This window comes from Paenibacillus xylanexedens (assembly GCF_007676705.1).
Lineage (GTDB): Bacteria > Bacillota > Bacilli > Paenibacillales > Paenibacillaceae > Paenibacillus > Paenibacillus xylanexedens_C.
Map to the genome: position 1 here is coordinate 576714 of NZ_VEBF01000002.1, position 57671 is coordinate 634384.

47 protein-coding genes (2 of these 47 cut by a window edge) are annotated in these 57671 nt (G+C 46.1%); 12 read left to right on the plus strand and 35 right to left on the minus strand.

Features of this window, described 5'->3' with window-relative positions:
* Together FS628_RS12535 and FS628_RS12540 are read right to left on the minus strand one after the other, a co-directional pair.
* Positions 1–1024: the start of a glycosyl hydrolase 53 family protein gene (locus FS628_RS12535; RefSeq protein ID WP_145322324.1), read on the minus strand. Its footprint begins 3344 nt before the window's first position; only the first 1024 of its 4368 coding nucleotides appear in the window; it begins with the start codon at positions 1022–1024; its stop codon lies beyond the left edge, outside the window.
* A gap of 256 nt (positions 1025–1280) precedes the next feature.
* On the minus strand, positions 1281–1997 hold the full coding sequence (locus tag FS628_RS12540) for a YceI family protein (protein ID WP_145322326.1): 717 nt from the start codon (positions 1995–1997) through the stop codon (positions 1281–1283).
* Positions 1998–2189: 192 nt separating this feature from the next.
* On the opposite strand from FS628_RS12540, the gene FS628_RS12545 reads away from it, so the two are divergent.
* Positions 2190–2876 (plus strand): response regulator transcription factor, encoded by a 687-nt coding sequence (locus tag FS628_RS12545; RefSeq protein ID WP_145322328.1) that lies wholly within the window; start codon positions 2190–2192, stop codon positions 2874–2876.
* On the plus strand, positions 2861–4327 hold the full coding sequence (locus FS628_RS12550) for a HAMP domain-containing sensor histidine kinase (RefSeq protein ID WP_145322329.1): 1467 nt from the start codon (positions 2861–2863) through the stop codon (positions 4325–4327). The genes FS628_RS12545 and FS628_RS12550 overlap by 16 nt, the downstream gene beginning before the upstream one ends.
* Positions 4328–4423: 96 nt before the next feature.
* On the opposite strand, the gene FS628_RS12555 is transcribed toward FS628_RS12550, so the two are convergent.
* The gene (locus tag FS628_RS12555) at positions 4424–5236 is read right to left on the minus strand and encodes an AAA family ATPase (protein ID WP_145322331.1); all 813 of its coding nucleotides are present in this window, start codon (positions 5234–5236) and stop codon (positions 4424–4426) included.
* Between the two features lie 343 nt (positions 5237–5579).
* On the opposite strand from FS628_RS12555, the gene FS628_RS12560 reads away from it, so the two are divergent.
* Both FS628_RS12560 and FS628_RS12565 read left to right on the plus strand, forming a co-directional pair.
* The gene (locus tag FS628_RS12560) at positions 5580–5735 is read left to right on the plus strand and encodes a DUF1540 domain-containing protein (RefSeq protein ID WP_145322333.1); all 156 of its coding nucleotides are present in this window, start codon (positions 5580–5582) and stop codon (positions 5733–5735) included.
* A gap of 202 nt (positions 5736–5937) precedes the next feature.
* On the plus strand, positions 5938–7395 hold the full coding sequence (locus FS628_RS12565; RefSeq protein ID WP_145322335.1) for a 4-hydroxyphenylacetate 3-hydroxylase N-terminal domain-containing protein: 1458 nt from the start codon (positions 5938–5940) through the stop codon (positions 7393–7395).
* Between the two features lie 24 nt (positions 7396–7419).
* On the opposite strand, the gene FS628_RS12570 is transcribed toward FS628_RS12565, so the two are convergent.
* The 3 genes from FS628_RS12570 to FS628_RS12580 are packed head-to-tail and all read right to left on the minus strand — an operon-like array spanning position 7420 to position 9302.
* Positions 7420–7986: a nitroreductase family protein gene (locus FS628_RS12570; protein ID WP_145322337.1), complete on the minus strand. Its 567-nt coding sequence runs from the start codon at positions 7984–7986 to the stop codon at positions 7420–7422.
* A 51-nt stretch (positions 7987–8037) separates the two neighbouring features.
* Positions 8038–8844: a hypothetical protein gene (locus tag FS628_RS12575; RefSeq protein ID WP_145322339.1), complete on the minus strand. Its 807-nt coding sequence runs from the start codon at positions 8842–8844 to the stop codon at positions 8038–8040.
* Between the two features lie 5 nt (positions 8845–8849).
* Positions 8850–9302: a flavodoxin gene (locus FS628_RS12580; RefSeq protein ID WP_145322341.1), complete on the minus strand. Its 453-nt coding sequence runs from the start codon at positions 9300–9302 to the stop codon at positions 8850–8852.
* Positions 9303–9599: 297 nt separating this feature from the next.
* On the opposite strand from FS628_RS12580, the gene FS628_RS12585 reads away from it, so the two are divergent.
* The 3 genes from FS628_RS12585 to FS628_RS12595 all read left to right on the plus strand — a co-directional run bounded on the left by FS628_RS12585 (position 9600) and on the right by FS628_RS12595 (position 11841).
* Positions 9600–10463: a class I SAM-dependent methyltransferase gene (locus FS628_RS12585; RefSeq protein WP_036613317.1), complete on the plus strand. Its 864-nt coding sequence runs from the start codon at positions 9600–9602 to the stop codon at positions 10461–10463.
* A gap of 2 nt (positions 10464–10465) precedes the next feature.
* Positions 10466–11197, plus strand: coding sequence for an RluA family pseudouridine synthase (locus tag FS628_RS12590; protein ID WP_145322343.1), 732 nt, complete (start codon positions 10466–10468; stop codon positions 11195–11197).
* Between the two features lie 299 nt (positions 11198–11496).
* Complete coding sequence (locus FS628_RS12595; RefSeq protein ID WP_145322345.1) at positions 11497–11841, plus strand: MGMT family protein; 345 nt, start codon at positions 11497–11499, stop codon at positions 11839–11841.
* A 112-nt stretch (positions 11842–11953) separates the two neighbouring features.
* Here FS628_RS12595 and FS628_RS12600 read toward each other — a convergent pair whose 3' ends face one another.
* The 20 genes from FS628_RS12600 to FS628_RS12695 all read right to left on the minus strand — a co-directional run bounded on the left by FS628_RS12600 (position 11954) and on the right by FS628_RS12695 (position 41539).
* The gene (locus tag FS628_RS12600; RefSeq protein ID WP_145322347.1) at positions 11954–13465 is read right to left on the minus strand and encodes a DHA2 family efflux MFS transporter permease subunit; all 1512 of its coding nucleotides are present in this window, start codon (positions 13463–13465) and stop codon (positions 11954–11956) included.
* On the minus strand, positions 13462–13908 hold the full coding sequence (locus FS628_RS12605; RefSeq protein ID WP_036613308.1) for a MarR family winged helix-turn-helix transcriptional regulator: 447 nt from the start codon (positions 13906–13908) through the stop codon (positions 13462–13464). Before FS628_RS12605 ends, FS628_RS12600 begins: the two co-directional genes overlap by 4 nt.
* Before the next feature lie 273 nt (positions 13909–14181).
* Positions 14182–14622, minus strand: a complete 441-nt coding sequence (locus tag FS628_RS12610) for a MarR family winged helix-turn-helix transcriptional regulator (protein WP_062835119.1) — start codon at positions 14620–14622, stop codon at positions 14182–14184.
* A 229-nt stretch (positions 14623–14851) separates the two neighbouring features.
* Complete coding sequence (gyrA, locus tag FS628_RS12615; RefSeq protein WP_145322349.1) at positions 14852–17314, minus strand: DNA gyrase subunit A; 2463 nt, start codon at positions 17312–17314, stop codon at positions 14852–14854.
* Positions 17315–17326: 12 nt separating this feature from the next.
* The gene (gene parE, locus FS628_RS12620; protein WP_145322351.1) at positions 17327–19306 is read right to left on the minus strand and encodes a DNA topoisomerase IV subunit B; all 1980 of its coding nucleotides are present in this window, start codon (positions 19304–19306) and stop codon (positions 17327–17329) included.
* A gap of 76 nt (positions 19307–19382) precedes the next feature.
* On the minus strand, positions 19383–20372 hold the full coding sequence (locus FS628_RS12625; protein ID WP_145322353.1) for an ABC transporter permease: 990 nt from the start codon (positions 20370–20372) through the stop codon (positions 19383–19385).
* Positions 20365–21330: an ABC transporter ATP-binding protein gene (locus FS628_RS12630; protein WP_145322355.1), complete on the minus strand. Its 966-nt coding sequence runs from the start codon at positions 21328–21330 to the stop codon at positions 20365–20367. Before FS628_RS12630 ends, FS628_RS12625 begins: the two co-directional genes overlap by 8 nt.
* Positions 21331–22200: a GDSL-type esterase/lipase family protein gene (locus FS628_RS12635; RefSeq protein ID WP_145322357.1), complete on the minus strand. Its 870-nt coding sequence runs from the start codon at positions 22198–22200 to the stop codon at positions 21331–21333.
* A gap of 292 nt (positions 22201–22492) precedes the next feature.
* Positions 22493–23290, minus strand: coding sequence for a CAP domain-containing protein (locus FS628_RS12640; protein ID WP_145322359.1), 798 nt, complete (start codon positions 23288–23290; stop codon positions 22493–22495).
* A 315-nt stretch (positions 23291–23605) separates the two neighbouring features.
* Entirely contained in the window at positions 23606–24064 is a 459-nt protein-coding gene (locus tag FS628_RS12645) for a GNAT family N-acetyltransferase (protein WP_145322360.1), read from the minus strand.
* Positions 24054–25241 carry a formate-dependent phosphoribosylglycinamide formyltransferase gene (gene purT / locus FS628_RS12650; protein WP_145322362.1) on the minus strand — a complete coding sequence of 396 codons (1188 nt, stop codon included), beginning with the start codon at positions 25239–25241 and terminating at the stop codon, positions 24054–24056. Before purT ends, FS628_RS12645 begins: the two co-directional genes overlap by 11 nt.
* A gap of 496 nt (positions 25242–25737) precedes the next feature.
* Positions 25738–27588, minus strand: a complete 1851-nt coding sequence (locus FS628_RS12655) for an ABC transporter ATP-binding protein (protein WP_036613270.1) — start codon at positions 27586–27588, stop codon at positions 25738–25740.
* Complete coding sequence (locus FS628_RS12660) at positions 27585–29357, minus strand: ABC transporter ATP-binding protein (protein ID WP_145322364.1); 1773 nt, start codon at positions 29355–29357, stop codon at positions 27585–27587. The genes FS628_RS12655 and FS628_RS12660 overlap by 4 nt, the downstream gene beginning before the upstream one ends.
* Before the next feature lie 324 nt (positions 29358–29681).
* Entirely contained in the window at positions 29682–33368 is a 3687-nt protein-coding gene (locus FS628_RS12665) for a dynamin family protein (protein ID WP_145322366.1), read from the minus strand.
* 409 nt (positions 33369–33777) lie between these two features.
* Complete coding sequence (locus FS628_RS12670; RefSeq protein WP_017687779.1) at positions 33778–34050, minus strand: hypothetical protein; 273 nt, start codon at positions 34048–34050, stop codon at positions 33778–33780.
* 23 nt (positions 34051–34073) lie between these two features.
* Entirely contained in the window at positions 34074–34769 is a 696-nt protein-coding gene (nth, locus tag FS628_RS12675) for an endonuclease III (protein ID WP_036607558.1), read from the minus strand.
* A 163-nt stretch (positions 34770–34932) separates the two neighbouring features.
* Positions 34933–37671: an S-layer homology domain-containing protein gene (locus FS628_RS12680; RefSeq protein ID WP_145322368.1), complete on the minus strand. Its 2739-nt coding sequence runs from the start codon at positions 37669–37671 to the stop codon at positions 34933–34935.
* Between the two features lie 74 nt (positions 37672–37745).
* A complete protein-coding gene (locus FS628_RS12685; protein ID WP_145322370.1) occupies positions 37746–38429 on the minus strand; it encodes a GerMN domain-containing protein in 684 nt (227 codons plus the stop codon).
* A gap of 35 nt (positions 38430–38464) precedes the next feature.
* Positions 38465–39874 carry an N-acetylmuramoyl-L-alanine amidase family protein gene (locus FS628_RS12690; RefSeq protein ID WP_145322372.1) on the minus strand — a complete coding sequence of 470 codons (1410 nt, stop codon included), beginning with the start codon at positions 39872–39874 and terminating at the stop codon, positions 38465–38467.
* Between the two features lie 258 nt (positions 39875–40132).
* Positions 40133–41539 (minus strand): N-acetylmuramoyl-L-alanine amidase family protein, encoded by a 1407-nt coding sequence (locus FS628_RS12695; RefSeq protein ID WP_145322374.1) that lies wholly within the window; start codon positions 41537–41539, stop codon positions 40133–40135.
* 274 nt (positions 41540–41813) lie between these two features.
* Between FS628_RS12695 and FS628_RS12700 the strand changes: the two genes are divergently transcribed.
* From FS628_RS12700 to FS628_RS31350, 4 genes are all read left to right on the plus strand, one after another.
* Positions 41814–42488 (plus strand): response regulator transcription factor, encoded by a 675-nt coding sequence (locus FS628_RS12700; RefSeq protein WP_145324128.1) that lies wholly within the window; start codon positions 41814–41816, stop codon positions 42486–42488.
* Positions 42473–43570, plus strand: coding sequence for a HAMP domain-containing sensor histidine kinase (locus tag FS628_RS12705; RefSeq protein ID WP_145322376.1), 1098 nt, complete (start codon positions 42473–42475; stop codon positions 43568–43570). Before FS628_RS12700 ends, FS628_RS12705 begins: the two co-directional genes overlap by 16 nt.
* A gap of 51 nt (positions 43571–43621) precedes the next feature.
* Positions 43622–45094 (plus strand): serine hydrolase domain-containing protein, encoded by a 1473-nt coding sequence (locus FS628_RS12710; RefSeq protein ID WP_145322378.1) that lies wholly within the window; start codon positions 43622–43624, stop codon positions 45092–45094.
* Between the two features lie 298 nt (positions 45095–45392).
* Positions 45393–45962, plus strand: a complete 570-nt coding sequence (locus FS628_RS31350; protein ID WP_186327805.1) for a hypothetical protein — start codon at positions 45393–45395, stop codon at positions 45960–45962.
* A 114-nt stretch (positions 45963–46076) separates the two neighbouring features.
* Here FS628_RS31350 and leuD read toward each other — a convergent pair whose 3' ends face one another.
* The 5 genes from leuD to FS628_RS12740 form a co-directional block, all read right to left on the minus strand.
* Entirely contained in the window at positions 46077–46679 is a 603-nt protein-coding gene (gene leuD, locus FS628_RS12720; protein ID WP_145322380.1) for a 3-isopropylmalate dehydratase small subunit, read from the minus strand.
* Between the two features lie 31 nt (positions 46680–46710).
* Positions 46711–48132: a 3-isopropylmalate dehydratase large subunit gene (leuC, locus tag FS628_RS12725; RefSeq protein WP_145322382.1), complete on the minus strand. Its 1422-nt coding sequence runs from the start codon at positions 48130–48132 to the stop codon at positions 46711–46713.
* Between the two features lie 370 nt (positions 48133–48502).
* Positions 48503–49960 carry a glycoside hydrolase family 1 protein gene (locus FS628_RS12730; protein ID WP_145322384.1) on the minus strand — a complete coding sequence of 486 codons (1458 nt, stop codon included), beginning with the start codon at positions 49958–49960 and terminating at the stop codon, positions 48503–48505.
* A 45-nt stretch (positions 49961–50005) separates the two neighbouring features.
* A complete protein-coding gene (licT, locus tag FS628_RS12735) occupies positions 50006–50845 on the minus strand; it encodes a BglG family transcription antiterminator LicT (protein WP_145322386.1) in 840 nt (279 codons plus the stop codon).
* 36 nt (positions 50846–50881) lie between these two features.
* Entirely contained in the window at positions 50882–52795 is a 1914-nt protein-coding gene (locus tag FS628_RS12740) for a beta-glucoside-specific PTS transporter subunit IIABC (protein WP_145322388.1), read from the minus strand.
* A gap of 365 nt (positions 52796–53160) precedes the next feature.
* On the opposite strand from FS628_RS12740, the gene FS628_RS12745 reads away from it, so the two are divergent.
* The gene (locus FS628_RS12745; protein WP_145322390.1) at positions 53161–54081 is read left to right on the plus strand and encodes a LysR family transcriptional regulator; all 921 of its coding nucleotides are present in this window, start codon (positions 53161–53163) and stop codon (positions 54079–54081) included.
* 233 nt (positions 54082–54314) lie between these two features.
* On the opposite strand, the gene FS628_RS12750 is transcribed toward FS628_RS12745, so the two are convergent.
* The 4 genes from FS628_RS12750 to FS628_RS12765 form a co-directional block, all read right to left on the minus strand.
* On the minus strand, positions 54315–54500 hold the full coding sequence (locus FS628_RS12750) for a hypothetical protein (protein ID WP_017687767.1): 186 nt from the start codon (positions 54498–54500) through the stop codon (positions 54315–54317).
* A 92-nt stretch (positions 54501–54592) separates the two neighbouring features.
* A complete protein-coding gene (locus FS628_RS12755) occupies positions 54593–55414 on the minus strand; it encodes a carbon-nitrogen family hydrolase (RefSeq protein ID WP_145322392.1) in 822 nt (273 codons plus the stop codon).
* A gap of 73 nt (positions 55415–55487) precedes the next feature.
* A complete protein-coding gene (locus FS628_RS12760) occupies positions 55488–57110 on the minus strand; it encodes an ABC transporter substrate-binding protein (RefSeq protein WP_145322394.1) in 1623 nt (540 codons plus the stop codon).
* Between the two features lie 205 nt (positions 57111–57315).
* A protein-coding gene (locus FS628_RS12765; protein WP_145322396.1) for an ABC transporter substrate-binding protein crosses the window boundary here: on the minus strand, positions 57316–57671 show its 3' end. The gene runs 640 nt beyond the window's last position; 356 of the gene's 996 nt are visible here — the last part of the coding sequence; its start codon lies off the right edge, out of view; its stop codon occupies positions 57316–57318.

The window sequence follows — 57671 nt, forward strand, 5'->3', positions numbered from 1 at the left end:
CGTCAGAATAATGGAAATCAAGCAGCACTTTCATGCCTTTTGCTTTCACCCGTGCCGCTAGCTCAACTACATCCTCTTTATCGTTATAGCCACCGGATTTCTGTGGGTCATTCCATAGACGAAGGCGCACATAATTGACACCGCGATCCTTGAGGATATCAAGCAAGTCCCTTTCTGTGCCGTTACTATCGAGATACTTCCCTCCATTAGCCTCAATGGCCGTTAACGTGGAAATATCCACTCCTCTGACATAGTCTTCACGATATCCCTCAACCGTAACATTAGCCTCTGGTGGTGATATGGACGCACCATATACTGCACCCGTCACGGTAAAGCTGCCCGCATGTGCGTACTTTGAAGGGTCGATACTGTCCCATTTTACTGGAACCGAACCCGATTTTTCGTTCAGATACTGCGCTCTCACTTCTGCCGGCAGAACAGGAGCTACCCCAGCCAATGTTTTGACCTGAACTGAATCGTATCGGGTAATGTTTGCCGGATCATTGACTACCCCTTCTCCCCAGACCTTAATCTCGGATATCCCGGGCCACCAATTTGCTCCCGCATAGTACGGAATCGTGATCTTCACATACTGGACAGGTGTACTGGTCTGGAATTCTTCACTGGCAACACTCTGTTTTATTTCGTTAGTCGTTTGGTCCACAACAGTCGACCAGTTGTTACCATCATTAGAAACTTCAATCAGATATTTTACAACTTGGTCTTTGTCCTTCCAAGTCAACTCTGCTCCGGAAAGCTCATATGGAGCACCTAGATCTATGGTCAACCAATGAGGATTGCTTTCAGAAGAAGGTGAGCTCGCACTCCAGTGAGTATTCACATCACCATTCACCGCCTTTTCTCTTTGCCCCCCATACAATAGATCTTCCTCACTTACCGTAACCGACTTGTTAAGTGCCACGTTCACTTTCGCATCTTCTGCAGCCGCTGGACGAACCATCAAGCCCAGATCACAGAACAGCATCAGCAATACCAGACACCCGCTTATGTACCTCTTGTTCACTCTTGATCTCCCCCTTTTTGTGTTTGATTGTACATGGATCAATGAATGTTTTTAATCCTCCTCATTGTAAGCGCTTAATAGTGTTGGGTAACACGGCATTATCCAAAGGAAACAGCAGTTATTTTAACAATATGATCCTGTAAAAGTTACATTCGAGCTATAGAATTCACGCTATTTTGCCAGAAAAACAAAAAAATCTGTTCGTCTACCCTAAGGCAGAACAGAACAGATTTATAGATATATAATCGTTGTACACTTATTTGGTGAGTTTCAATTCAAGCTGTACCTGGATATCATTTTCTGTCGAGAGCACAACGGAGTGCGGGTTTTCCATTCCGAAATCTTCGAACGTTACCATTGATGTTGCCGACAACAACACTTCGTTATTCTCATAAGCGGCTTTTGCATCAAAAGTCACTTCTTTTTCAATACCTCTAACCGTAATGGTACCATTCATTTTAATATCAACCGTTTGACCGACAGGCCATTCCGCAGGTACACCTTCAAATGAAGTCGCTGTAAATGTTGCCTGTGGATATGTGGCAATATCGAAGAAGTCGGCTTGCTTCACGTGACCATCACGCTGTCCATTTCCGGAATCAATCCCGTCCATCTCGATCTGTCCTTCAGCTTTCATCTGAGAAGCATCGTCTACATTAATTGTCCAATTGCCTGTTACCTGCTCGTCCACAAAGTTAACGGTCTCCTGCGATGTGGTTACGGAGAAGTATACTTTGGAACCTTCGCTGATGCTCCAGTCTCCATTCAATTGCTCTGCTCCCGCAGTTTCATTCGCTACAACCGCTCCTGTGCTATCTACTGCTGTTGTGGAAGTCGCTGTGCTGGCAGGAAGGACCTGCTCAATCTCAACGTTGTTCCCCAAGTAACTATTGGTGAGATAGTAACCACCGCCACCGATTACGACAACCGCCGCCACACCTGTAATAAGCCATGCTTTTGCTTTCTTGTTCATCTGTATGTTTCCTCCAGTATATTATGGTTTAGATTGCTTGTTGATATGGATCATATCAACCGAATGTGTCAGGAAGAAGTCAAGATACGACAAGTTCCTGATTTTTCTAAACCCGAATACAGGATTGGCTTTATGCTCTTGCTCATGTAAAATCAGTACACAAGCTTATGAAATGAAAGGAGACCGCTTTTCTTGAAATCCATACTCATCGTTGAGGATGAGCAAGCTATTGCACGAGTACTGGCTGCTTATCTGAGAAAAGCAGAATTTGAAGTTCATCATGCAGCAGATGGACCAACTGCACTTACTCTTTTCGATTCCGTAACGCCTTCCCTTGTATTACTTGATGTGATGCTGCCAGGAATGGACGGATGGGATCTGCTGCGAATTATTCGTGAAAAAAGTGCTTGTCCCGTGATTATGCTAACCGCACTGGATGACATTTCAGACCGTCTCAACGGACTGAATGCCGGTGCTGACGATTATATGAGCAAACCTTTTGTACCGGAAGAAGTAGTCGCCAGAGTTAATGCTGTACTCCGCCGTAATCCACATTGGTCCTCAGGCGGTGAAGAGAAGCGTTCCTTTGGCAATCTCGTCATTGATCTTGCGGCCAAACAGGTGCTGTTGAACGGTGCAGAGGTTGCACTCACACCTCGTGACCTGTCGTTACTGCTATTCCTGTCCGATTATCCGAATCGGACGTTTACCAGGGATCATCTTATTGAACAGGTATGGGGGATGGATTATGACGGCAGTGATCGTGCTGTGGATTTATCAATTAAACGACTGCGCCAGGCCCTCTCCCACTGGTTGCCCGAAACAGGAGAAATTCGGACGTTACGAGGAATGGGGTATCAATTTTGGATCGCCAACTGAAACAAAAGAAACCCAAACGAACCATATCTATTCTGTCACACTGGACACTGCGATATTTTCTAATTTTGTGTATTGGTTTCACGATTATTGTGGCAGGGGCACTTTACTGGATTCGAACAACCTCTATTGAAAAAAGCCTCAAAACCGCAGAACTGCTTGGTCTGGAGATCGCAGATCAAGTCACTAGTGAAAACAATATGCTTCGGGTTCCACCCGATCTTGACAGATTGGTAACCAAACGAGAAAAACTATTCAATACAGATCATTATTTCTGTGTCATGATCTTGGACAACAACAATCAATTGATTTTTTCCCAGCCTAAAATGGAGCAAAAAGATGTGCATTATCGACTGTCAGATGACTATCGTGAACCGCGAAACAACAAATATGCGGGCGTAACGGTCAACATATCCGAAGGCGATCAAACTTTGGGCAAAGTGTGGGTCATGCAGTCCAAGCAATCCATTACATTTGGTCCAGAGACCCTATGGCTTGTTGCTCTAATTCTGGGAGGATTAATCCTCTGTGGATGGTTTACAATCTATCTCCTGTCCAGTAAGTTATCCAGACCGATTCGTCAGGTCGCCTATGCGGCTGAACAGATTCGAGGTGGTAATTATGATGTGAGTCTTGATTTGAATACACGAGAACGTGAGATCAACGAACTTGTAAATTCATTCCGCGATATGGCCACACGTCTACAACAACTCGAAGAGTGGCGTACACTATCGCTGGCAGGGGTAAGTCATGAACTCAAGACACCGGTAACTTCCATCAAGGGGCTGGTTATGGCGGTCCGTGACGATGTCGTGAGTCCACAGGAAGGTAAAGAATTTTTGGACATCGCTTTGAAAGAATCCGAACGGATGGAACGGATGGTCGCAGATCTGCTTGACTATAATGCAATGGCTGCAGGAAGTGTTGCCGTTCGCAAGGAACGGACGGATCTGAAGCTGTTGGTCGGTGAGATCATCTATCAGTGGAAGATTGCTTATGAGGACAAAATGCCAGAGGTTCAGCTGTACTCCCCTCCCGTTACGTTTTTCACCATGGGGGATGCTCTTCGCATTCAGCAGATCATTGTTAATTTGCTCAATAACGCACTTCATGCCACAGCTCCTGAACAAAAGGCTGTCTTCGATATTTATTTACGCACAGAAGAACAGATGCTGTACGTTGATGTCAAGGACAACGGTACAGGCATCGCGGCCGAAGACCAACCTAAGATCTTCGAACGCTTCTATCGTGGAGAACTCAAAAAACGCCGTAACCGTGGCCTGGGTCTGGGATTAACATATAGTCGATTACTCGCCCAGGAACAGGGCGGTGAACTGACACTTGTCTCCAGCAGCCCGGAAGGGAGCACGTTCAGATTAAGCCTGCCACGCTGGACTGCAACGCAAGAAGCCATGACTACAGAAAAGGCATACGGAGCAGCCGTTAAAGTGTAACGCACCACGCTAACATGCCAAATAGCCCAAGACTCCACTCAGGAGACTGGGCTATTTCATGTTTGTTCCTTGTTGCTTTATCCAGAACGGAAGCGCTCAACACTCTAATACACGTGGCCTGTATTCATCGTACGCATCTGAGACCAATTGCTTATGAAGCACACTGCTGGCAATGATCGCTTTCCGCTTTGCTTTTAGAACAATCTGCTCTATATCCGCATAACTGCACCCTGCCAAGCGTTCACATATGTACTCTTCCATCTGGCTCTCCTGCTCAAATGCCCCCACCAACTTGCTGATATACAATCTGCGACTTGAATCATCAGGCATACCGTAGGTCATCTTGGTATCGAAACGTCGCCATATGGCGTGATCCAGTTGCGTTTCCAGATTCGTAGCAGCCACCAGAATACTGTCCCCATCGAATTCGTCCAGACATTGCAACAACGTATTGACGACGCGTGCCATCTCTTTCACCTCATCATTGCTCTCACGTGTTCGGCCTATGGCATCAAATTCATCCAAGAATAGTACACAGGGATTAATACGTGCATATTCGAATAACTTGCGTACATTACTTCCGGTCTCCCCAAGATGACTATGAATGATTGCATCTAATCTCACAAGTACCAATGGCAGATCAAGGCGCTCAGCCAGATGTGATGCGGTTAATGTTTTACCCGTCCCCGGAGGACCGAACATGACCATCTTGTTGGGGATCGATACATCATGCTCTCTGAACTTCTCTTTCATGCCCAGAATGGTGATAAATTCATTAATGATGCGTTCATTTTCAGCGGAAAATACAATATGCTGGGCTTTGCGCCTACACTCTTTCGGTGTGTAAAAAGCGGCCATATCAATCCCTTTCGCTCGGGGAATCCGATTCATATGATTTATTTTGCTCATGTATTCACATGCTCCTTCATTTATGGTTTCAGTTCGTGATTCAATTTATAGAATCACTTAGACTTTTAATCGTAATTATTACTATTAAATAATAACATACTACCACCTATTTGCAAAGATAACTACAGCAAAGGCACTATATTGCCCTAGAAGGAGTGGGATTTGGTTGCAAGCTTCAAGGAAATTTGCTATTCTAAATATGCATCGTTGTGTATAACGCAAAAAAGCCCTCTAAATTTCATGAGAGCATCAAAATTTTCCAGATTTCGCAAGCGGCAACTTGCTATTTCCGGAATCTTTATACCAACGAATGTAATCCAAATTAAAAGTGAGGTTAACAATCATGGCAAAAGACGTATTGTGTGAAGTTAATTCCTGTCGTCACTGGGCTCAAGAAAACAAATGTAACGCTTCTTCGATCTACATCGTAAGCCACATTCCCAAAGATGAAGTTCGTCAGTCTGCTGAAACAGACTGCAAAACTTTCGAAGTGAAATAAGAAATTGCATAAGATTCACTTAAAGGAGCCCTTACCGGTTCCTTTTTTCTTTGTCTATTGTAACAAGAATGATAATTATTATCAAGCCCTAATCTGCAAAAATCCTGCACACCTCTTAAATGCACATTGGACAGATCACCCACGTACACTACATTAGAAGTCAGTCTGCCCATGAACGATTAGACCCAAGAGGTGAATAACAATGCCTGTTAAAAGTGGCTCACAGTATCGCGAACGAATTAATGCCCAATCCGTCCCCTGCTGGTACAAAGGTAAGCTTATTACTGGAAAACGCTCTGAACATGTTGCATTTGCTGGTTTGATGGATACTCAGATGTACATGTATGATCTGCAATCTGATCCAACATTGGCGGAAACGATGACGTATGCCTCCCCCGCAGACGGCAAACCTGTGGGCATATCCTTCCTGCCTCCAACCAGTGCCGACGACCTTCGTAAACGACGGGAAGGAATGAATGTCTGGGCGAATGTGCATCATGGCTTTCTTGGTCGCTCACCCGACTATATGAATACAGCCATTATGGCCTTTTACACAGGTGCGGATCTCCTGAACGAATTATCTCCCCAATACGCAGAAAATCTCAAAAATTATTATGCGTACTGCCGTGACCATGATGTCACACTATCCCATGCTTTCATTCAGCCACACGCCAGTAAAATCTCAGGGCAAATGGATGCTACTGAGGATGCGATTGCTGCAAAGGTCGTAGATCGCACTGAGGAAGGTCTCATTATTAGCGGTGCATTCATGATGGCTACACAAGCTGCAACTTCAGATGAGATTTTTGTCTATCCTTCACCTTCGCCTGCCCCATTTGATGATGAGAATCCATTTGCCTTTTCCTTCGCTGTCCCGAATGATCTGCCAGGAATCAGTCTGGTATGTAGGGATACCTACGCAGCCGAATCTCACGCCAACTATCCCCTAAGTTCCAGATATGAAGAAATGGACAATATCGTAATCTTTGACCAGGTTCTTGTTCCGCACAAACGAATATTTTTTGCAGGAAGTGAGGAGATGTCCTCCCGCCTCTTCAGTGGTAGTCATTTTCATATTCATGCAGGCCATCAGGTATTGTGTCGTTATATTGCCAAGACGGAATTTGTTCTCGGTACACTCCAGCTTCTCACAGATACCCTGGATCTGAATACGGAAACACATGTTGTCGAGAAAACCGCGCGTGTGTTCGCAGGTCTTGAATCGTTAAAAGCATTGGCCTTGGCCGCGGAGGCAGGTGCCATACCGGACGGGCGCGGATTTGTGTTACCTGCACCCAAACCATTGATGGCAGCCAATCTCCTTTTCCCGAAACTATATCCTGAAATGATTGAAATCCTGCAACTCTTGGGTTCAAGCGGGGTGATTATGGTCCCTCAGGAAGAAGACTTCCATTCCAACATTGCTCCTTCACTGAATGTATATCTTAAAGGAAACGATATGGCTTCTCACGAACGCAACGCTCTGTTCCGCCTGATCTGGGAACTTGGGGCAGGTTCATTCGGGGGCAGACAGACCCAGTTCGAACGATTCTTTTTTGGCAATACCATTACGGTATCGAATCGACTGTTCTCCGCCTGCAATAAGGACCAAACGAGTCGTCAGCTCGTTCGTGATTTTCTATCCAACAGCAGCAAATAAGAAAACTTATGGATCATTTTATGTTTATACCAAATGGTCATAGACCGTCATCAGTTCAGAGGCTGGTCGGCTTGCATCCATATCCCGCAATGCAGGCTGGTCTCCGTAACCGATATGAAATACCCCGAGCACCTTCTCTTCACTTGTCAAGCCCATCAGATTCATAAACACAGGATGTTGTTGATAATCATTGATCTTCCCGACGGCATTCAAGCCCTGTTCCGCAGCCAGGATACTAAATCGTTTGCTCCAGGCTTTGGCGGGTAGCAGATCATCCTCACGAGCATTCGTAGGCGCCACGACAACCAGATGGGCGGGAATCGCTTCCGTGTATTGATATGTAGCCCAATCGCCGTAGCGATCGGCCAGATGGGGTGGATAGCTCTGTCTGACCGCCTCCAGATAAAGCTGCCTTCCTTCGCCTGCGAATAACATAAACCGCCAGGGTTCTGAACTCATGACATATAATGAAGGATCTGCATCATCAAGCAGCTTTCGTATGACTGACTGTGGTACTGGCAACGGACTGAATTCGCAAGCTCCTGTACGTCTTTTGCCGCTGCTTATATCTTGACTTAGACCGGTAGACATGACAACATCCCTCCTCTATCTGCGTGATATATGGTTATCCTTCGATCGCCTTCACATCAACCATGTTTTCTTCGGTTCAGCCGCATCCGTTCTCCAGCGATCTACCTCTTCGTGAATCCGTGCTTTGTCACGCGTTGTAAACCTCTCCGATTCCACCGCTTCTGCTTGTGGCATACTGTCTCGGATCAAACGAATATAATCCATGGAACGAATCAAAGATTGGCGTCCAGGGATGTATCTTATTTTGCGTCCTTCCAGCAGGCAATAAATCTCGATCATACCCGGTAATTGACCGAAGGCTTCCCAGCAGAATGCACTGACCATATGCTGAAATGCCTCAACCACATTCGGATCATGGACAACCATGTATTTCTGAATCAGCAGTGAATCCCAGCCTTCCGGTTGCCAGGCCGCCTGAAATATCATTGATAAGTGCATGGATAATGAAGGCAACTCCGTTCTCCACTGTTCAAAAAGAATCGCTGGATGCTTCAGATCATCGTTCATTGCAGCAGCGAGCGACAATTCATCCGTAATCTTGTTCTTTACATCCCAGTAATGGAGAACAGATTCGAAACCATTGGTCTTCTTGGGCCACCATTTCTCAAGTAAATATTGTATGGGTACCTCTTTGCGAACATCAGGGTCGAGACTGTAAAAAGCATTGACCGCATGACTGACCGCATACTGTACACGATGCCTCCATTGCAGAGGAGAATGCTGTTCTGACGAAGGTTCAGGGCGGATGAACCGGTGTGGGCTGCGCAGCATCTCTTCCAATCTGTAATCTTCAAGCAGATGTCGAGGAAGGTCATTCCTTCCGACCGGCATCGCTGCCTGAACATTATGTCTTAACATGATCTTTAGGACACCTGTAATCCGGCAGCAGCGAAGCGTTTGCCAAAGTCACGGCACGTATCCTTCTCCTGCTCAAGCGGACTATATTCAATCTTTAACATCTCTGGAGATACCTCCGCCCCACGCTCTTGCAGCTTGGCAGCGGCGAGATCAACCGCTCCGCAGAACTGCTCATAAGAGGTGTCACCACTACCGAACACTGCTGCTCTCTTGCCGCTCAAGTCAAGCTCATCCAACTCTTCATAGAAATCAAGGAATTCATCTGGCAACTCTCCGTCTCCCCAAGTGTAGACGCCGATCATGAATCCGTCATAGTCCATTACATCGGATGCGTTACAATCCGTTACGGATTTCAGATCTGCCTCGTGGCCTCCCTGTGTAATTCCTTCCACAATCAGTTCTGCAATTTCTTCTGTATTTCCGGTCATGCTTGCATAAGCCACTAACAATTTAGCCATCTATTTTTCCCTCGCTTTAGTTTGATCATGTTATATTCTCTCTATGAAGAAAGAATGAATTTTGAATTATTAACAAAATCATATGTGATAATGATTATCATTGTCAAATTAATTTTTTGGTTATCTTTGTTTTTCAGTATATGGTGCACGTTGGATTTCAACATAGTTAAAAATACTTCGACCTTTTAGTTCAGCTCCACTCGGCTCCTTCATTACTCCGGTACCCCAACTGGCGTACAAGCCCTTTTTTGTTGTACAATAGTATCCAAATGACTTTTGAAGGATGGATAAATCATTATGTACGTAGCTAAGAATTGGAAGGACTATGAAGTAATCGATACAGGAGGCGGCGAGAAACTGGAGCGTTGGGGAGATGTTATTTTACGCAGACCCGATCCGCAGATTATCTGGCCCCTTGAGCAAGAGACTAATGAATGGCGTCAGGTGCATGGCCACTACCATCGCAGCTCTTCCGGTGGCGGTAACTGGGATATGAAAAAGCCCATTCCCGAGCGCTGGACGATCGGATACGAAAACCTGAAATTCCACATTAAACCGACCAGCTTCAAGCACACTGGCCTGTTCCCTGAACAAGCTGCCAACTGGAGCTGGATGATGGATAAAATCTCCAATGCAGGACGTCCTATTTCTGTCTTGAACCTGTTTGCCTATACGGGCGGTGCTACTGTTGCGGCTGCTTATGCCGGTGCTTCGGTGGTACACGTAGATGCAGCCAAAGGTATGGTTCAATGGGCCAAGGAAAATGTTCAATTATCCGGACTGGCTGATCGCCCTGTTCGTTTTATTACCGATGATGTATTCAAATTCGTACAACGGGAACAACGGCGCGGGAATCGTTATGACGCCATTATTATGGACCCTCCTTCTTATGGCCGAGGCCCTAATGGAGAGACATGGAAGCTGGAAGAGAACCTTTATCCTTTCTTGAAGTCGTGTATGACGATCTTGTCGGATAATCCATTATTCATGCTGGTTAACTCCTACACCACAGGCATCTCCTCCACGGTTCTACGCAACATGCTGACCATGACGATGTCTGCTCAGTACGGTGGTGAAATTACTGCAGGTGAAATCGGTCTGCCGATCACACGCAGTGGTCTCGATCTGCCTTGTGGCATTTTGGGCCGCTGGGAGTCCTAATCATGTCAGAACATCGGCATGATCACGATGCGATTCCGATTCTGTTCGAAGACAATCATCTGTTAGGTATTACGAAACCGGTCAATGTACCTACTCAGGAAGATGCATCAGGGGATCCGGATTTGCTTACATTGCTGAAGCAGGATCTGAAAGAACGCTATAACAAGCCCGGCAATGTCTATCTTGGGTTAGTGCACCGACTTGACCGTCCTGTTGGAGGGGCAATGATCTTCGCCAAGACATCCAAAGCCGCTTCGAGATTGTCCGAGACTGTGCGGGGACGTCATTTCCGTAAAATATATGCGGCTGTTGTACATGGCAAGTTGCCTGCACAGCAGGGAACGTTAAAGCACACGCTGCTGAAAGATGCACGTACGAATACCGTTACTGTTGTACCCAAGGGTACGGCTGGCGGTAAGGATGCCGTTCTGGATTATCAGGTCATTGGTGAGACGGACCGATACAGCCTCGTTCATATCGAACTGCACACCGGCAGATCTCATCAGATTCGAGTGCAAATGAAAGAAATCGGCTGCCCGCTGTACGGGGATCAGAAGTACGGCGCAAGCGTGAATAAACCAGGGCAACAGATTGCTCTGTGGTCTGTGATTGCAGCTTTCCCTCATCCAGTTACCAAGGAAGAAGTTATTTTGCAATCTTTGCCTGCAAGAGAATTTCCCTGGGCAGAATGGCCAGACGCTGTGTACCAAAAAGCCTTTGAACAACCTCAATAAGTGCGTGTTCAAAAAGACTGGTTTTCAGTACCGAGAAGATGGGATAAAGGTAGAAATGGAGTAGCGGAGCGTAGGGAAAACTACGTGAGTAACGGACATTTCGACTGAATGCCATATTCGATGCTGATGATGCCAGCAGGCATCATTCGTAATCAAAAGCGGTTTTTTTGACAACCTCTATAAGTGCACAGGAGCAGGTCACATCTGTCCATATTACGTGTCGTTCAGATTCTGTATCTGAATGACACGTTTTTTAATATTTCCTGCTATATGCGTAAGATGCAGAAAGGAGCCATAAAATGACCCCATTTACCAAACAAGTCGTTGCAATCATCGCGGCGATTCCCGAAGGTAAAGTGATGACTTACGGTCAGATTGCCGCCCACGCTGGAAGTCCAAGAGCCGCGAGACAAGTCGTACGGATTCTGCACTCCTTGAGCCGCAAGGAACGGCTTCCCTGGCATCGTGTCGTCAATGCAAAAGGCGAAATCTCCATACCGGATGAACACTCGCGCATGATGCAGGAAACAGAACTTATTAGCGAAGGTGTTGAGTTTCAGATGAACGGGACCATTAATCTCAAACGGTTCGGACATGAGCCCGATCCTGTGTTTCTTCTCGATCCATCGGTCCAGCCCGAATAAGACGACTCTCCTCATATTGTGCACACACAAAAAAAGAGAACTCAGGCAGTTAGGGGGTATACCCCTTTTCAACTGCTAGAGTTCTCTTTTTTGGTTTTTTATCTGATGTTCGTTATGCTGTAGCCGTCGCTTTTTCCTGTTCTACAGTAACAGGCTCAACAGCTGGTTTTGTTTTCCGAATAAAGAACGCCATGATCAACGCAACCACGGTCATTCCCGTTGCAACGATGAATGCATAGTTTACACCGTAAATGGTTGCATCTGCCGTAGCACGCACCATTGCCGCCTGATCATCCGGATTAACCTGACCCGCAGCCAATGTCTCTGCCAGATGTGTTTTGAGCTTGCTGCTCATAATGGTAACAAGAATGGCTGTACCAATTGCACCCGCGACTGTACGCAATGTGTTGGACATCGCTGTACCATGCGCGTTCAGACGTTGAGGCAGTTGATTCAGACCTGCTGTTTGGATCGGCATCATCAGCATCGACATACCGAACATACGAGCCGTGTAGATAAACATCATGTAGCCGTACGTGGTATCGATTGCCAGACGACTCAGTCCCCAAGTTGTAATCGCCGTAATGGCAAGACCTGCAACCGAGAGCCAGCGAGCGCCCACTTTATCAAAGATACGACCTGTTATTGGAGACATGATCCCCATCAATATCGCACCCGGCATCATCAGAAGTCCTGATTCAATCGGTGAGAATCCACGAATGTTTTGCAGGAAAATAGGAAGCAGAATCATACCTGCAAACATCGCCATAGTCACGAGCATATTGATGATCGTCGTTAATGTATACATATTGTACTTGAAAATACGGAACTCAAGTAGCGGATGATCTGTTGTCAACTGACGAATAACGAACAGGATCAAGGATAACGCACCTACGACCAGGCAACTGACAACAATGACACTGCCCCATCCATCTGTTCCCGCATCACTAAATCCATACAGCAAACTACCAAAACCAAGCGTGGATAAAATAACGCCTGGGTAATCCAGTTTAGGCTTGGACTGGCGAGTTACATTTTTGACAAAAGCAATACCGATTGCCGTTGCAATAATAGAGAATGGCAAGATGATGTAGAACAATAATCTCCATGAATAATGCTCAACCACATAACCAGAAAGCGTAGGTCCAATTGCAGGAGCCAGAATCATTGCAATCCCCATCGTGCCCATTGCCTGACCACGTTTCTCGATCGGGAAGATGGTCAGGAATACAACGGTCATCAGAGGCATCAGAATACCTGCACCTGCTGCTTGAATGACACGGCCTACCATCAGAATGGTAAAGGTCGGACTCAGACCACAGACTAACGTCCCTATGGTAAAGAGAGTCATGGCTGTAATAAAAATTTGACGCGTCGAAAATTTCGCAATCAGATATGCCGTAATCGGAATCAGTACACCGTTGACGAGCATATAACCTGTCGTTAACCATTGAGCTTTGTTCGCATTGATAGCGAGGTCTTCCATGATTTTGGGAAGAGCTACGTTCATCAGGGTTTGGTTCAGGAATGCTACAAAGGCACCAATTAACAATGCCGCTACAATTGGGCCTTTCTTGATGTTGTCCATCGCCGAGGATGGAGCTGCAGCAGTAGTCGTACTCATATGTTGTTCATCTCTCTTCCTTCTAACTTTTCAATCATTTGACTATGGATTCTAAGCAGGTGCTCAAGATCTTCCTTCGATATATCCAGAATGGGTGACACTCTTTCCATCCATAAATGGTGCGTCTCCTGCTGGGCCTGTTCCCCTTTATCCGTAATTTGAAGCTTAACGGATCGGCGGTCAGCATCCGAACGTGTCCGAACGATATATTCGCCCTTGACTAGCCGCTCTACAACAGCGCTCATCGAACTACTGCCCATATGGCATAATTCAGCCACTTCGTTGATGCCGATGGAAGGACGCTCTCTCAGGATCGATAACACCATAAACTGGATCGAAGTCAGCTCGATCTCCTTGTTTTCATTCCAAAATGCTCGAAAAAGCATTTGATTCACTTGGCGGAACGAATTGATAATATAGAATACTTCATACGTATCAGTCATTGATTCACCCTTTTACTTTTGGAATATAATATTTCGTACACGAAATATCAGGGGAACAATTATTTATTATAACAAAAATATTTACATAGTCAACTCTTTACATATGAATTCACCAAAATAATATTAGGACATACTACATGGTTATATCTCAGCCTGAATCAACTAACCCGGATACAGTGAGTAGCATATGTATTTTGTAAATAAAATAACCATAGGGCTCCTGCACGAAACGAGCAGGCACACCTATGGCTATTCAAAAAAATTAACATTTTATCATACCGAAGTGGATAGTGCAGGCTCTTTGGTCTTGGGGGTTGTCATTTTGCCTAACAGATAGACCAGCAGTTGTTGATTGTGCATTGAAATGTTACTGAGCACGGAATTCATGAATTCATTACGGATAGTGATTCCCCGCTCTGTCTCCATTCTTCCTTTGTCGGACAGCGATACCCATACAATGCGTCGATCCTGATTATCCCGATTCCTGCGAATCAGGTCGTTCTTCTCCATACGATCGAGCAGCATCGTTACAGCTGCTGGCGTAGTCGCCAGAAAAGGAATCAGATCCGAAGGTTTCATCTTCTGATGATCTTCAAGTACCTCCAGAACAGCCAGCTGAGCCTCCGTTAATGAAGGTGCCAACTCTTGATCCATATGCAGTTTATAATCTTTGGTTAGTCTTGACCAGCACTTGGCAAAATCGGAATTATACATCTTGCATCGCTCCTCTCTGCAACCGGTTATCACTTCACCTGCTTAAGTTTTCGCCCTCCAAAGCCGCATTCCTGCTGCCTTTTTTCATTTTCCTAGCGATCGACCGTAATCGACGAAGGTTGTTAAACTTCGCATGGATGCGCTCTTCTAATCCGCCTTTGAACAACAAAAAAAGACTCCTCGCATGACAGGATTAGCTGTTCTGCGAAAAGTCTCGTTTGCTTATTTTTTATGAAGATGATGCTGGTTGATTCTCATTAAAGTCCTTCAGAAGTTCAACGATCTCATCCTGTTTGTCCACATGAACGAGCAGCTTACCAATATGTTTGCGTTCGGTTATTGGAACACCTTCTGAAGATATCGGAACCACTTGACCTTCTTTGGTCATGACGGTGATATTACGTTGCTCTTTGCAATAAAACGCTCCAGCCAAACGGCTGCCATTCGGTTTCACACGTTTGCCTTCCTTGAACTCGAATGTAGCAAGGCCCTTGCCTCCGCGACTCTGCACAGCGTAATCCAGGAGCAATGAACGTTTACCATATCCCAGATCGGACAACACTGCAACTTCACCTTCATCTCCTTCTACCCATAGGGCAGATACCACTTCGTCTGAATCTCTTAATTGAATACCACGAACGCCACCAGATACACGTCCCATTGGATTGACTTCATCCTCTCGGAAACGAATCGCCATGGCTTCTTTCGTAATCAACATAATATCTTGTCCGCCTGTACTGAGATGCACAGATAACACTTCATCGTCCTTGCCCACTTTGCACGCCGCAACTGCACCCGAACGCTTGGTAACGTAATCCTTCAATTCCGTTCGTTTCACCTGTCCTCTGCGTGTCACAAAGACCAGACTATGGTTTGGCTCTTCGAAGGATTTCACAGCAAGCACACTTGCAATACGGTCATCTTTCGCGAGTGGAATGACGTTCACAATGGCTGTACCTGGATCTTTCCACTTGAACTCAGGCACCTGATGAACAGGTAACAGGAAATACTGACCTTTTCGAGTAAAGACAAGCAGATTCTCAAGCGTATTTACTTCCAGAACCTGAGCGATATAATCGCCCTCTTTTACCCCACTTCCGCTCCGTTCACCACCAGAACGTGTAAAGGACTGCATGCCTGTACGTTTCACGTATCCCTCTTTGGATAATGTGACAAATACATCTTCGGCATTCACAAGTACTTCGAGATTTACCTTGAGTTCTTCCACTTCACCCTGGATCGTAGAACGACGGTCTATGCCGTACTTCTCACGAATCTCCATCAATTCTTTGCGGATGACTCCGATGAGCTTGCGGTCACTATCCAGAATGGATTGTAATTGTGCAATCTTTTTCATCAGTTCACCGAGTTCCTTTTCAAGAGAATTGATCTCCAGATTAGTCAAACGGTACAATTGCAAAGTTAAGATAGAATCCGCTTGGCGTTCCGTGAATCCAAACATCCACATCAGGTTATTTTGAGCATCCTGACGGTTCTTCGACGCTTTGATGGCCGCAATGACCTCATCGAGGATGTTAAGTGCTTTTACCAGGCCCTCGAGTACATGAGCACGGTCTTGCGCCTTCTCCAGCTCAAACCGGGTACGGAATGTCACAACTTCCCGCTGATGGGCAATGTAAGCCTCTAGGATCGATTTCAATCCTAATTGGTGAGGTGCTTTATTCACAATCGCAACCATATTGAAATTATAAGTGACCTGCAAGTCCGTTTTCTTCAGCAAATAAGCCAAAATACCTTGTGCGTCCGCTTCTTTTTTCAGCTCAACCACGATTCGCAGACCTTCACGTCCGCTCTCATCACGCACTTCGGCGATACCTTCAACCTTTTTCTCAAGTCGAATGTTCTCCATCGCTGTAACCAGACGAGACTTCACGACCTGATAAGGGATCTCGGTAATGACGATCTGTTGTTTGCCACCGCGCATGTTTTCAATCTCGGTTTTGGACCGGATATAGATCCGTCCTTTACCTGTGCGATAGGCATCCAGAATACCGTCACCGCCCATAATCAATCCGCCTGTCGGAAAATCAGGGCCCTTCATGAACATCATGATCTCATCCAGCTCAATGGACGGCTTTTCCATTACAGCGATGGAAGCATCAATGACTTCACGCAGATTGTGTGTAGGAATTTCCGTTGCAAAGCCCGAGGAAATCCCGCTGACACCATTAACCAGCAAGTTCGGATAACGAGATGGCAATACAACCGGTTCTTTGGCCGTATTATCAAAATTATCCTTAAACAGAACGGTCCGTTTCTCGATATCGCGAAGCATCTCCATCGCGATGGGCGACAAACGGGCCTCTGTATACCGCATTGCCGCTGCCGGGTCATCATCCTGTGATCCCCAGTTACCATGACCATCCACGAGCATATGGCCCATTTTCCATGGTTGTGCCATCCGCACCATACCCTCATAGATCGAGGAGTCACCATGAGGATGATAATTACCCATTACGTCCCCAACGGTTTTGGCAGACTTGCGGTAAGTCTTGTCAGGCGTATTACCTGAATCGTACATGGCGTACAGAATACGCCGCTGTACAGGCTTCAACCCATCCCGAACATCCGGAATGGCTCGATCCTGAATAATATATTTGGAGTAGCGACCGAAACGGTCCCCAACGACCTCTTCGAGAAAGGCCGGCATAAATTGTTCTGATGGACTCATTCCAAGCACCTTCTATTCTTCGTACTCTGTAAAGTCGACGTTCTCTACAATCCAGCGTTTACGCGGATCAACCTTATCACCCATGAGCGTAGATACGCGACGTTCTGCTTTTGCTGCATCAACAATCTGTACCTTCAACATCGCACGTGTTTCCGGATTCATCGTTGTCTCCCACAATTGATCCGGGTTCATTTCACCAAGTCCTTTATAACGTTGAAGCTCAACATTATTTCCGAATTCCTTCATATAATTAGCCAGTTCTTCATCCGTCCATGCATATCGAACTGTCGCAAGCTTACCAGACTTACGAGTAAGTTTGTATAATGGCGGCTGAGCTATATATACTTTACCTGCATCAATTAATGGCTTCATATAACGATAAAAGAAGGTTAACAGCAATACCTGAATATGTGCACCATCGGTATCAGCATCGGTCATAATGATAATTTTGGAATAATTGCTGTCTTCAACTGCAAATTCGGTTCCAATGCCCGCCCCGATCGCCGCTGTAATAGCGCGGTATTCTTCATTTTTGAGAATATCAGCCAGCTTCGATTTTTCCGGATTGAGCGGTTTTCCCTTAAGGGGCAGAATAGCCTGAATCTTCGAGTCGCGTCCCTGTTTGGCAGAACCACCTGCGGAATCCCCTTCGACAATAAATAACTCATTTCGGGTAAAATCCTTCGATTGCGCCGGCGTCAGCTTGCCGTTCAGGTTGGAACTTTCACTGCGCTTTTTGCCTGTACGCATATCATCCCGTGCTTTGCGAGCCGCTTCTCTGGCTCTGGAAGCTTGAACCGCTTTGCGAATTAACGTTTGCGCTACCTGCGGGTTTTCTTCCAGGAACCTTTGAATATTTTCGGACACGACCGAATCCACTGCACTTCGAGCGGAAGCGCTGCCGAGCTGATCCTTTGTCTGACCTACGAACTCAACCTCTGACATTTTGACACTGATGACGGCCATCATACCTTCACGCAAATCATTGCCTTCGAGGTTTTTATCTTTTTCCTTAATCATACTGGTACGCCGTGCATAGTCATTCATAACACGGGTATACGCCGCCCTGAACCCGGTCTCATGAGTACCGCCCCCCCGAGTAGGGATTGAGTTTACGAACGAAGCCAGCGTTTCCGTATAACCTGCGTTGTACTGGATCGCTACTTCGACCTCAATGTCATCCTTCTCCGCATAGAAGTGAATGACATCATGCAGTACATCTTTATTTTCGTTAAGAAAAGCAACAAACTGGCTTGCTCCGCCTTCATACATGTATTCGTCCTGATTGCCCGAACGTTCATCCTTGAGCACAATTCTCAGGCCCGAATTCAGAAAAGCAATCTCCTGAAGTCGTTCTGCCAGTGTATCATAATTGAATTGGATACCGTTCTGGAACACCCGAATATCCGGTTTGAATGTAACTTTTGTACCTGTCCGATTGGTATTGCCCAATACTTCGAGACCAGATACTGGTTCTCCGACATGTTCAATCCCTTTTTTGTCTTGCCAATACTCGAATCGTTGACGATGAATCTTGCCATCACGGAAAATCTCGACTTCAAGCCATTCGGACAATGCGTTTGTAACTGACGCACCTACACCATGCAAACCGCCGGATTTTTTGTATCCTGATCCACCGAACTTTCCGCCTGCGTGCAAAATCGTAAACACGACCTGGGGAGTAGGAATCCCTGTTTTATGTATACCAGTCGGAATTCCCCTTCCGTTATCCTGAACCGTAATAGAACCGTCCTTATGCAGCGTGATATCGATTTTGGAGCAGAATTTGGCGAGATGCTCGTCGACAGCGTTATCCACGATCTCCCATACCAAATGATGTAGACCCGAAGTGCTGGTGCTGCCGATGTACATCCCCGGCCGTTTCCGAACCGCTACCAGCCCTTCAAGTACTTGAATGTCGTCCGCGTCGTAGCCTGAAGACCCCTGTCCTCCGCCTGTCGAACCTGCCGACATATCGATTTGCTCGACCATTCATGCTCCCCCTTCTTAACTTGCAACTAAAAAAATGCCTAAAATGCAAACAGATGTTTTCTTATCCTTGTCCATTTTAATTCAAGATATCCCGTTTCGTAAAGACAAGGAATGACACAATGAGTGAAGCAATGCCCCAAACACTAAGCACAATAAGGGAAAAACCTAAATTCATTCCCTCGATTGGTGGTAATCCGCCAGACAAATAATCAGGAAGTTCGAGGTTAACCATGAACAGATACTTCGCTGTCTGCCAGGATGCTGCCATACTGGTCAAGATTGTTCCTGCAATCAGAGCCGCCATCATAATGACGATGCTTGCAGCAGTACTGCGCACAAGCACGGATACCATAAATGCAAGCATGGCTACGATTATACTCACAAACCAGATCAGTCCTGCCTGCATAAGCATATACAGCCACTGGTCCACAGCATGCACTGCCGACATATCAACATCTGTTCCCACAACCTTGAATCCTGTGAATATAGGCATGTTGAAGCCTTTATATCCGAACACGGCACCCGATATGACATAACAGATAATGTAGGCTGATACCACTATGATAGACACAAACATAATCAGCGTAATTAATTTGCTAAGAAGCACTTTCCAGCGTCTCACCGGACGTGTTAAAAGCATTTTAATTGTACCTGTCGTACGTTCACCTGATACAAGATCTGAAGCAATAGCCATGATTAACAGCGGAATAAACAATCCGACTGCGTTGTTCATGAACTCCCGGGTAAAGGTAACACCGCCCGGTTCTTTGGGATTGATGTCATTTTCAAGATAATACTGCATCTGCTGGATATATACTGTTCTATATTTCTTGTATTCTTCAGGTACCCGATCACTACCGAGCGAGTTTTGATTGTCTGTGATGGCCTGTTGCAGTTCAAGCCGCCAATCGCCACCGAATTTGTCCCGATTATTTTCCGCAGATTTCATCTGTGCATACGTAAACATCGGTACAAGGATTGCAAGTACAATAAATATAATATAAAGCCTTTTTTTCTTCACCATCTTAATCGTTTCATTGCGAATCAGCGGCATGATGTTATTCAATGGATTCACCTTCTGTCATTTTTAAGAATAGTTGTTCGAGTGTAGGCTGAATCCGTTGTACCCCTTCAACCTGTACACCAGCTTGAACCATCTGTTGCACCATATCAGGAATTCGATCTTCATGCATCTCGGCAACAACAGCGTTTGGACCAAGGCCCGCAACAATGGTATCATCCATCACATCCGCAGGTCGTCCGACCAGAGCAATGCCTGCATCCAGCAACATCTTTTTGCCCTGCTCCAGAGGTGAAACATGCCATATAGCCAACTTGGAATGATCTTCAATCAGTTCGCTAACGCCTCCAACGGCAAGCACGCGTCCAGCACTGATAATCGCTACTCTGTCACAGAGAAGCTGGATCTCACTTAACAAGTGGCTGCTGACAAATACAGCCATACCTTCACTGGCAAGTTGTTTAATAAAGACACGAAGTTCCTTAATGCCTTTCGGATCAAGACCATTCGTCGGTTCATCCAGAATGAGCAGACGCGGACGCCCAAGCAATGCTTGCGCAATACCGAGACGTTGACGCATACCGAGTGAGTATGTTCTGACTTTATCATGAATACGCTGATCCAGACGCACAATATCCACGACTTCCTGAATTCGTTCGTTATCCACCCCTGGTTGCATGCGAGCAAAATGCTCCAAGTTCTCCCACCCGGTCAGATATGTATACACCTCCGGATTCTCAACAATGGAACCTACATACTTCAAGGCACGCTCAGGATCCCGGTTCACATCATAACCACAGACTTTAATTTTCCCTTCTGTCGGTTTGATCAGATCCACCAGCATCCGAATCGTTGTTGTTTTCCCAGCACCGTTGGGTCCGAGAAATCCAAAAATTTCACCAGGTTTCACGTCAAATGTAACGTCCTTGATAATCCACTTGCGCCCGATCCTCTTCTTCAGATGCTGTACGGACAGGACGGAATCATACTGCTTCTCTGCCATTTAATTTCCGCTCCCTTCTGCAGGTGTAGCCGCCTGGAATTCCTGTGCGATTCGAACTGCAATCTGCTCGTAACCTTGTCCGTTAGGATGAAAATGATCTGACGAGAGATACTCTCCCAGATGGTTCTCAAATAAATCGAATGTAGGGACGAGTGTCATTTTGTCCTCATTGTTCAAAATAGCCAGTGCAGCATCGTTCCATGCAGCAACAACTGCATTACCTGGCTTCTCCAGTTCCTTCACATCGCCAAACGGATTGTACAATCCTATGTACGCAATTTCTGCATCGGGATTGATTTCTTTAACTTTCTTCAAAATCTCTTGAAGACGTTTCGACGTTTCCGGCAAAGCCGCTGCTAATTGTTCTGCTGTTGGTGGATCTTCCCCCTGCAAAACCTGTCCGCCCTGGAACAGATCATTCGCGCCGATGGAGAGCAAAATAAAATTAGACTGTTGCAATACGTAACGCACACCTTGCTCATCTAGTTTTGTCAATAAAGCATCTGTTCTCAACCCGTTAACACCCAGATTATTAAGAACCTGAACGTCATATCCTTTATCTTTGAGCAAGTTCCCTGCACGTCTTACAAAACCAAGTCCTTCATCATCCCCCGTACCTCGTGCCAGGGAATCGCCGATGACGGCCATCCGAATCTTGCCATTTTCCACGACCGCTGGTTCCCCCACGTTATCCTTAGGTAGTGCTGTTGTCTCCTGTCCCGTAGTTAACGAAGAATCACCCTTTGGGAAAATCACATCTTTTATCGCGTATCCAAATCCAAATAACAACAACAAGGTTGCCAAGATGGAAACTGTACTAACGGTTCTCCAGATCCAAGGTGCTGAATCAAGGCTTTTTTTCTTTTTCATCATCACATCTCCGCTCATGTACACCAGTCCGGGTGCTTATAATTTATAATGACTTTACATTAAGGCGTGTCTGAAAATCCGCTTACTTCGGAGTTTTCAGACACGCCCTGATGATGCTATTCCTAAATAACATAAATGTTCTGTCGTTAATTTGCAAATTTTGGCGCTATATTCGTAGAATTCATTTTCCTTATGTCATTTTACGGAAAAAAGGTTATACCATACACAGATTTCAACTGTGCTGGCATAACCTTGTGATAAACAAATTTTTAATTACTTCATTAAATGAGGTTTATTTACCGATAAACTCTTGTGCCCAGTACCCATTGTAGTAACCTACACCGATATGCGTAAAGTTTTTGCTCAGGATATTGGCACGGTGGCCTTCACTATTCATCCAGGCTGTTACAACTTCCTGTGGTGTTTTTTGTCCTTTGGCAATGTTCTCGCCAGCATAGCTGTAAGTTACTCCGAATTGTTTCATCATATCAAACGGAGAACCATACGTTGGTGACTGGTGATCAAAATAGTTATTGTTGCTCATATCTTTTACTTTGGCTACAGCTACTTTGTCCAGAAGAGCATCAGAAGACAGTGCGCTCAGACCTGCTTTGGCACGCTCAGCATTGACCAGTTTAACAACTTGTGCAGAAAAGTCAGATTGCGTGCTTTCACTGCCATTATTACTTGTATTGTTACCTGTGTTCGAAGGATCTTTAGCCGGTGTAGTTGCCGGTTTTTCTTCTTGAGTTGGTTGTGCTGGTTTTGCCGGTTGCTCAGGCTTAGCTGTCGGCTCAGCAGGTTTTGTTGTTGGCTTAGCGGGTTTTGTTGTCGGCTCAGCAGGTTTAGTGGTTTGATCAGGCTGCGTAGCAGGCTTCTCTACAATTTGCCCGTTGGATACGGTGTATCCATTTTGTTTGAGCCATTGCTCAATATATGCTTTCAGGCTGTCTGTGCTTGTAATTTTGTACGTTGTGGTAGTCTTATATGATGAATCTGCAGCAGACGCGGAAGCAGGGAGCATTACCCCTACGGCCAGTACGGCTGTCAGACTGCTCGTTACGACGGTTTTCATCCATTTCTTTTTCAAATTCATTCATCTCCTTAAGAATAGTTATTACAAATTTGTAATTAATACTCTAGCAGTATATCAATTCATACGGAGATTGTGAACCCATAAATTATGGAAAAGTAACTTTTTTGTCATTTTTAAAGTGTTTAAAATACGCCCTGTTCACTTATTCTGCATGCTACTATTTCTGTTTACAAAACCATAAAAAAAAGACATTCAGACCAAATATGCTAGTCGAATGCCACTTCACCATCTATTTATCATTCACGACACCAGAAGGTGCAGATCAGGATATAATGAGAATTTTCATACTATAGGAAAGACCTTTTTATACTATAGAAGAACCTTACTGAACCGATAACCTCTCTTCTGAAAACCAATGTGCTCATAAAAAGAGTACGTTGTTGAAGTCACTTCACGGTTCGCACCCGTGACAAACAGTTGTTTACCACCTTGCTGTCTGCCCCAATCTTCAGCACGAGCCATCAGACGACGGCCAATTCCACCACCACGATATTCCTGGCCTACGATCAGAGAAGTAATTTGTGCGGCAGGTTCTGGATAGGCATGATTTTGCACACATTGCAAGCCAATCACACCAATAATTTGTTCATCCACTTCGGCAACAAGCATGCACGCGTTTGGATTGGTTTCCAAACATTCAATGCGCTCTTTCATGACATTGGCTGTTGTCGGATAGCTGACCTCTCGCATCAGTCCCGTTACCGCTTCAGCATCTCGTAGTTCACACTCTCGGATCATCAGTACAGGGGCCTCAACATTATTGGACATGATTTACCTCCACTTTCAGCATATTAGCGGCTTGTACCGCTGTTTTACGAGCTTCTTCCACATCTTGACCAGCACTTAGCGCTACAGCCATACGGCGTCCTACTTTCGTCTCTGGTTTGCCAAATACACGAACCTGAGTACGAGGAAGAGCCAGTGCTTCTTCAATACCGCCTATAGTAAAGTCAGATGTTTCGTCATTAGCCTTCAGCGTTGCTGAAGCTCCCGGTGTCAACAGATGTACACCTGTGACCGGAAAACCAAGAATTGCACGTACATGCAGCGCAAACTCGGAACTATCTTGCGTCACCATTGTAACCATGCCTGTGTCATGCGGACGAGGAGATACCTCGCTGAACACAACACCATCCGGAGTCAGGAACAATTCCACTCCAAACAGTCCATAACCGCCAAGTTCATCCGTAACGGATTTGGCAATATGACAAGCCTGCTCCCATTGTTCAGAAGTCATTGCATGAGGTTGCCAGGATTCGACATAATCCCCATCCTTCTGAATATGGCCAATCGGAGGACAGAATACGGTGCCTGATACAGACCTAACGGTAAGTAATGTAATCTCACTGTCAAATTGCACAAAGCTCTCCACGATGACACGAACGGATTTGCCACGTGCTCCCGAAAGAGCAATGTTCCAGCAATCCTCCACATCGCCCGGTGTATGGCATACACTCTGCCCTTTACCGGAAGAACTCATCAATGGTTTAATAACACAAGGTGTGCCAAGCTTACGTACGGCTTCCTGAAGTTGTTCCAGGTTATCCGCAAAAAGGTAATCAGCTGTCGGAAGTTCCAATTGTTCGGCTGCAAGCCGACGGATGCCTTCGCGATCCATCGTTAAACGTGCAGCTCGGGCAGTAGGTACTACACAAAATCCCTCTTCCTCAAGCTCCAGTAAAGCTTCTGTTGCAATAGCTTCAATCTCAGGTACGATGTAATGAGGCTTTTCTTTACGGATCAATTGCTTCAAAGCTTCAGCATCCAGCATGTCGATGCAGTAAGACCGGTGCGCGACCTGCATCGCAGGTGCGTTCTCATAACGATCAACAGCGATCGTCTCTACTCCCAGTCGTTGGGCCTCAATAACGACCTCTTTTCCCAATTCTCCGCTGCCTAATAGCAGCATTTTTTTGGCTTGAGCCGTAAAAGGAGCACCCCACATGTTCTTTCCAATCCTCCCAAAGAGAAATCTTCTATATCTGTCTCTCTATTTTCGGGGTTTTGGTTAAAGATTGCAAGAGTGTCCCCTATTTTTCTTGTGAATTTTACAAGATTTTTTGTGTTTTTTCGATCAAATTTTACAATTACCGCTTACAGATTCGATACTCCTTCCATTCCTCCCATAATTAAGGAAATGTTAAAAGAACAGATTTTAATACTCCAGCGAATCGAAATACACAAAAAAATCCCAAGTTTAAACCCTTGGGATTTTTCGTTTCTTCTCTGAAGGTTTCATGTAATCTTCTTCACCCTTGACCACTGGTTACAAATAATAACATATGGTTTCAAAGAGGTGTTCCTCACAAACCACTCCGGCTATCCTCTCACCTGTCTTCAATGAATAAGATGCACTTATTATTGAAGGATCAGGCGAAAGAACGCCAGAGTGTTACAAGTTCATAGGTGTTCAGACGCTTCACAGGCGTCCAAGGATATCATCACAAAAATCTGTATTGAGCCTCTATTAATCCATTATAAACGCCTTGTTTCTGTATCAGTTGCTCATGGTTACCCTCTTCTTTAATTTCTCCATGGTCCAGGACGATAATGTTATCTGCGTTCCGAATTGTCGATAGACGGTGAGCGACCATAAAGGACGTTCTTCCCTGCAACAGCACCTTCAACGCTTCCTGGATTTTAAGCTCTGTTTCGGTGTCGATGCTGGCTGTAGCTTCATCCAGGATCAATATGCGAGGATCGGCAAGAAGCGCACGGGCAAAGGATAACAATTGCCGTTGTCCCATGGATAATACGTTTCCGCGTTCTTCTACTTCAGTATCGTATCCACCAGGCAGCTTCATGATGAACTCATGTGCATTGACTGCTTTTGCCGCGTCCTCCACCTCTTCATTCGTTGCATCCAGTCGTCCAAATCGAATATTGTCACGGATGGTCCCCGAGAAGATGAAGGTATCCTGCAATACAATGCTGATCTGGCTGCGTAAACTCTCTACCGTTACATCCCGCACATCCTGTCCGTCAATGGTGAGACGTCCACCGGATATATCATAGAAACGGCTGATTAGATTGATGATCGTACTTTTACCTGAGCCCGTATGACCAACAAGTGCAATCGATTGTCCTGCAGCCGCCGAGAAGCTGATTCCTTTCAGCGCCTGTCTGCCCTTCTCGTATTCGAACACAACATTTTCGAATGCGATATCTCCTTTAATAGAAGGAAGCGGCTTCGCTCCTGGTTTATCTGCGATACTTGGCTTTTCATCCATGAATTCGAAGATGCGCTCCGATGATGCCATAGCAACCAGCAGCTGATTGTACATCTGTCCCAGACGGTTGATCGGGTCCCAGAAGTTGCCGACATAGTTGGCAAAAGCGACAAGTAATCCCACGGTCAACTGACCTTCCTGAATCAGGTAAGCACCAAACCAGAAGAGAATCAATGTACCGAAACCGCCTGTAATCTCAATCAGCGGTCCGAAGCCTTGGTTCATCGCTGATGCTCTATCCCATGACTTTTTGCTGGACAGGTTCATGTTGTCAAAATACTTCATGTTCTCTTTTTCCTGTGTATAAGCCTGAGTCACTCGAATCCCCTGAATGGATTCATTCAAGTGGGAGTTAATACGAGAGTTCTTCATTCGCACATCCTGCCAGGCACGACGGATCAGCACCCGCAGTTTGGTCGAGATGATAAACATGATCGGTACCGTAATAATCACGGCAAGACCCAGTTTCCAGTTAATCAACAGCAAGATCACAATGATCCCGAGCAGCTGCACGCAGTCGATCATGACGTTAACTGCACCGTTGGTGAACAGATCCTGAAGGGAGTTAATGTCATTCGTAACACGCACCAGTACGGAACCTGCCGGTCTTTTGTCAAAAAAGTTAAAGGACAGCTTCTGGATATGCTTGAACAGATCCGAGCGAAGATCGTAGATAACGCGCTGTCCAATAATGTTTGTCAATTTGATCCGGTACGTATTGGCTGCCCATTGAATGAGATACAACACGAATATGGAGCCAGCTATAAGATAAAGCATGGTCATACTCGGCAACCCCGTTGCCGGTGCGATGGCACGGTCAATCGCCAGACTGATCAGAAAAGGTACGGACAATTTCGTAATGGTACCCAAAATCATCATTAGAATAACGAGTGGTAACAGTTGTTTCGCATAAGGTTTCATGTATGCAAACAAACGTCCGAATTCTTTCCAGTTAAACGGCTTTTCAATAATTTCATCATCCTGATAAACAAATCGTTCATTCAGTTTCTTCTCAGAGGCCACTTTGGCCTCGCGCCTGTCTGCTATCGTTTCGGCACTCATGAATTCACCTGCTCCCCAGCCTCCCGCTTACCGCGGGCAATATAATCTGCATATTGAATTTTATAAACATCCTGATATGGTCCAGGCACCTCAATGAGTTCGGTATGTTTGCCACGTTGTACCACGCGACCTTCATCAAGCACCAGAATCTCATCTGCATGTCGTAGTGAAGATATCCGGTGTGCAATAATAAATGTAGTTCTGCCGCGCATGACTTCCTGGAAACCGGACTGAATCTCGTGTTCCGTCTCCATGTCCACGGCGCTGGTTGCATCATCAAGTACCAGAATTTTTGGGTTTTTCAGCAAAGCTCTTGCGATCGCAATCCGCTGTTTCTGTCCTCCCGATAATCCCATACCACGTTCACCAACCACCGTGTCATATCCGTCCGGGAACTCCATAATGAATTCATGTGCCTTGGCCAGCTTGGCTGCACGGATAATTTCATCCATAGTAACGTTCTTAAGTCCGTATGATATGTTATTGCGAATGCTGGATGAGAACAGGAATGTTTCCTGGAAAACAGAAGCGATCTGACTCCGCAAACTACGGATACCTATATCTTTGATGTTTTTTCCATCGAGCTTGATCGTTCCCGAGTTCACGTTGTATGCACGCATCAGGAGCTGAATGATGGTCGATTTACCTGACCCTGTTCCCCCGAGGAAACCGATTACAGAACCGGGTGCAGCATCAAAATTAATATCGGTTACCGCTGGCATTTTATTGCCGTAGGCAAAGGTAACGGATTCAAACGTTACATGGCCGTTCACCTGATCTGCCTCCACAATGACCGGATCTTGCGTTTCTTCCACATCCACTGGCGTATTGAGCAGTTCGAGCACCCGTTCACCTGAAGCTTTGGATTGCGTATAGTTGTTGATATGGAACCCAAGGTTCCACATTGGACCGATTATGTACCAGATCAAACTGAAAAAGGCAACGAGTTCACCGAGTGTCAGCGTCTTCTGTATAACCATTCTTCCACCGATTATCAGCAACAGAACGATACTCACCGAAGCAAGGATCTCCATGATTGGAAAATAGCGACTCCACAATGTTGCGGCATGAATCTGATTCGTCTTGTAACGCTCATTGCGTGTGGAGAATTTCTCCACTTCATAAGGCTCACGTGCAAAGGATTTTACCGTACGTACTCCAGTGATATTCTCCTGTACTGCTGTCGTCAGTGAACTGAGCGCCAGCCGCATCTCCTGAAATGCAGGGTGAATTTTGGATTCGAATCTCAGCGCAACGAAGGCAAGTAATGGGATGCATATGAGCGTGAACAGTGTAAGCTGCCAACTCATGGTCATCATCATGATTGCGCCGAATACGACCATCAAAACCATGTTGAGTATCTGGGCGAAACCAAATCCGATAAAGTTACGGATGGCTTCCAAATCTCCCGTGAGGCGGGACATCAGATCACCTGTCTTGGCCGTATCATAATAACGGAAGGATAAAAATTGAAGCTTTTCGTAACATGCGTTACGAAGTCTGTACGCTAGGAAGTTACCCAAGCGTCCTCCAAAAAAGCCATGTAAAAACTGCATTCCCGCTTTCAAAATAACTACTCCTAACACAGTCAAGGCAATTATGGGAACGTCTTCAAAAGTGCGCGGAACAATAATATCATCAATCAGTATCCTCAGCATGTACGGATACACCAACCCAAGCGCGGTCGCTAAGGCGAGGAACAAGATTGATACAAATAAATACGTTCGCTTTTCCCAAAAAAAGGTTTGCAGTTGCCTAAGAACATCCATGTTTCTCCTCCTCTTATGTCGTTCAAAAATACTATGAACATTTATGAAGTTTATCACCGTACCCCATTCGCGGCAAAGCGAATAACAGACCATATTCTGCCTGCTTTCAGCTTATTGACGCATTAACGAAGGTAAATGCCCACCTTTCAATCAAATGTTTGAATATTCTCTTTATTTCAGGTTGTTCGTACCAAAAAAAGGCTCCCTGTATGCCTTTTCGGCAGGAGCCTTTTTGAGTTGGTTTACGCAACATTTTCAATGTGTTGCTGTATCCATCATTTTGTTTTACAAAGACTTCCAGTGAATACGCACTAAGCTGCGATTTTAACTGCGTTCAATCTGTTCCAGTTGCACAGACAAGCTCGACCATTGCTCGGCCGGAATTCCGCTCTCCAGCGTATCTTGAATTCCGCTCACTGCCTCGTCCAGACGTTCTTCCAACTGACGGGATTGGTGCTGCAAGGATTGACGAAGCTGGTTGTCATAAAACTGAATCAGCTTGTCTTGCGCAGCAGGAAGAACTTCAATGATCATCTGTTTGAGGACAGGATCAAGTGCCTCTTGTAACCGCTGACGTCCATCCCCTTCGAAGAACTGCTTCGGATTACGGAAATAATTCAAATAGTTCTTCCAACCCGACGGTTCTTCCAAACGGACTTCTTCGAGCACAGGTGTACTCCAACGTTCGTTCAGTGGCAAAGATACATCCATGCCCCCAGATAACTGTCTCACCTCGTCTATACATTCCGTAACTTGCTTCATCAGCCAGGTCTGACCTGCCTGTTCGAGTCTGAGGGTTGTGGCAAGCAGTTCCTGCTCCAGTTCAATCGCAATCATCCGTAACAGTTCACGTCCACAGGCTGCAAAAGCCGTCTTCAAATTGCCCCGATCCTCCCGAAGTACGGATGGATGGAATGCCTCTGCCATGAATAGACCAAGGCGATAGGCGAGTCGCTGCCGCACATGGAAGAGCAATTCTGCTGTTTCCTGTGACAATTTTTCCTTCATGGATCGCTCTGCAAGCCGTTGTATGCGCTGGCGTGACTGTCCCTGAATGGACCCTAGTTCATCTCGCCGCTGCTGCAATACTTCTTCGCCCTGAGCCGCATCCTCTGCACGCTTCTTCAGCCGCTGAATGACACGTGCCATCTCTTCGGAAGCACCACCGACGGCCAGATCGGCTAATTCTTTACCAGCAAATTGATTGAACTCTTCCTCAAACCGGATAAAACCGGATTGCTCAAGCAGCTTCGAATCCCCGGCCATCTTGCCTTCCATCGCCAGTATACTGGATACCGGGAAGAGTCGTGGTGCCCGAATTCCATTACTGCGCAGTTGGGTGCTCACATGATCGAGAACCTGTTCCAATTCTTCCTCGGAGGATGACAGGTCACTGGCATTCACGACAAAGAACATTTGATCCATGGCGGAACTGTCTTTGACACGTCCCAGCTGGTTCAGAAACTGGCGATCTCCTTGTGAGAAAGCATGATTGTAATACGTTACGAAAATGAGTGCATCCGCATTCTTCATATAATTGAAGGTCACGCCCGTATGACGAGCATTCACGGAGTCTGCGCCTGGCGTGTCCACCAACACAATTCCTTGTTCAGTTACATCGCAACTGTAATACAGATCGATACTATCTACAAAACAGGACTTCTTCTCGTTTGCGACAAAGTTACGGTAACCCTCCAGATCCACCAACACATCCTGACCTAACTGGTCCGCTGTCTCTTCCCAGCCGGATGCTGCTGCCTGCAAAAAGCTGTAATGCGGGCGCCCCGCGGGATGAACATCCTGTGGCGACAGGGAACGCACTCGCTTCTGCCATTCGGTTCCAGGCTCACCCAGTCCGAGCAACCGGAAGGAATAGCCAAGATCTTCCTGGAAGGCGTCCCGGGTCTTCATGCGGACCCGGGCTGTTCCATGCTCCGCGCCCCCGGCAGGAGCCATGATCCGGTTAATCGCCGCTGTCGTTGGATGCGGCGAGACGGGTAGTACAGCTTCGCCCAGCAACGCGTTGGCGAAGGAGGATTTGCCGGCGCTGAATGCTCCGAACAGCGCCAGAGTGAACGTGCCGCCCGCAAGCGAAGCCGCGCGTGCACGCAGATCCCGTACCGCCGACCCCATGGCGGGGTACGGCTCCACCAGCGCAGCAGCGGCTTCGAGCCGTGCCGCTGCTGCGTCCAGGCGTCGGCGGCGTTCAGCGCCAGCCGCCGACGATGGCCCAGGCACTCCCGCTGCAGCTGTGCGCTGCTGCGGCGGTGCCTCTTGCGTCAGTGGCTGCGCAGCCACTGACGCTGATGTGCCCGCATGCGGACCGGGTGCTTCACCCGGTCCAGGCACCGCGGGCACGTGCGGGCCCTTCACCTCCGGCAATAGCCCGGAGGGGAGGGGGCCCGCATCAGGCAGCAGGCTGCGCAGCCCTGCTGCCTCTGCGGCGGCGCTGCGCTGGAGCGCCGTGTAGCGCGCCGCCGCCGCGGATTGCGCCAGCAGCGCTGCGCGGCTGGCGTCCAGCGCCTGGAGCGCCGCTTCGCCTTGCGCAGCCAGCACCTCCAGCATGCGGTCGGCCAGCATCATGGCCGACCTGCGATAGCGGGCCTCGATCTCGCCCCGCAGATCTTTGCTGAATTGAATCACATACTCTGGAGAGACTTCTGCACTGGCACTGCGTTTCATCTCCAATAGTGCTTCATCTACAGAAGGCAGCTCCGTATTGAGCGCCTGCTCCCACTCCGTTCCCCATAACTGATGGGATTCACCCAACTGCCTAAGCATCGTACGAATATGTACTTCCACTTGTCCGGAAGCCTGATCCTGTAATAGCCGGACCAGCTCAGAAGCACGGCGTTGTTTCTCCTGCTCAGTTTTACCGCCTGAGAACAATAAGCCTACCCTGAAGCCCGGTTTACGGCTCTCCAAATAGGCAGCAGCCGACGTACGAATATCCGCAGGAGTCAGATTCGCGTTCGCAAGAAGGGGTTCCAGCTCTGCCCTGAACTTCTCACGCACTCGCGAAGGCCCGGTACGAATATCTGCTGCTTGTTGATCGAGAAGCTCCAGTTCTCGTTCCAAGCGTTCAATCCCTTCCTTGCCACCGATCTCATCCAGGAGGGAATTCTCTTCATCCTCGCGTTTCTCCGCTTGTCTCGTCAGGTGTTGCTCCGTTACATGATTGGCCGAACTTGCCAAACTGTGCTTAATTAAAGCTTCCTTCTCTTGCATCATGTGTCCAATGAGTTCCGGAAGCACATCCCACTGGTTGTAGCGATGCTCCTTGTCGCGGAGGGAAGTAAACAACAGTCCGTCATATCTGACTTCCCAGGCCGCAAATATAGCTTCCACACCTTCGGTATATTGGTCAAAAGAAAGCTCCCGCTCCCGATGCTTGTCGATCTGGTTCACGATCAGAAACAGCGGTTTGCCCCAATCTGACAGACTCTTGGCAAATGAAAGGTTTGTCTCGGACTGAACATGATTATAGTCCATGACATAGAACACCACATCAGCCAGATGGAGCGCGGAATGAGTCGCGAGACTGTGCCCCCGATCTGTTGAATCCACACCTGGTGTATCCAGCAGAACAGCATCATCTTTCAGCAGCGGGATATCATCCCATACCTCAATCGAGCTATAAGCTCCACCATTTTTGCAATACGCCTCCAATTCCTCTGGAGAAACTTCAAGTGTCCCTGCTCCATTGTCAGCGCTTACGTTTGGTGATGTATAAATGAGCGCTCTCGGTTTACCATTACGTATGGATACCACATTCGCACTTGTTGGCACGGGGCTTGAAGGCAGCACCCGCTTACCGCATAAACTGTTGATTAGACTCGATTTGCCTGCAGAGAAGTGACCACAGAACGCAATCGTCAGATGTTTCATTTCCGCCTTGCTGATTAAATCCGTTAAAGCCTTTACAGCCGTATGGTCCCCTGTCTGCTCCATCGCTTCACGCAGCGGAAGCAGAGGTTTGGCCATTTCTTTTGGGTAATCTGTTCTGGACATGACTGGCCTTCCCCCTGGCTCCTCTAATTTGACATCCGTTTCGACGTCTATCTCTTTTACAACATTTATTTTAACATTATCAAGTTTGAATTTGAACGGTTGGAATTGAATATACATGACACTACCCAGTAAATATAAGAAAAGCTTCCGATCGAAGCACTATCGATAATGAATCATTCGTGGTTTAGCGGGTGCTTTTCTTGCGATCAACGAATCTTTCAGCTCCACTTAAAGCGTATAGATTCTAAAATCTAAAAAAAATAAAACCGAAACAAGTCGGTTTTATCTGTATTACGTTCTATATTCAGCAATCAGTCAAATGTCTGTTGCATTGAATGCCAACGTAATCACCTCAACCAAGATGATTAACATGGCATTAACGCAACAAGACCACTGGAGTAATCACTTCTTAGGAAACTGCGTTCTCCATGGAAGGCAGCAAGATTTCAAATACTTGTCCATGTTGCAGAATTGTGATGTCTCTGCCTTTGTCTCTCATGACAACAACTTCTGGTTTAACGGACATACGCTCCAGATAATGCTCAGGCACGTCGCCAGAATGGCTTACTGTGATGCCTTCTACTTCTTTTTCTTCATTCTCAGCCATTTCCTGTTCAACGATTTGTTCGAAAATATCGGAGAAGGCCTCAAAATTGTCAGTGTACACGGAAATGCATTTCATGATTATTCATCCTTTTCTGCTCATTAATTTATTTTTCGTTTTCGGGTGGTGACACGTTCCTTATCTTTCCTGATTTGGGACGTTTTCATACGTTTTTTCCCTTCCCTGCATATGTCCAGCAATGGACAGATATGACACGCAGGGTTCTGTGCCTTGCAATGGTAGCGTCCAAAAAATATAAACCGGTGGTGAGTTAAAGTCCACTCATCCCGGGGTACGCGCTTCATTAGTTTCTTCTCGACTTCAAGTACGGAGTCATCCCAACCTGCAAGGGCCAGCCGCTTGGATACTCGTTCAACATGAGTATCTACCGCAATTGCCGGTACTCCAAATGCGTTGGAAACAACTACATTCGCGGTTTTCCGCCCGACACCTGGTAGCGTCACAAGCTGATCATGTTCCTGCGGTACATCGCCGCCATACTGCTCTATTAAAATTCGGCACATGTTCTGAATATGCTTGGCCTTGTTCCGATACAAACCAATTCGCCGAATATCCTGTTCCAGCTCTTCGAGAGGAACCGCCAGATAATCTGCTGGGCTTCTGTATTTTTGGAACAAATCTGCAGTTACCTTGTTCACCGTTTCATCGGTGCACTGGGCAGACAAAAGGACAGCTACCGTCAATTCAAATGCATTGCTGTGATTTAATTCGCAATGTGCATCAGGAAACATTGCTTCCATAGTTTCGAGTATATGTCTAACAGTCGCTGCATTCATGAAGAGCTACCTCCCACAAAATGACTCCATTCTGCGGAGCCTTACTTCGAAGCTTCATCCAAGTGCTTTGCGGGGACCCCAAAAAGCTTGCAAAAAAAACGTCTTGATGCGGGAAAGATCCCGTATCAAGACGGTCATTCTTTTGATCCTCGAAAAGAAACGATTACTGTTTTTGAATCTCCAGAATAACATTGTTCAGGAGATACAATACAATATTATCATTATCTCTGAGAGATTGCACGCTTAAAGTATTGTCACCCTGGTGAACAAATACACTTGATCCGAGTGCAAAACGATAGTTCGTGTCTGCTGTCGTTTCCCGTTTAACCAGAATCTGGTTGCCAACGCCATCATAAGACCAGAATTGTTTGCTCATGACAGTCAGCACTCTGAAACGTGTAGAATTATCCGTATCTTTTGTCATTTCGACACGATCTCCGACCGTAAGACTCGTCAGTGAAGTTAAGGTTGAGCCGGATTTTACGACTTTAACCGAACCGCTAACAGGCACAGTTTCAGTCTGACCGTTAAACTGCTTGAGTGTTACGGATGAAGCATCCACCGCTGTGACTTCAGCCAACGTGCGCTTGACGACTTGAACCGCTTTTGGCGTAGCTCCTTCAAACGTTACATTAATCAGGTTGCCTGCTGTCAGTTGTGAAGGCGTGATCGTCTGACCACTCTCTCCTGTCAATACCGCTTGATCCACGTAGAACTGACTTGTCAACAAATCGGATTTCACTCGAATACGACCATTCGTTTCCAAAGCAACGACTTCGAATTGAGCCACAGTGTTCAGTGCAACCTTCTGCACCACATCCTGATTCGCTCCAAGCGTTACGGTCACTTTGTCACCAATCTTCAAATCTCCCAGACTTGCGCCCGATTTGTTATAGATCTCAACCGTAGGTGCGGTAGTATAAGGCACTGTAATCGTCTGATTACCAGACAACACACTGATTTTCTTGCCAGAAGTATCAATGTTGCTGATCGTACCTTCATACTTGTAAATCACTTTAACCGACAATGCACGTGTTCCCACATAGGTCAGATCCAATTTACGGCCATCATTTAAGAGTGACTCCAGACCAGCCAGTGTAGGTTTGGTCGTATTGTAATCCAGTTTAGTTTTCTCATCCAATGTAAATACAAACGGTTTTTTGTTGTTGTCCAACACGGTAAGCACCTTTGTTTTACTATTGTAAGACACAACCGTTACCCCGTTCATAGGCTCCATTTGGCGTCCAATGACCTGAATACGCGTTACCTGGTCGTCAGAGTTCAATGTCAACTCCACCTGATCCCCGTTCGTTGCATCCGTGATGAGATCATTCAGCGTTGCATCCTGAATGCCATTGATAATAACTTCCGGCTTTTCAGTCAACAGTTTCGCCTCAAGGGAACCCCCTTCACGTTTGAACGTTAACGTGGATTGGTTGCCACCGATCTCAACTAATGTACCGCGCACAGATTGCTCCACACCTTGAGACAATGCGATTGTTTGCAGAACACTGTCCTTAACGGTGTATTTCACGGCACTGCCGGCTTTGAGATCAGCCACTGACATGATACGGTTTTGATATGTGATAAGCAGATTGTCATTGTATGCAAACTGTTCTGTAGCACCCGCTGCATTGACAAGTTTGATCGTTTTTCCAGAAGTGGATACTTCAGCAATTACACCATTGTCACTCTTGTTAACAATGCCGGATTTCACACGAATAGCGACTGTTTTTTTGTCAGCCGAGAACGTCTCACGCTGTATTTCAATGATGCTATCAGCTGTAATATCGGACAGTTTGATTGCATTACCATTCTGATCAATGAATGCAGTTGCCTCATCATAACTGTACGTTTCGTAATTTTCGCCCACAAAGATACCAATCTTGTTACCAGACAATGAACGCGCAAAAGTACCTTCAACGCTTTCCACCTTCGGTGTAGCATCAACGACTTCCACATAAGAAGCCCCACCTGCCGAACCTACAACCATAACTTTCGTATATAGCTTCACATCTGTGGATGAAGCACGGGTTTCACTGTCTTTCGTAAAGTAAGGCGTACTGCTGTTCACTGCGAAGTTAACGGCTTTGCCGTCCACAACCAGCGTGATCTGCCCATCTTTCAATCCAGTCACATAACCCGTGGATGTGTTCGGATACGTTGTATCCGTTAACGATTCGCCACGACTGAAGAAGGTAGCGAGTTGAGCACGGGTTACGGAACCAGTTGGATTGAATTTGTTTCCTTCCACACCTTTGGCCAGATCCAGGCTAACAGCCAGATTGACATAACCTTTACCACTTTCGGAGATACTTGCATTATCAGCAAATCCGGTAGCTTGATTGTTTTGTGCCTTTGCTTCAGCATCCTTGTCCAATGAACGGATTAACAATTTCGTAATCCATTCCCGTGAAGCCGGTTTTTGACCCCAGGATGTCTTGGATACATCCACCGTTGATTCTTCCGTCTTGTCAATCAGTCCCAGTTGAAGTGCCAGCGCGACATATGGCTTGAAATAATTTCCCACTTCCATGTTTGTCGGTAATGCCGCAGCCGTGTCGGTATTCAACTGACCCTCTTGATTCATAAAACGGATTGCCATCGTTACAGCTTCTTGCTGTGTTACCGCGTCTCCTGGACGGAACAGGCCGTTATTACCGAGAAGAATACCTTGATATGCCAGTTTGTACACATGTTTCTCAGCCCAGTATCCGACCTTGATGTCACTGAACAAACCAGTTGGTGTAGCCGTATTCGTTATTGCAGGAGTCTGACCCTGCCCCGTTTCTGTTGATTCTGCTGCCATGGCAGCTCCGCCGGCGCTAAGGGCCATCATGCCTGCAAGCACGGCTGATACTACTTTTTTAGAGTGTGATGGATGGTTATATTTAAAAGTCACCTATGATTCCCCTCTCTCATGTAAAAAACGACCTATATTCCGTAGATTCACGGTACGACAGCATGTTGTACAGCCTATTCGGTTCTTGTCATTGGATGTTCAAGATCCACATGGCCCATCAGACTCTCGGACTGTTGACCGTCTACCAGTAAGTCAAGTGATTTAACTTCATCAAACTGGAAGAATGTTTGTTTCAAAGCATCCAGTGCATAGGATTCTCCACCTGCACCAAGACGTGCCGTATCTGGCATATGAATATCCAGCGTAAGGGCTCCATCTTTGAACTGCACAGATTTCAATTCAATTTCTTTCGCCCACAGTGGAACTAGTTTACCGTCTTTGCTCTGTTGCAATGATTCAAAGGCAGCCTTATACTTGGCATCCTCCGATGCATATGAAATCTCTGCCGAAGCTTTGTGCAACTCCAGTTCTTCTTCATCCGTATAGAATACAGTGATCGTTTTCTTTTCATTGCCTTCGGAAGTTGCTGGCGTCTCCGTGGACGTTCCGCTAGGCGGAGTAGTCGTCTCCTCTGAGCTGCCTTCTGTGGATTCTGTAGGTGTTGTGTTCTCTTCAGGTTCAGCAGTTACCGGTTCGGTAATTGTTTCGCCTTCAACCTCAGTCACATTGGTTTTGGTTTCGGTTTCGGTTCCTGCGCCTTGCGTCTGATTCGGAGCAGCTGTTGGCTTGCTTCCACATCCAGCAGCAACTGCCATAACCGTTACCAGCAAGGCTGCAATCCATATTTTCTTGTTCATTCTAACTCCGCCTCCTCAACATAAGGGCTTGTCCCTTATTTAATTCCCAGATACTCCTTGATTCCTGCAACAATCCCTTTGGCAACACTGTTCTGGAAACTCTCCGTGAACAGGGCTGCTTCGTCATTCTTGTTGCTAAGGAATCCACCTTCCAGCAGAACTGCTGGCATTGTCGTTTCACGGGTTACATGGAGACTTGCCGTTTTCACTCCACGATCTTTCAGTCCGGAAGACTGCAAAAGATACTTGTGCATTACAGTAGCAAGTGCTTTGCTGTTGGAGCGTGTATAGAATGTCTCAACACCGTTCGCAGCAGCTGGGCCACTGTTAGCATGAATGGAGATAAAGATATCCGCTTTTATGTCTTGTGCAATCTTCACACGTTCTTTTAATGCCAAAAATGTATCATCGCTGCGCGTTAACACAACGTCAATTTTGGATTCTTTTTTCAACAAGGCTTCCACTTTCAGAGCCATTGCCAGATTGAAGTCTTTTTCGCGTTTACCAGTTACACCGATTGCCCCAGGATCATGATCTCCGTGACCTGCATCAATAACGACAACTTTTTTGCCATTATTACCAACTGGAGGAGCAGGTGTACCACTTTGATTGTCGAGGTTAATCATAATCAGTCCGGAATCATTTTGCACACTGTACCCTTTTGAACTGGACAGATCGATCACAAAACGAATTGTAGATGGGCTGTTGCTGTATAACGAGTAACGAATCTTAGACACATCCGGATAGCCGCTAACGACGAGTTGTCCATTCTGGTTGCTGTCTAAAGCCTGTCCTTCACTGAATGAATCAGCAAATGCGGTATTCGGCAAGTCTATAACGATTCGATCTGGTCCTGTCATCGTGAAGACGTTCGGCTTCGTACTTCCGCTTGTTGCAATCATGAAGCGGTTGTCGCTGAAGCTGATGCCGTTCACCAGTACAAGACCTTCTTGATCCGATCCTCCGCCTTCATTGCCAGAGTTCGGAGGTGTGGTTGTCCCGTTTCCGGAACCTGAATTCTGGGTAACTAATGTTACCGTCTTCGTGGTATTGTTCCAACCCACCTTAAGACCCATTTCCTCACCAATAAATCGGAGAGGTACGAGCGTAGTACCATTTTTAACGAGTGGTGGGGCATCCAGGTTTACGTTACTGCCGTTCACCGTTGCCGTCTTCTGTCCAACAATCATCTGCATGGCAGTGTTGTCTTTGCTGATAGTCACAGTTTGTGTTTGCTGCTTCCATTCCACGTTATACCCAAGATTTTCGGACACAACCCGGATCGGAACCATCACCTTGCTGTTGATAATTTCCGCCTTCGTATCCGATGGCTGTACGATTTCTTTTCCGTCTAGGATAATCTTCGTGTCTGTTGCTGCATGACTATAGCCCGGGAAAACGAGCCCAAAGACAAATAACAGTACCAAAAAACCGAACTTCTTCATCCTTCACCCCTACCATTCTCATATTTTTTTGCCGCATGTTGTCATTTTTCAACTCCGACTGACCGCTTGGGCATTACCAGACACCTATTAGACGCCCCTCCCGCTCAAAAGTTGCGAATATATTCCAACATAACAGAAAAAAAACGTTGTCAGATCAAGCTTTTTTTACATTTTAATGTCTGTTTTTTTCCTTATTTATCAAATATACATCTCTAAACAACGCACTACCCTAACCTTCATATTTGCGCACATTTCACTTTACAGTCCCAAAAATTCAATGATTCCGTCCACAATCGCCTGTGCACATTTGTCCTGGTATTCTTCGGTAAGCATGACTGCTTCATCCGTTGGGTTACTTAAAAAACCAAGTTCAAGTAACACAGCAGGCATAGTTGTTTCGCGCGTCACATGCAGACTCGCCGTTTTAACACCACGATCCTTGAGTCCTGTTATCGGCAACACATATTTGTGAAGAGTGTCAGCCAAGGTTTTGCTTTCCTTACGGCTGTAGAGCGTTTCAACGCCGTTTGGTACGGGTGTCGTAAATTTGTTTCCATGAATGGACACAAAAATATCTGCCTGATTCAATTGAGCAATATCTACACGCTGTTTAAGCGAAAGCTCTGTATCATCCTGGCGTGTAATGACCGTCTGAATATCTTGGTATTGTTGAAGAATTGCCTGTACCTTCAGCCCTACAGCCAGATTGAAATCCTTCTCATAAGCACCCGACAAACTCACTGCACCAGATTGACGACCACCATGTCCCGGATCAATGACTACTATCGTTTTCCCGTCATTCGTAGGTACTGCAGGTTGGCTTGTGGGTTCTCCACTCGTGGCTGTCAGATCAACGAGCAAGACATTGTTATCTCCAACAGACCATTTGGCTGTTGCCTTCTGACTTAGATCCAGAACGACACGCACGGTGGAAGGCGTCTTGCTGAACATGGCATATCGAACTTTGGACACCAGAGATGAATCCGTAACGAGAATCTGTCCGCTGCCATCCGGATTAGAGGCTTGTCCTTGAATAAATTCCTGAGAAAATGTCGCTGCAGGCAGATCAACAATAATACGGTCTGGCCCACCAATACTGGAAACTTTCGGGCTAATAGTACCGTTTGTCGCTACAATCAAGCGATCTCCGCTGAAGCTGATCCCTTGCAGTTCTGTCAAACCATCAGGGACAGGTGCCTCGACGGGGTCACTGTCACCTTCCGTTTCAACTACGGGAGGAATACTAAATAGGCTTACTGTCTTGGTTCCATTGTCCCAGCCAACACGCAGTCCCATGCCTTCCCCAACAAAGCGTAACGGAACAAGCGTAGTTCCCTGTTTGATCAGTGGGGGCGAATCCAAGTTCACCACGTTTCCATTCACTGTAGCTGCATCTTTGCCAGCTGTCATTTGAATCATGCTGTTTCCTTTTTGAATCTGGACTGACTGAGTTTCCTTCTCCCACTTCACCTTATAACCCAGGTTCTCGGATACAATTCGAATTGGAACCATGACCGTCTTCCCGATATTCTCTGCAGGTGCACCCGTCTGCTGGTTAATGGTCACACCATCGAGCACAATCGAGGGAGTGGTGTCTGCATGTGCCATGACTGGAAATAAACACAGGAACAGAAAAAAAACGACTGCTGCTGACCATTTCTTCATACCTCATCCACCATTCTTTTTGTCTTTTGAACATCCAAACTGATTCGCTGTGATGCAACACCCGACACGATCAACCCTTCCATAATCTACTAATCAGTTTATCAGATATTGTCTGATCATCCGGTTACAACGTTGTCATATTTAGTCGGAAAAAGAGTGGCAAAAAGGGCGCTTCCTCCATTCGTCCAGTTCTCAAAATCATATGTAAATTACATTCCTCATCCATTTTTGCTATGCTGAGTTCAAATACTTGGATACAGGAGACTGAGCCTTGATGCCTAAAATACTGATCGTGGACGATGAAGCAGATCTTCGAAAGCTACTGACTGATTATTTTGAAATTAACGGATATTCCGTGATGACGGCCAAGGACAGCCGGGAAGCGCTGCGGAAAGTGGAACAACAACCCGATCTCGTTTTGTTAGATATCAACATGCCTGAACAGAACGGCCTTCAATTATGTGAGAAAATTCGTAACTTCGTCTCTTGCCCGATCTTATTCTTAACGGCCCGAATCGAAGATGCTGATAAAATAGCGGGATTTCGTGCCGGAGGCGATGACTATATCCTGAAACCTTTCAGCATTCGCGAGTTGGGGGCCAGGGTCGAAGCACATATACGCAGGGAACAGCGAATCCAGACTAAATCTTCGGTAAGGTTTAACGATGATTTGGTCATTGACTATACGGCCAGGGAGCTCTACTACCTGGATAAGCGAATTTCACTGCCCAAAAAAGAGTTTGATATTGTCGAATTGCTGTCCACGCATCCTGGTATGGTGTTTGGAAAGGAACGCATATACGAAAAGATTTGGGGCATGGACGAGCCAGGCGACAGTAACGTGATCGCAGAGCATATCCGGCGAATTCGCTACAAATTAAAGGAATACGGCTGTGATAACCAAATCGAGACCGTTTGGGGAGTAGGGTACAAATGGCCAAGTTCATGACTAGACTCCTGTTTTTAAAGCGATTATCCTTACTGCAATCTTTTATGCTGTTGTGTGTGGTCACACTCATTGCCGTGCTGGCCATCATAACCATGGAGTTTGCTTGGGCGGAGAACCTGCGGCTGCGTTTCGGAGAAACGGATTGGGTGCTGCCCTCCCTCGTCACGGCGGTTTTGCTGACCGTAGCGACTGGAATTGTCACCATGGCCATTTTATTTTACAGATGGAAGCTAAAACGTCCGCTGGAGATATTAAAACGAGCATCCGAGAACATTTCAGCCAACGATCTAGGCTTCCGCATTTCCTATGACAGCCAGGATGAGATGGGTGAGCTGATCGCGGTATTTGAAAACATGCGCTCACAATTGGAAAAAAACCTTAAGACACTTTGGCGTTCGGTTGAAGAGCGCAAGCAGATCAATGCTATTTTTGCCCATGATCTGAGAACACCCCTGTCAGTTTTAAAAGGAAACGCCGAGCTTCTCGCCACCTATCTTCCCGAGAAGAAGTTGTCGGAAGAAAAGGTGCTGGACCTGATCCATACCATGAACCTTCACATCTTGCGTCTGGAGAGCTATGCAGAGGCCATGAACTCGATTCAAAGGCTAGAGGATGTACCGTTAAACTTCCAGTCGATGGATACGATCTCATTGACAGCTTTGCTGGACGGCAGCGCTGAACAAATCGTGAAACAGTTCGGTATACGTTTCGTCTCTTCCGTGGCATATGATAATGCCTCAATACATGTAGATCCCTATCTCGTCATGCAGATTTTCGAGAATATGGTGGCTAATGGGGCGAGGTACGCAGCCAGTCAAGTGAACGTCCACTATGACGTTCAGGGGGGCATTATGAAGATTACCGTCTCAGAGGACGGTCCTGGTTTCTCTGACGAAGCCTTGAGTAAGGCTATACTCCCTTTTTACCGAGGCGAAGTATGGGATGCGAGCGAACATAGCGGGCTGGGCCTTTACGTTTGCAAGGTGTTTTGCGAAAAACATGAAGGGAGTCTCCAGATTGCAAACGGTCCTAACGGTGGCGGAAGCGTGACGGCAAGTATTGGGACCCAAGTTGATAAATAGTTGAAAATGATCTGATAACATCTCCTTATCTTGAATTCAAGGAGTGTTATCATGCTAAAACTGAAAAAAAGAATGTATATCACAATTAGCTGCCTGTTGTTATGCACCGCGTGGGCAACCCCCTTATCCGCCAATGAAGCCAGAGACAGGACAGAAGTTCTACAGGAGATCGACGAATATATGAATGGGAGCATGAAGGCCAATCACATTAAGGCTGCTTCACTGGCGATTGCCAATAACGATGAGGTCTTTTACGCAAAAGGCTATGGGACATTCGCGGATGGCCAGAAGGTTACGGGCAACACCCCTTTTCCCATTGCTTCACTAAGCAAGTCCTTTACTGCATTGGCCGTTCTGCAGCTGGTGGACAAGAGCCGGATCAACTTGGATGCTACTTACGCTTCCTATTTTCCCGAGCTTTCTCCACAGGACCCCCGCGTTCTTGACATCACGGTCCGTCATTTACTGAATCAGACCAGTGGTCTCAATGACAAGATAAATCCCGATATGACAAAGACTCCGCAATTCCAATCGCTGGCTGAGGCGAACCAATTATTAAACACGGTTCAACTTGCCCATATCCCCGGAACAGCCTACAGCTATCATAATCCCAATTACGTGCTGCTGGCGAACCTCGTGGAAAGCGTTAGCGGAGAGCGCTTTTCGGATTACCTGAAAGAACATATTTTTGAACCGCTAGGAATGAATCATACCTTCAGTGTCAGCACGACGCAGCAATTCTATGAGAATAATACTATCCCGCTAGGACATTACCTGAGTTTGGGACGCTCTATAGGTCAATCCGAACCGCTTTGGTTCATTGAGGGCCCCGCCGGCATCGTTTCAACCGCAGAGGACATGTCCCTATGGATGCTTTCCCAATATCACGGCCGCCTCGTTTCCCCTGTGCTGATGAAACAATATCATGCCGCAGGAGCTATCGGTCCGTACGGCATGGGCTGGCTTGCAAACCAAGATGCGTCTAGCGGTCGAACGATCTCCCACAGCGGCATTTTCTGGACCTACAAGTCAGAAGAAATGGTTTACTTGAACGAGCAAATGGGCATTGCCGTAATGTTTAATTCTGGTATAAATGCTTATGTGAATTACTCGGCATTTATTGATGGAATAGCGGATATTATGAGGGGGCAGGAACCCCAAACCTCTTTTGTAAACGGTCGAAATATGGAAAAGATCATGATTGCGCTGATCATCGCTACGCTTGTATGGGGCATCTACGCCTATTTTCGCATACGTCGGAACAACCACCGCCTAACGATCAGCAAATTGATTCTGATCACGGTCGGAAGACTGATCCCGGTTCTAATTCTCTTGTCTCTGTTCCCCTTGGTTACGTTTATCGGCGGAGGACGTGTGCTGCCTTGGTTCGGCATCTGGACTACCCTGTCATCTCCAATCATATGGCTTATGGTATGGTCACTAGTGAATTTCGTGCATTTGGCTTGTTATATCTATGTCTATTTTCAGAATACAAAAAACGACCGTTTGGATTTACCTCAGTAATCGATTTTTAGATTCCTTTAATTCAATCCTATCGCAATGGCTATGATCCTATCCTGACCATTCGCTTAACGAAAAGACAGCCGACTATATAGTCGGCTGTTATTGCGGTAGATTCGATAAAACTTTGCCCCGAGAGTAAAATCCCTTTTGGACAGCCCCTTTCGTCTCAAGGTATATCGTTTTAATGATGTCATATATTGACTCTTTTCCACTTAATAATGTAATTTAAGTATACATAATATGGAATCTGATGAAGTGCCGGAATGAAAGTTAAAATAGTATCTCAGGAGGAAAAAGTATGCTTACACTATATAAGAAAGAACCCGATGGCAAGCTGCTATATGCGGAATACTGGATTGAAGAAGGACAAGTTGTAGAGCATATCGGTACTGTAGGTACTCATGGCACGACGAGCAGAGCGGATTTACCGGAGGCGTATAACCATGAGGATGAATTCAAAAGTGACTTTCTGAAACGCTTCTCAGATCAGGGCTATGAAGAAGCCTCCCAACAGTACGGTTACGTATTGCTCATCCAATATCCCATGAAGAGCATGACAGGAACCAAACGTGATCTGTGGCTTAAGGATAAAGCTAGTGAAGCACTGATCAGTGAGCTGGGCTGGCGAGGGCTGGGGATTGTAGATGGGCACGATATGGGCAAGACGGCTAACCCGATCACGGAGTTCGCTTTGAATATATACTGCTATGTTGTGGATGAAAAACTTGGGATTCAAACCATTAAGCGGGTGCTTAAAGAGACACGGCTGGACTACACCCGAATCAAAATTGCCTCCCGAGAACTGAAGAATGACGGAGAGTATGTCTTGAAGTATGCTGCCAAGAAGGCTCAGGAATTCTATGTATAGATAACTTACTGAATATAAATTTATTTTCTGAAATACAAAAAGCTTCTGTCTCACTTATCGGAACAAGGTTCCTTCCGGGAGGCAGAAGCTTTTTGCTATAGGATACTTTGGAAATTAACCGAACAGTTTCGCCGCGTGGCGTTGTTCATATGCAGCAATCTCATCATCATGTTGAAGGGTGAGACCGATGTCGTCCAATCCTTGCAACAGGAATTGACGACGGTGCTCATCCAGATCAAAATCGATATGCAGTCCGTATGCATCAGTAATCGTTTTCTTTTCCAGATTCACATTCATCTCATAGCCTTCATGTGTTGCTGTACGCTGGAACAGGTCTTCAACCTGCTCTTCCGACAGCTTGATGGGCAAGATTCCGTTCTTAAAGCAGTTATTATAGAAGATATCCGCAAATGATGGTGCAATGACACAACGGAATCCATAGTCCATAATCGCCCATGGCGCATGCTCACGGGAAGATCCACAGCCAAAGTTGGCACGCGAGATCAGGATGGATGCTCCCTCGTAACGAGGTTTGTTCATTTCGAAGGAAGCATTGTTGTTCCCCTCTTCATCAAAACGCCATTCATAGAACAAAAATTGTCCAAATCCGGTACGCTCAATCCGTTTCAGAAACTGTTTCGGAATGATTGCGTCTGTATCTACATTGACCCGGTCTACCGGTGCAACGATGCCTTGTAATGTTTTGAATTCATCCATATTAAACGTTCTCCCTTCTGTTTGTTATTGCTTAGATCGCTGCTTCCGTTTTGAAATTCCAGTCCCGTACGTCCACAAAGTGCCCCTTAACTGCTGCTGCTGCTGCCATTGCCGGAGACACCAGATGCGTACGTCCTCCGCGTCCTTGACGTCCTTCAAAGTTACGGTTGGAAGTCGAAGCACAACGTTGTCCTGGCTTCAACACATCCGGGTTCATCGCCAGACACATACTGCATCCCGCATCACGCCATTCAAATCCGGCTTCCGTGAAGATTTTATCCAAACCTTCTTGTTCTGCCTGGATTTTAACTCTTCCTGAGCCTGGTACAACAATTGCTGTAACCTGACTGGATACCGTGTGACCTTTAGCCACTTTTGCTGCTGCACGCAGATCTTCGATCCGACCATTGGTGCAAGAACCGATAAACACATAGTCAATTGGAATCTCGGCGATTGGTGTTCCCGGTGCAAGACCCATATATTCAAGCGCCTTTTCAGCCGCTTTACGTTCATTTTCTGTAGGCAATTCAGCCGGAACAGGAACTTTCGAAGAAATGTCGGTTCCCATGCCAGGGCTTGTTCCCCAAGTTACTTGCGGAATCAATGTTTCCACATCGATTTCAACCACATGGTCGAACTCGGCGCCTTCATCGGTTACAAGCTGTTTCCAACCTTCTACAGCTTCATCGAATTTGGCACCCGCTGGTACGTATTCACGTCCACGCAGATATTCGAATGTTGTTTCATCCGGAGCGATCAATCCTGCTCTTGCTCCACCTTCGATGGACATGTTGCAGACCGTCATACGTTCTTCCATGCTCAACTCACGGATGGACTCGCCTGTGTACTCAATAACATAACCTGTTGCAAAGTCTGTACCGTATTTGGCGATAACTGCAAGGATCATATCCTTCGCGGTTACACCCGGATTACGTTTGCCGACAAAACGAACTTCCATTGTTTTGGCTTTCGCTTGTTGCAAGCATTGGGTTGCCATAACGTGCTCAACTTCACTTGTTCCGATTCCGAATGCCAAGGCGCCGAAGGCACCGTGTGTGGATGTATGACTGTCACCACATACAATTGTTTTACCCGGGTGAGTCAGACCCAGCTCAGGTCCCATAACGTGCACGACACCTTGATCAATCGTGTCCAGATCATACAATTTCACGCCGAAATCACGGCAGTTTTGCGAGAGTGTATCAATTTGTTGTTTGGAGATTGGATCTGTAATGTTGAAACGGTCTTTCGTTGGAACGTTGTGGTCCATTGTCGCAAATGTCAGCTCAGGGCGACGAACTTTACGTCCACTCAGACGAAGTCCTTCAAATGCCTGCGGAGAAGTTACTTCGTGCACCAAATGCAGATCGATATACAGAATGCTTGGTTTGCCTTCTTCTTGATGAATTACGTGATTTTCCCAAATTTTCTCAAACATCGTTTTTTTACTCATCATTTTCACCTCATCATAAGTTCGGTCCTTGGAAGAGCCTCGTGTTTCCTTTAAAAAGTGAAGCTCTTGAATGACATAAATATATCACCCTGTCCTTCATTGTTCCAAGATATAATATCTATAGATGTAATAGGTTTAACCTATAATGAGGGAAAAGCAAATAAACCACTGCTCATCGCAGAGGTTTCAATTGATAACAATTATCATTATCATATAAAGTCTATACTACGTTCCCGCTTCTTCGCTGTCAATGCTTTTTATCTAAAACAGGAAAAAACAGCCCTGAATCCAGAGCTGCTTTCCTACTTTATCATTAGGTGAAAATTAGCATGTATCACCGTCTTATCAGAGTGCTTGTCCTGCTAGCGTATTACAAGCCGTTATTCGCAATCACATCTTTGTACCAATGGAAACTCTTCTTGCGTTTTCTCTCCAGTGTTCCATTGCCGTCATTATCCTGATCTACATAAATAAAGCCATATCGTTTCTCCATCTCTGAAGAAGAATAACTGATCAGATCAATCACTCCCCAACTGGTATAGCCCAACAGTTCAACACCGTCCAGAATCGCCTCATGCATTTGTTCAATGTGAGAACGGAAATAATCAATACGATAATCATCCTGAATGCTACCATCGGCTTCAATCGTATCTATAGCTCCAATCCCATTTTCAACGATAAACAAGGGCACCTCGTAACGGCTATACAGTTCATTCAATGAGATACGCAGACCTACCGGGTCAATCTGCCAGCCCCAATCATTCGTTTGGAGATACGGGTTCTTCACCCCTCCAGTTGTATTGCCACTCACCTGCTCCAATCGGTCGCCATCCACACTTGATACTAGGGACATATAATAACTGAATGAGATAAAGTCCACAGTGTGTACTTTCAAAATCTCTTCATCCCCCTCAAGCATATCGAGGTTAATCCCTTTTTCGGCAAAAAATCTCTTTGTAAAGTACGGATACGCTCCACGCACCTGTACATCCGTGAACATAAGATTGAATTGATTATCCCGAGAAGCAACGAGTACGTCTTCGGGATTACATGTATGAGCGTACGTCGTCAGTTTGGTAAGCATACATCCGATTCGGGAATCTGGAATGATCTCATGACAGTATTTCACTGCGAGCGCACTCGCTACAAATTGATGGTGCAACCCCTGATATACGGCCTGCTCCACATTTTCGAAACGCTCCGGAACAATACCACCACTCGTAAACGGATGACGAACAATGCTGTCAATTTCATTAAATGTAATCCAATACTTCACTTTGTCCTTATAACGGGTGAACACGGTTTTGCAAAAGTGAACAAAATACTCCACGACTTTCCGATCCGTCCATCCACCATGGTGATTCACCAGATACATCGGCATCTCATAATGCGACAACGTAATCAATGGTTCAATTCCTTGTTTCAGCATGCCGTCAATAACACGGTCATAAAACTGCAAACCGGCTTCATTCGGCTCTGTTTCGTTGCCATTCGGGAAAATTCGGGTCCATGCAATGGATAAGCGCAACGTTTTGAGTCCCATTTCCCCAAACAGGGCTAGATCCTCATCGTAACGGTGGTAGAAATCAATGCCTCTGCGTTTCGGATATTCTCTATCCGAGGTAGACTCCATCGCAGCCTTGATCTGTTCTTCATTGATCGCATTATGTTTTTTATACTCACTCTTAGCTACACCTTTTCGATAGATAGCAATGTCGGCTGTAGACAGACCTTTGCCATCCACATTCCACGCTCCTTCTGCCTGATTGGCAGCAATCGCTCCTCCCCATAGAAAATCTTCTGGAAACGTTCTTGTTGTATTGGTCATTGTGTATTCCTCCTTGGATTATCTCTGCAACTCTTTCATTCTTGCTCAATTACGACTCATGACTCGATTGATATGAATAATCAAATACATCATCTCTTCATTGGAGATCGTATGTTCAAACCGGGCTTCAATATAATCCTTGATTAGTAATACGCAGGCTTCTTCCTGCGGGTATTTATTCGCGATCTGCTCAAAGAGCTCATGATCCTGTGTGTTTAATGTTTTATGCTCAAAAAGCCGTTGAATAAAAAACTGCAAATGGGTCAAAAAGCGTGAATAGTTGATGCTGTGTGTATCCAGCTCCACTTGATAGTGAATTTTGATAATATTGAGTACATCCTTGACTGTATTGGTCATCATCATGACCTGATTCATATTGTCATCATTCTGCTGGGCATTAACGAGATGAAAGGCGATATTCGCCGCTTCCTCTTCAGGCAAGGAGAGACCGAGCTGTTTTTGAATGAGAGACAGACCATGCAACCCGATACTGAACTCCTGCGGATAGAACTTTTTCACTTCCCACAACATTCGGTTCTGGATCGTCATATTGTCCTTGAATCGCTTCATGGCCATATACAGGTGATCTGTTAATGCGACATAGAGATGATCACTCAGATGGCGGGACAATGTATGTTTGGCATGGGAGATGATTTCATCAGCCAGAATCAGATATTCTTTTGGCGTATCTTTCATCAGGGCGGTGAGATCCGAAGAGATCGTTTCATTTTCAAGGACATAGATCTTCTCGATCTCATCCTCGCCCACGACATCTCCCGGTTTGCTCCTGTAGCCGATGCCCTTTCCCATCACAATAATTTCCTTGTCATCCTCACCACGTCTAGCAAGAACAATGCTCGAATTCAGTATTTTTATGACTTCCATATCAGGCTGCCTGCCTTTCATTCATATTTCAGCGAGTTATAACACCGTAATTAATGGTTTCCCCGGTCCTGTTGTCGCCGCAGTTTCATTGCCCAGTATCTCCAGATAATCCGATGAATTGGTCACAATTACAGGGGTCGTAGTGTCATAACCTGCGGCTTGTATAGCTTCAAGATCAAATTCGATCAGGAGCTGACCATGAGAGATCTGTTCTCCTTCGTTCACTTTGACATCAAAATGCTGGCCTTTCAGTTTCACCGTATCCAATCCGACATGAATCAGAAGTTCTACCCCCTCTACCGATCTCAGACCGATGGAATGTTTAGTGCGGAACACCGTCTCAACGGTACCATCAAACGGAGCAAACACCTTGCCAACACTTGGCTGAATGGCCATACCTTGTCCCATGGCTTCTTGCGAGAAGGCCTCGTCCTTCACCTCTCTTAATGGCAGAACTTTACCTTCCAATGGAGCAAACACCACTTTTTTGGACTTCATGCCGGAAGCCGAAGTTTGCGACTGAGAATCCATACGGACTGGAGAAACGGACTCAGCAGATGGCTTACCCGCTTTACCAGACTCCGCACTTGCTACTGTATCTTGAAACCCGATTAGGAACACGCCTACAAAGGCAATAACGGAAGAAATCGCAACCGTAATCAGCGCATATAAAATATTGTTGGGATCATCACTGACAAAGATCGGCAATGTGGCAAGACCAGGGCCAACTGCAGTATACGCCTTCAGATTGACGATTCCCGCGAACATGCCCGCCGCTCCTGCGCCAATGAGGCATGCCAAAAATGTCTTTTTCAAACGGAGATGCACCCCGTAGATTGCTGGTTCAGTAATCCCGAACATCCCGGAAATTCCGGCAGAAAGAGCGATCTGTTTCATTTTTGGGTCTTTGGATTTGAAAGCTACGGCGAGTGCCCCTCCTCCTTGTGCCATATTGGCAGCAAGCATTGAAACGAGGAACAGCGTCTCGTAACCTGGTGAAGCTATTGCTCCAAAGATCACAGGATAAAACACTTTGTGCATGCCAAACATCACGATAAATGGCATCAACATCGACATAATAACGACGGTTACCCAGCCCACTTTATCCTGTATCCAGAAGACACCTTCCGACATCCCTGTGCCGATATATGTGCCCAATGGGCCGAGTGCAATCAGTGAGATAGGGGCAACTATCAGGATAACAATGAGCGGCTTCAAAAATATTTTCACAGGACCGGGTGATACTTTATCAGCGAAACGTTCAATATACGACATAAACCAAACGGTCAAAATAATCGGGATAACGGAAGTGGCATAAGCGACATTTGGTACGTTCATGCCAAGGAAATATACCGGTTCCTCTCCACCCAGAAGACCAATCATGTTTGGATGAAGCAACACACCGCCTAATAATACGGCTATATATGGATTGGCCTTGAACTTGTTTGCACTTGAGAAGGCAAGCAGCATCGGCAGGAAATAAAAGCCTGCATCTGCGATTGCGTTCAAAAAAACGTAGGCCTGATCTTCTTTTGTCATAAAGCCAAAAACGGTAGCCAGCAACAACAGAGCTTTGAGCATTCCAGAGGCTGCAATGGCCGGTATAATCGGTTGGAAGATGCCTGCGATGACATTGGCAAAAGCATTAAACAAACCCTTGGGACTGTAATCCCGTGGAGGCTTAACCTCATCACTGGCCGTTTCCGTGCTTATTAATGGAGCCAGTTCGTTATATACATAACTTACATCATTACCAATGATGACCTGATATTGCCCGCCACTATCCACGGCTCCTATGACTCCATCCAACCGTTTGATCTCTTCTGTATTGGCAAGCTTTGAATTTTTAAGTGTAAAACGTAATCTTGTTGAACAATGAATTACTTGATTGATGTTATTATTTCCACCTACATGCTCCAAAATTTCCTGAGCCAGCTTTTTGGAATTCATAACGACACCTCCGTCATTTCTTCTTGATGAGAACAAAAAAAGACCTAAAAAGGGTAGGAAAAGAGAAACTCTTCCCACCCAATCTAGGTCTTGCCTGCCGAACAGTAACACGCCATCGTTGGATGAATGTTATTCAATTATATAAACGAAAAGGAATATGAACATTTGAAATGGTTCCGTACTAACACTTGAAACTGGCACACATGAAAACGTTGATTTGTTTTACCCGGGTAAGTCGTTTCTTAAGCGTTTTCAAAATCAGTATATCAACTCTTCTGATGGAGTGCAAGCGGTTAAGCGAAATTAATGATTTCTTCATCTGTAATGATATAATGGTGGCATAACGAAAGGAATGACCAATGACGATGGAATTCAGACAACTTCAATATACGCTGCAAATTGCGGCCGAACGCAATTTCTCCCGGGCAGCAGAGAAGCTGCATATTGCGCAGCCTTCATTAAGCCAGCAATTATCCAAATTGGAAAAAGAATTGGGTGTACTCCTTTTTCAGCGTAATACAAGTACCGTGGAGTTAACCCATGCAGGTGTTACGTTTGTCGAGCAAGCCCAGAAGATCGTAGATGCTGTGGAGCTATTACGTCAGGAAATGTCCGATATCTCCCAGCTTCGCAAAGGTAAAGTCGTTGTAGGCAGCATGCCGATCACGGGCTCACACTTGCTCCCACACGTGCTTCCAGCGTTCCAACAAGCTTATCCCGAGATTGAGGTCACCTTATTGGAAGACTCCGGGCTTACGCTTGAGAAATTGACAGCCAGCGGCAAAGCTGATCTGAGTTTGCTATCTCTTCCTTTACAAGAGCCAAGCTTGTCTTATGTAACCATTGGAGAAGAACGGATTGATCTGGCGGTTCCCCCGAATCACCCTTTGGCACGCAGGGCAGATCCGGAACATCCGATTCCTGTGCGAATTGAAGAGCTCCGTGATGAACCCTTTGTTGTATTGAAAAAAGGACAGGGCTTCCGCAAACTTACATTTGATCTCTGTGAGCAAGCCGGTTTTGATCCCCAAGTTGTGTTTGAGAGCACAAATATTGAAACCGTTCAGTCGCTGGTCGCCACAGGTATGGGCATTACCCTGGTTCCACGCTTTATTGCCCGTGCACCGCGCAGTGAATTCGTGCCTGTATATGTGCCACTTGCTGAGCCTACTCCCAGCAGAACACTTGTTGTGGCTTATCGTCAAGGAAGAGTACTGTCAAAAGCAGCCGAGGCATTCATCCACACGTTTCAACAAACCGTTGCCGAACTGTCTAAAGGAGACTAATGAATTGTTCCTATAGATATGGAGGCATATGGTAATGAACCAAAACAAAGGCTTGACCCCTATGGGCCAAGCCTTTGTTATACTCGTTTCCCGCATCCGCAGGATAAAGTTCTTACTTTGCAATCACAGTAACTGGTTCCAGTACAATGTTGCTTGTTAAGTTGTTTGGTTTTCGATGCTTATTTATAATGTTAACGTAGAAACGTACATAAGAAAACTTCATCTCTGGCGGTTTATTTACGCAAATTACGATCGCTTGTCAGCCTGTTTTGCTGATTCATTACACGGCCTTCGTCCTGAACAGTTGAATCAGGGGGTGATAGCCCTCCTGCTCCATTCTCTAAGAATGCCCTTAAGTGATCTTCCCTTGTGTTATCCTGTTCCAGTCTCCTGAGCGTATCTTTCACATGGTTGTCCATTGATTGATCATCCTCCTTGGTGACGGGATAGTTATCATTACCCGCGTCCTGGAAGAATAAACACTTTTTCTGAAGAATTTTATTTTCAGTTTTTATTTTTCACCAAAATAAACGCCAGGTCGACGGTCCTCAAATACGGGAATACGGCCGCGAACCTCATCTACCAGGGAAGGACGAATGATTCCGGTCACGATCTCTTCCCCTTCGCCACCTTCAGCCACAATCTCACCCCAAGGATCAATGATGAGGGAATGTCCGAAAAATTCGGTCTCTCCCCCTTTACCCACACGGTTACAGGCGATTACATACATCTGATTCTCAATGGCTCGTGCCGTAAGCAAGGTACGCCAGTGGTGCAGACGAGGATTCGGCCATTCCGCAGGTACAATCAATGCCTTGGCCCCGTTTAGAGCAAGTGTACGGGCCAGTTCCGGAAACCGGATGTCATAACAGATCGAAGCACCTGCTGTAAGACCGTTCTGCAATTCAAAAATTTCAGGTTCCGCACCAGGCTGTAAATATTTCTCTTCGTCCATCAGACGGAACAAATGTAATTTATCGTATCGTGTTACCTGTTTTCCTTCACGATCATAAGCGTACATTGTATTGTATATCTGTCCATCCCGTTTCTCGGCGATTGAACCGCCCACGATGGAGATTTGATGCTTTTGAGCAAAAGCAGATAGCCACTCCCGTGATTTCTGGCCTTCCGGGTCAGCGAGTTCATGAATTTGCGTCAGGGCGTACCCCGTATTCCACATCTCAGGCAACACAGCCAGCCCCAGATCCGGATATTGTTCTACCGCACGTTCAAGCAACGACTGCATATGTTTATGATTGGCCTCAGGGTCTCCGAGCTGAATATCGCCCTGAATCAGGGCTACACGCATTTCCCCGTGTTGTTGTTCTGTCATGACAAGCACTCCTCTGAACCGTAATACCTGCTATCATAGCTTGATCATCTTAAGGACTGCAACCCTGTTTCCGTTATAAACCTCCACATAACAACTCAGGGAGCAGGGTCAGCAATCGATCGATCGTGAGCGCATCACCCACATTCCAGGTTGACTCTTCAACAAGGTACACCCTTCCATTCTTCACTGCCGGAAGAGCCTTCCAGCTTGGACTTTTCATCAGCATCTCTGTAGCTTGTCTTGCCAGGACTTCCTCAGGCAGCATAACAAAAACATGATCTCCCGCATACTGACGTACCGCTTCAGCCGAAATTTCCTTATAGGCTCTGCCTGCCGCAAGTGCTTCCTTCACTTTGGTAACTGGCCTGAATCCCATCGGATGATATAACATAGGCGCCAGACCGATATTGCCCATAACAAATAATCGTGCACCCCGATGATATGTAAATACAGATGCCGTTTCCCTTTCTTCAATCACTGTATGGATCTTCGCCCACATCTGCTTCGTACGCTCCCCATAGGAGGTTAGCCATTGTTCAGCCTGAGTTTGTCTGCCAAACCAACTGCCCAATCTGTGCATTCGTTCTTCCAACATGGCATGTGAATTGTAAGCAAGAGTTGGTGCAATGCGGGAAAGTTGTTCATACTGCTGTTCATTACTGCTATCAAAAATAATCAAATCCGGCTTCGTGATAACAGCTGCCTCCACATTAACCGGAGCAACCGCGTCATATGTCTGGTCTCCCAACAACTGAATGCCCAGCACCAGCAGATCCCCAGCGGAATCTCCGTAATACATCATTCGCTCCGGGTTAACTGGAATATTCACATCATGACCCAACCAATCTTGTACTAACGTCTGCTGCTGAATCGATCTGTCATATTGACGAGGAGATAATCCCGTCATTTGGCGAAAACGCCTGCTGAAATAATACTCATCCTTAAACCCCACGCGGCTCGCTATATCCCGAAGGGGTTCATCTGATTTGCGAAGCCAGTCCTTGGCATGTTTGATGCGAACATGATTCACATAATCGAGCGGCTTGTGACCCGTGAGTTGTCTGAAAAGGGTCGTATATTGCACAGGGCGGATCTCCGCAAGACGTGCCAGTTTCTGTACAGTGATTTCTTCAGCATAATGGTCGTCCACATACTGAATCGTACTGTGTAGTCTGGCTTCCATGCTCTGCTCCGTCTTTGGAGAAGTGTACCGGGTAATGATCATCTCCATCCATTTTTGGAACTGTGCATTCAGATGACTGTATTCGGCATCTGTTTTATAATTTCGAATGACATACATCTGTTCCAGCAGTCCACTTAACGGTGCATAGGGATAACCATTCAATTGGTTTCTGTGCTCAAATACAGAACGGGTAAAGAGCTCTGGATCACCAGTCAACACATGAATAACATCAAAAGCTATTACGATATATTTCAATTCCGAGACATTACGATGCTCAATCTGGTACCCCTCTCCCGGAGAAAGCGGATAGACACATCCCGTAGTAAACGGAAACTGTTCAGGTCCAATATATAAACGCCCCTCTCCTTCTTCACAGATCAGGAACGCATGTTTCTCGCAAGCCACTTCCAGCATCACCTGTTCAGGTTGTTCAATTCGTCGTACCAGATGATCCAGCCGAAACATGAATGCTGAAAAGAACAACGCTCCTCCATCGGCATCCAAAGCCTGCATGTCGGTTCACCTCGTTTTTCTAAAATGAGAATAATTATCAATCATTCTGTATGTCTGATTATATGCGAGCGATTGTTAATAATCCAGATAGGAGTTTAATCAGCAAAAAAGAGCGTTCAACGAAATGTTGAAGGCTCCTCTTACTTTTTTTTGGAAACTGCATTCCTCAAATAGTGTTCATCCTGCCTTACTAACTCATCACAAATTATTGGATCATCTGTTTTGGCAACTCTTTCAGCAGCCACTCCCTGGAAAGAGCATCACTAGAAGCTTTTGCGATATTAAAACGATATACTTTTCCTTCTTTCACCGCAGGCAGGTTCTTCCAGATTGAACTATCCAGCAATTCCTTGGTGGATTGCTTGGCATCGTCGGTCACAGGATCGAGAATATATATTCGATCACCGGCAAATTCAGATAATTTTTCAGTCGAAATCTCTACGAATCCCATGTCTTCATCCAATACTTTCTGAATTTCCGCGGTTGGCTTCAGCCCGTCTTTTCCATATAACAACTGGGGCAATCCTGCACCCGCCATGACAAATAGGCGATTCCCCGGAT

Excerpts from the sequence above, each read along its gene's own strand:
- leuD (WP_145322380.1), bottom strand. The coding sequence starts at position 46,679 with ATGGATGAATTCAAAACATTACAAGGCATCGTTGCACCGGTAGACCGG.
- FS628_RS12590 (WP_145322343.1), top strand. The coding sequence starts at position 10,466 with ATGTCAGAACATCGGCATGATCACGATGCGATTCCGATTCTGTTCGAA.
- FS628_RS12595 (WP_145322345.1), top strand. The coding sequence starts at position 11,497 with ATGACCCCATTTACCAAACAAGTCGTTGCAATCATCGCGGCGATTCCC.
- FS628_RS12600 (WP_145322347.1), bottom strand. The coding sequence starts at position 13,465 with ATGAGTACGACTACTGCTGCAGCTCCATCCTCGGCGATGGACAACATC.
- FS628_RS12760 (WP_145322394.1), bottom strand. The coding sequence starts at position 57,110 with ATGCAGGCTTTGGATGCCGATGGAGGAGCGTTGTTCTTTTCAGCATTC.
- FS628_RS12665 (WP_145322366.1), bottom strand. The coding sequence starts at position 33,368 with ATGTCCAGAACAGATTACCCAAAAGAAATGGCCAAACCTCTGCTTCCG.
- FS628_RS12705 (WP_145322376.1), top strand. The coding sequence starts at position 42,473 with ATGGCCAAGTTCATGACTAGACTCCTGTTTTTAAAGCGATTATCCTTA.
- FS628_RS12580 (WP_145322341.1), bottom strand. The coding sequence starts at position 9,302 with ATGGCTAAATTGTTAGTGGCTTATGCAAGCATGACCGGAAATACAGAA.
- FS628_RS12585 (WP_036613317.1), top strand. The coding sequence starts at position 9,600 with ATGTACGTAGCTAAGAATTGGAAGGACTATGAAGTAATCGATACAGGA.
- FS628_RS12570 (WP_145322337.1), bottom strand. The coding sequence starts at position 7,986 with ATGTCTACCGGTCTAAGTCAAGATATAAGCAGCGGCAAAAGACGTACA.
- FS628_RS12655 (WP_036613270.1), bottom strand. The coding sequence starts at position 27,588 with ATGAGTGCCGAAACGATAGCAGACAGGCGCGAGGCCAAAGTGGCCTCT.
- FS628_RS12555 (WP_145322331.1), bottom strand. The coding sequence starts at position 5,236 with ATGAGCAAAATAAATCATATGAATCGGATTCCCCGAGCGAAAGGGATT.
- FS628_RS12610 (WP_062835119.1), bottom strand. The coding sequence starts at position 14,622 with ATGTATAATTCCGATTTTGCCAAGTGCTGGTCAAGACTAACCAAAGAT.
- FS628_RS12685 (WP_145322370.1), bottom strand. The coding sequence starts at position 38,429 with ATGAACAAGAAAATATGGATTGCAGCCTTGCTGGTAACGGTTATGGCA.
- FS628_RS12635 (WP_145322357.1), bottom strand. The coding sequence starts at position 22,200 with ATGAAAAAGAAAAAAAGCCTTGATTCAGCACCTTGGATCTGGAGAACC.
- FS628_RS12755 (WP_145322392.1), bottom strand. The coding sequence starts at position 55,414 with ATGACAGAACAACAACACGGGGAAATGCGTGTAGCCCTGATTCAGGGC.
- FS628_RS12630 (WP_145322355.1), bottom strand. The coding sequence starts at position 21,330 with ATGGCAGAGAAGCAGTATGATTCCGTCCTGTCCGTACAGCATCTGAAG.
- FS628_RS12710 (WP_145322378.1), top strand. The coding sequence starts at position 43,622 with ATGCTAAAACTGAAAAAAAGAATGTATATCACAATTAGCTGCCTGTTG.
- FS628_RS12690 (WP_145322372.1), bottom strand. The coding sequence starts at position 39,874 with ATGAAGAAGTTCGGTTTTTTGGTACTGTTATTTGTCTTTGGGCTCGTT.
- FS628_RS12565 (WP_145322335.1), top strand. The coding sequence starts at position 5,938 with ATGCCTGTTAAAAGTGGCTCACAGTATCGCGAACGAATTAATGCCCAA.
- parE (WP_145322351.1), bottom strand. The coding sequence starts at position 19,306 with ATGGTCGAGCAAATCGATATGTCGGCAGGTTCGACAGGCGGAGGACAG.
- FS628_RS12700 (WP_145324128.1), top strand. The coding sequence starts at position 41,814 with ATGCCTAAAATACTGATCGTGGACGATGAAGCAGATCTTCGAAAGCTA.
- leuC (WP_145322382.1), bottom strand. The coding sequence starts at position 48,132 with ATGAGTAAAAAAACGATGTTTGAGAAAATTTGGGAAAATCACGTAATT.
- FS628_RS12645 (WP_145322360.1), bottom strand. The coding sequence starts at position 24,064 with ATGTCCAATAATGTTGAGGCCCCTGTACTGATGATCCGAGAGTGTGAA.
- FS628_RS12575 (WP_145322339.1), bottom strand. The coding sequence starts at position 8,844 with ATGTTAAGACATAATGTTCAGGCAGCGATGCCGGTCGGAAGGAATGAC.
- FS628_RS12605 (WP_036613308.1), bottom strand. The coding sequence starts at position 13,908 with ATGACTGATACGTATGAAGTATTCTATATTATCAATTCGTTCCGCCAA.
- purT (WP_145322362.1), bottom strand. The coding sequence starts at position 25,241 with ATGTGGGGTGCTCCTTTTACGGCTCAAGCCAAAAAAATGCTGCTATTA.
- gyrA (WP_145322349.1), bottom strand. The coding sequence starts at position 17,314 with ATGAGTCCATCAGAACAATTTATGCCGGCCTTTCTCGAAGAGGTCGTT.
- FS628_RS12540 (WP_145322326.1), bottom strand. The coding sequence starts at position 1,997 with ATGAACAAGAAAGCAAAAGCATGGCTTATTACAGGTGTGGCGGCGGTT.
- FS628_RS12560 (WP_145322333.1), top strand. The coding sequence starts at position 5,580 with ATGGCAAAAGACGTATTGTGTGAAGTTAATTCCTGTCGTCACTGGGCT.
- FS628_RS12670 (WP_017687779.1), bottom strand. The coding sequence starts at position 34,050 with ATGAAATGCATTTCCGTGTACACTGACAATTTTGAGGCCTTCTCCGAT.
- FS628_RS12695 (WP_145322374.1), bottom strand. The coding sequence starts at position 41,539 with ATGAAGAAATGGTCAGCAGCAGTCGTTTTTTTTCTGTTCCTGTGTTTA.
- nth (WP_036607558.1), bottom strand. The coding sequence starts at position 34,769 with ATGAATGCAGCGACTGTTAGACATATACTCGAAACTATGGAAGCAATG.
- FS628_RS31350 (WP_186327805.1), top strand. The coding sequence starts at position 45,393 with ATGCTTACACTATATAAGAAAGAACCCGATGGCAAGCTGCTATATGCG.
- licT (WP_145322386.1), bottom strand. The coding sequence starts at position 50,845 with ATGGAAGTCATAAAAATACTGAATTCGAGCATTGTTCTTGCTAGACGT.
- FS628_RS12740 (WP_145322388.1), bottom strand. The coding sequence starts at position 52,795 with ATGAATTCCAAAAAGCTGGCTCAGGAAATTTTGGAGCATGTAGGTGGA.
- FS628_RS12660 (WP_145322364.1), bottom strand. The coding sequence starts at position 29,357 with ATGGATGTTCTTAGGCAACTGCAAACCTTTTTTTGGGAAAAGCGAACG.
- FS628_RS12745 (WP_145322390.1), top strand. The coding sequence starts at position 53,161 with ATGGAATTCAGACAACTTCAATATACGCTGCAAATTGCGGCCGAACGC.
- FS628_RS12730 (WP_145322384.1), bottom strand. The coding sequence starts at position 49,960 with ATGACCAATACAACAAGAACGTTTCCAGAAGATTTTCTATGGGGAGGA.
- FS628_RS12750 (WP_017687767.1), bottom strand. The coding sequence starts at position 54,500 with ATGGACAACCATGTGAAAGATACGCTCAGGAGACTGGAACAGGATAAC.